Here is a 56,376-nt window from a genome sequence, read left to right as displayed (position 1 = left end):
AACGAAACAGACGGCTTCTTAAAACTCGTCTTAACGAAAGACGATGGCGTCATTATCGGTGCACAAATCGTCGGTCCGAACGCATCGGATATGATCGCAGAGCTTGGCTTAGCGATCGAAGCAGGCATGACAGCTGAAGATATTGCGATGACGATTCATGCGCATCCAACGCTTGGAGAAATTACAATGGAAGCGGCAGAAGTGGCGCTCGGTAGCCCAATTCATATTATTAACAAATAAAAAGAGGATGGCTTCGCCGTCCTCTTTTTTCATGATTTTTTTGAGACGATCATATGATGTTCATAAGGGGTGTATGAACATGTATATCGTCTTTTTACTTCAATTACTTATTTGGAGCTTATTTTCACTTGTTGAATGGAGATCGGCCCACGATCATTTTATTTTTAAAGCGTTGTTGTTTGTCATGTTTATGTATGTTGCTTTTTTGCTTGCGCTTCGGTTTCGTTTAACGAAAAAGCGCGCATGTTGGACAACCTTATTAACGATTGCCGTCTATTTCGTTTGTCGTCAGCTTTTTTGGGATTATCGTTTGTAATAATACATCACTCGCCCGTTAAATAAATGCAGTTTCCCTGCCATTCGTTTAGCGAAAAATTTACATAGTTCATTCGCTTTTCCTTTATCGCCATGCGTCGCTTGTTTTGGCAAGACAAACTCGACCGCACGCTCATGCACGCGACATTCAATCATATGATAGCGGTCATTTTTTCCAACTAACAAAATGCGGTCTTCTTTCATGACGATGTCATACGGGAAAGCGGATTCCGCGTAGTCCCAAGCGAGCTGTTCGCCCGTTTTGCGCGCGATGTCGCGAAATTGTTCGAGCAGTTGTTTGCATTGTTCTAACGTCACCGTCTCCCACGTTGATGCAGGGACAAGTTCAATTGTAGCTGTATGAGCCATTTTGTTCACCTCAAACATGTTGAAATCACTTTCATTGTATCATGAATATATATGAAAAAACAAATAATTGCGAAAATATGAATGGTACGATATAATAAAGTTTAATATACAAGAAGGAGGGAATAAGATGTTTGAAAAATTGTATGATGAGCATGAAAAAGTAAAAGTGAGGTTTGTCGGCTTTACGACAAAAGACGTCCGTTACGATTTCGGCATCGTTTATACGAATATGTTTTTTGGCAAACCACTTGTCATCTGTATGCAAACAGGCCGCTCCGCTCTCCTCGACCCGAAAGACATCGAAGACCACGACTATTTACAACGTACGTTCCGTATTGACACGAAAGAACAAGCTGAAGATTTAGCGGAATTTTTCTCAGACATTTTACCAACGACACCTTATGCTGAACAATATGAGTAAGAGGCGTGAATTACGTCTCTTTTTTTTGTTTAAATATGTCATACTAATTCCTATTGACAAAACAAATGTGACATATTATTATGAAATCAGTAAAACGTTTTCAAACATTTCAAAGGAAAAGGGGTTATCGGGGATGGGTACAATTGTATGCCAAACATGCAATGCGACAATCGATCATTTTGAAGATGAAAAAGTAACGGTATTGTACGGTCAATGTTGCACATGCGATTGTGAAGACGAGGAATAACATATAGAACGGAACGAGCTTTTGGGGGATGAGGAGACATATATAGAGGGAAGGGATCGGCATAGCCGGTCTCTTTTTATTGATGAAAAAAGCGGAACTCCACACGAGCTCCGCTTTTTTCATTTCTGATGTTCTTTAATGACGCGCAACGTTCGCAACGTATCGTCTTCTGGACCTTGAACAGGCAAGCCGACTTCGATATTTTTGCGAATGTAATTTAAATTTTCTTCCGTAATAATTTCACCCGGAATAAAAATCGGGATGCCAGGTGGATATACCATCACAAACTCCGCGATAATGCGCCCTGCCGATTCATCAAACGGCACGACTTCCGTTTCTGCATAAAACGCATCGCGCGGGGTGAGCGCAAGCACAGGAATATCTGGTAAAATCACTTCCGCTTTTTTCCCGACTTCCGCTTGATGGCGAAATTCATTCGATAAATGACGAAGCGCATCAACTAATACGTTCGTTTCCTGCTCCGTATCGCCCGGTGTAATAATACATAAAATGTTATATAAATCCGACAATTCGACTTCAATATTGTAGCGTTCACGAAGCCATTTTTCCACGTCGTAGCCAGTGAGTCCAAGCTCTTTGACTGAAATAATGAGCTTTGTCGGATCGTAATCAAACGTTGCTTCTGTCCCGAGAATTTCTTTTCCGACGCAATATAAATAGTCGATATCGTTAATTTGCTTCCGCGTTTCATTTGCCAGGCGAATCGCTTGTTCCGCAAGCTCATGTCCTTCTGTCGCAAGCCGTTTGCGCGCCACATCAAGCGAAGCGAGCAATAAGTAAGATGTTGATGTCGTCGTTAACATGCTTAAAATCGCTTGCACTCGCTTTGCCGACACAAGCCCTTCTTTCACGTTTAAAATGGAGCTTTGCGTCATCGACCCGCCTAGTTTATGCACGCTCGTCGCTGCCATATCTGCCCCTGCTTGCATTGCTGATAGCGGCAAATCTTCATGAAAGTGAATGTGCACACCGTGCGCCTCGTCAACAAGAACAGGAACGCCGTATGCGTGCGCAATGTCAACGATGCGCTTTAAGTCGCCAGCAATGCCGAAGTACGTCGGGTTAATGACGAGCACCCCTTTGGCGTCGGGATGTTGCTTTAATGCCGCTTCTACCGCTTCTGGCGTAATGCCGTGTGAAATGCCAAGCTCTTTATCAATTTCAGGATGGACGAAAATCGGTGTCGCTCCTGAGAAAACGATCGCTGACATGACAGACTTATGGACGTTTCGTGGGACGATAATTTTATCCCCAGGTCCTACGACGGACATGACCATCGTCATAATCGCTCCGCTCGTTCCTTGAACGGAGAAAAACGTATAGTCCGCTCCAAACGCTTCTGCCGCAAGTTCTTGCGCGCGTTTAATCATTCCTTTTGGCTGATGTAAATCATCAAGCGGACCGATATTAATTAAATCGATCGCTAACGCATTTTCTCCAATAAAGGAGCGAAACTGCTCGTCCATGCCTGCTCCTTTTTTATGGCCAGGAATATGAAATTGAATCGGATTTTTCTTTATATGCTCTAACAGTCCGGTAAATAACGGTGTTTCATACTGTGACAATTTCGCTGTACACCTCTTTAACTTGGATTTACATAAAACAAAGTGAATTATAGCACTTCTTTATACGTTTGCAAAGATGGTTTTTTTGCTTAAAAATCAAAACGATTGCATATTTCTTCATTTATTGTTTGTGAAGGACTTTTCTTTATAAGTGAAGAATGATAAAAAGTAAAGGGGGAATGATGTGTGAACTGGAACACGAGAGTAACGGAGTTGTTAGGCATTCGTTATCCGATTATTCAAGGGGGGCTTGCGTATTTAGCATATGCCGATTTAGCGGCGGCGGTGTCGAATGCTGGGGGACTAGGGCAAATTACGGCGATGTCGCTTGAGACACCTGATGAGCTGCGAGAAGAAATTAAAAAAGTGCGCGAAAAAACGGACAAACCGTTTGGTGTGAATTTTGCGATCGGACAACATGGGCGTCCGTTTGCGCACATGCTTGAAGTAGCGATTGAAGAAAACGTGCCGGTCATTTCGATGACAGGTGGAAACCCTGCTCCGATTTTTGAGCAGTTACAAGGCGTGCCGGTGAAAAAACTTGTGCTCGTGGCGGCGGTGCGACAAGCGGTGAAAGCGGAGGAACTCGGCGCAGATGCTGTTATGGTCGTCGGTCAAGAAGGAGGCGGACATCTCGGCAAGCACGATATCGGAACGTTTGTCCTAGTGCCGCGCGTCGTCGATTCCGTATCGATTCCTGTCATCGCGTCAGGTGGCATTGGCGACGGGCGCGGGCTGATGGCTGCCCTTGCGCTTGGAGCGGAAGGAATTGAAATGGGCACGCGCTTTATTGCGACAAAAGAGTGCATTCATGCCCATCCTGTGTATAAACAAATGCTTGTCGAGCGCTCCGAAAGCGACACCGTCGTCATTAAACGATCGCTCGGTGCCCCTGCGCGCGCTTTGTTGAACGAATGGACAGAAAAAATTTTACAGTTTGAACAAGAAGGAAAAGGATACGAACAACTAAAAGAGTACATTAGCGGAAAAGCGAACAAACGATTTATTTACGACGGTCATACAGAAGAAGGATTTGCATGGGCGGGGCAAGTGATCGGACTTATTCACGACGTGCCGACCGTTAGCGAACTTTTTGCGCGCATGATAAACGAGGCGGAACAAATTCGCACCCGTTGGGCAAACTAAAACGAAACAGCAAACAAAGAAAGGTGAACATCATGAAATATGCTTATCCGATTGATTACAGTTGGTCAACCGAAGAAATCATCGACGTTATTAAATTTTACGAAGGCGTTGAACAAGCGTACGAACAAGGGATTGAACGAGAGCAATTCATGAACTTATATCGCCGCTTTAAACAAATCGTTCCAAGCAAAGCGGAAGAGCGAAAACTATGCGATGAATTTGAAAAAGTAAGCGGCTATTCCTCTTACCAAACAGTTAAAAAAGGAAAAGAGTTGTCCAACGGAGAGATTGTGAAAATGTAAAGTTGCATATCCCCCTTTCGCTACATAGTATATAAAAAAGAATTTTCAGAAAAAATAAGAGCGGAAGGGGTGCACAAATGTGAGAAAAACAGCCGATGGATTTAGAAAAATGGATGGAGAACGCCGAATAAAAGTATTAAAGCTCGAAGTTGATTATGAACTAGCCACCCTTTATGAAGCGATGTTAGAAAATAATGAAGCGAAAAAAAATGAATGTAAACGAAAACTCGAAAGACTGCGCCAAGAACTTATTCGTCTGTCGAACTGAAAGGCGGCAAACGCCGCCTTTTCTACATAAATATATGCAGGAGGTTTTTTATGTGGAACGAAATTGATCAACATATGCAGCATTGGATTCGCGAAGCAGGGGAACGCATACGCGATGCGTTTCAAACGAAACTAAAAATCGAAACGAAATCAAGCCCGTCCGATTTAGTAACAAACGTCGATCGCGAAATTGAACAATTTTTTATTGAACGCATTCGCCGAACGTATCCGACGCATCGCATTTTAGGAGAAGAAGGGCTCGGCGATGAATTACAAGCGCTAGATGGTATCGTTTGGATTATCGACCCAATTGACGGGACGATGAATTTTATTCATCAACAGCGCCATTTTGCGATTTCTGTCGGGGTGTTTCAAGACGGTGTCGGCATGCTTGGCTACATATATGATGTGGCGTTTGACGAGCTATATTACGCCCAAAAAGGAAAAGGGGCGTTTTTAAACGGCACGCCGCTTCCACCACTTGAGAAAACGACGCTTGAACGTTCAATCATTTCGCTAAATGCAACGTGGGTGACAGAAAACCGCCGCATCGACCCACATGTGCTAGCCCCGCTTGTGAAAAAAGCGCGCGGCACGCGTTCATACGGTTCTGCGGCACTTGAGATGGCGTACATCGCATCAGGTAAACTAGATGCGTACATTACGCTTCGGTTGTCGCCGTGGGATATTGCTGGTGGGATGGTTATTGTTGAAGAAGTAGGCGGTGTGGTGACAAATTTGTACGGTGAGCCGCTCAATATGATCGAAAAAAGCTCGGTGTTTGTTTCAAAACCGGGATTGCATGAAGAAATACTTGCGATGATCAAGCGCTAACTATCGCTCGTTAGCGCTTTTTCTTTTTTTTAGTGAAAAACTAAGCCCCATCACGCCAAAAAAGGCAATAAGAGAACCGACGATCGCTGGCACATGTCGATAAGCGATCGCAATGCCGGTGCCTATTAACGTTATCGTCGCAAGTAGCGCCATTATAAAAAAAAGCGGTTGAAATTTATTCATATGTTTTCCTCCTCTTTCCTTTAGATTACAACAAAACATTCCGCTTTTCTACTATGTTTGTGCTATAATAGACGCGCAATGTTGAAAAATAGGAGTTGAAACCATTGAGAAACGATATTCGCAACATCGCGATTATTGCGCACGTTGACCACGGAAAAACGACGTTAGTCGACCAATTGCTTCGCCAATCCGGCACGTTTCGGGCGAACGAACAAGTGGAAGAACGGGCGCTTGATCGCAACGATTTAGAGCGTGAACGAGGCATTACGATTTTAGCAAAAAATACAGCCATTCAATACAAAGGCACGCGCATTAACATTTTAGATACGCCGGGACATGCCGACTTCGGTGGAGAAGTCGAACGCATTATGCGGCTCGTTGATGGGGTGTTGCTCGTCGTCGATGCGTACGAAGGATGTATGCCACAAACGCGCTTCGTGTTAAAAAAAGCGTTAGAACAAAACTTAACGCCGATTGTTGTCGTTAATAAAATTGACCGCGAATTTGCGCGCCCACACGAAGTCGTCGATGAAGTGATCGATTTATTTATTGAGCTCGGGGCATCAGAAGACCAGCTTGAGTTTCCGGTCGTGTACGCTTCAGCGATTAACGGAACGGCAAGTTTAGATGCAGACAAACAAGACGCCGACATGACGGCGCTATTTGAAACGATTATTGAGCATATTCCGGCTCCAATCGACAATAGCGATGAGCCGCTTCAATTTCAAGTCGCCCTTCTCGACTATAACGATTACGTCGGTCGCATTGGAATCGGCCGTATTTTCCGCGGGCGCATGCAAGTGGGACAACAAGTCGCCCTTATGAAGCTAGACGGCTCTGTGAAAACGTTTCGCGTCACAAAACTGTTTGGCTTCCTCGGATTAAAACGCATCGAAATTGAAGAAGCGAAAGCGGGCGATTTAGTGGCTGTTTCCGGCATGGAAGATATTAACGTAGGTGAAACAGTATGTCCGCTTGACGCGCAAGAAGCATTGCCTCCGCTTCGCATTGACGAACCGACGTTACAAATGACGTTTCTTGTGAACAATAGCCCGTTTGCAGGACGAGAAGGAAAACATGTGACCGCAAGAAAAATTGAAGAACGTCTTCGTTTACAGTTAGAAACAGACGTCTCGCTTCGCGTTGAGCCGACCGATTCGCCAGATGCATGGATCGTGTCAGGTCGTGGGGAGCTTCATTTATCGATTTTAATTGAAAATATGCGCCGTGAAGGTTTTGAACTGCAAGTATCAAAGCCAGAAGTCATTATGAAAGAAATCGATGGCGTCATGTGCGAGCCAGTTGAGCGTGTGCAAATTGACATTCCAGAAGAATATACAGGGGCGATTATGGAGTCGCTTGGGGCGCGCAAAGGGGAAATGATCGATATGATCAATAACGGAAACGGGCAAGTGCGCCTTATTTTCCTCGTGCCTGCGCGCGGATTAATCGGCTATCGGACGGAATTTATGTCGCTTACGCGCGGATACGGTATTTTAAACCATTCGTTCGACAGCTATCAACCTGTCATCCAAGGGCAAATTGGCGGCAGACATCAAGGGGTGCTCATTTCGATGGAGACAGGAAAAGCGACGGCTTATGGCATTATGCAAGTCGAAGACCGCGGCGTTATTTTCATCGAGCCGGGAACGGAAGTGTATGAAGGGATGATCGTTGGCGAACATAGCCGCGACAACGATTTAGTCGTGAACGTATGCAAAATGAAACATGTGACAAACGTTCGCTCATCGACAAAAGAACAAACGGTGACGATGAAAAAACCGCGTCTCATGACGTTAGAAGAAGCGCTCGAATATTTAAACGACGACGAATATTGCGAAGTGACGCCACAATCGATTCGCTTGCGCAAAAAAATATTAGATAAAAACGAACGCGAAAAAATTGCGAAAAAGAAAAAACTCGCTGAGCAAAAGAAATAGGGGGAAGTCGTCATGGATGTGATCGGTCGCCTGTCATTTTTCGCTTCGCTATACAACGTGCACGAACAGCCGATAACAGGGATGTGGTTGTTGTACGCGACGATCGTCGTGTTAGCGATCATTGTGTATCGTCTCGGCTTTGCGCGTAAATTACCGATGTTAAAAAACGTCGTCATTTATACGCTACTTGTGCTCGGCTGTACGATTTTAACGTTTTTTGCTGTCTTTTTACCTGTGGCGGAAGGATTGCTTGTCGCTGCCGTCGTATTAATCATTTATAAATGGCGTCTTCGTCGCGAGGGGGAAAATGCGTGAAATTACAAGATGCGGTATACAATTGGCTGACAATTAAAGTGGTTGCGCAGGCGCGCCCAGACGATACGGCAGCACAAGAGACGGAACAATTTTTTTCTGATTTGTTGCGTGAAGATCATGCGATTGAGCAAATCACATATACAAAAGAAGATGACGTCTATACGGTCGCGTTCACTGTAAACAACGAATCACGCACGTTTCGCTTTCCAGCCGAGCTCGTTGAAACGATGCTCGATCAAATTAATCGCGAACCTGAAAAATATGTCAATTACGAATAAGCGCCCACGCTTCGTGCAGGGCGCTTTTCTTACCATTCTGTTTCATGTTTGCTCGTGCGGAAAAAGCGAAATTTGCCCGTTGCAAGCCGTTCTTTCGTTTTTTGCGCAATGCGCTCATGGCACGTTTCACACATATACGTATGAATCGGGCGATTGCGCAATCGTTTTGCAAGCAACGTTTCATCGTTTAACGTATCTATTTTTTCACAAAGAATGCATCGTACTCTCATCGTCAAACCTCACATGTTTTTTTAAAAATTTCAGATTTAGGGAGCTGTCTAGCTCCAAGCGCCATCGGCTCGAGTCGCTCCGCCCCTTCTTTCAGCGGCTAAGCCTCCTCGGTGGGGCTCGTGCGATCTTCGCGGAGCCAAGGATGGCGACATTTCGCCGTTGCCCGCAGGAAGCGGGCTGCCTTTAGGCGAAATTTGGGCGCTTTGCGCTTTTCTTGAAAATTAGTATATCATATTGTTTGAAACTGTGTGAAAAAAAGGTATGATAAAAATAAGGAGGGATACATATGCCAAATGCGGTAGAGCCAACATTAATTGAACCGTTGTTCCAGTCGTTACAAAAAGAACGATATGTCATTGTATGTACGATTGACCACGAAACAGGTGCACCAAATGCAAGTGCGATTTCATGGGTGTATGCGCCTGCCCCTGACAAAGTATATTTTGCGGTCGATCAACGTTCCCGCATCGTTGCGAACGTGAAAGCGAATCCAGCGATTTCGATCGTTTTAATCGCCAACGAATCGACGTACTCCATTAGCGGAAAAGCGCACGTGAAAGTTGAAAAATTAGAAAATGTTCCGTTGAAGCTTGCCGCGGTTCAAGTCGATATTGAAGAAGTGCGCGATGTCATGTTTTACGGAGCAAAAATTTCCGTCGAACCGAAATACGAAAAAACGTATGATGCACAAGCTGCAGCGAAACTTGATCAACAAGTGATGAGCGCATTAAAACAAGCATAAGCCGAGCAATACGCTCGGCTTATTTCATATGGTCGTTTGATTGTTTTTGTTGTTCGTTTTCGAGTTGCTGTTGTTCACCATCGTTTAGCTGCTTGTCGTTTTGTCGTGTTGAGCGCGGATTTTTCGTTTGAAGAAAGTCGCTCGGAATTTCAGGCATGACCCGTCCGACGATGGCGGCGAGTTCATCCATAAATCCTTGAATCGGCTTTCCTTTCTCCACTTGTTTTTGAATGGCTTTTAACCTCGTATTCAAATCCGCATCAGCGATGACGATCGCATTCGCCCCGTACGGATCTTTTTGTAAGCTCTCCACGACAGAATATTTCACCGTCCCCACCCGCGACGGATCGAGTTTAGCGTTGACGTCGATGCCGACTAACGCATATTTCCCGACAACTAATACGGTCGCATCGTTGACATTCGGAACGCTGCTCGCAAGATGGGCGAGATGACGGGCAATTTGTTGTCCTGATTTATTGACGATTTTTTCATTTGTCGTATTTTTCACATGAATGAGCGAATCGCGATCTTTCGGCTGTGCTTGTTGTCCGCAGGCGCTTATAAAAAGCAACATGAAGATGAAGATATATTTCAATCGTTCCACCCCTTTTCGTCTTTAACTTTATTTTGCAAAACTTCTTCTATCTTTATACGCCCGTTCATATATATAAACAACAATCCCGTCCAACGACGGTCGTCAAGGGGGAAAAAGCGTGAGCAAAAAAATATACGTATTAGATACAAACGTATTGTTACAAGATCCGTATTCCATTTTTTCCTTTCAAGATAATGAAGTTGTCATCCCGGCTGTCGTGTTAGAAGAAGTGGACTCAAAAAAGCGATATATGGACGAAGTAGGGAGAAACGCTCGACAAGTGTCGAAAATTATTGATAACTTAAGGAAAAACGGAAAATTGCATGAAAAAATCCCGCTTGATAACGGTGGGGTGTTGCGCATTGAATTAAACCATCGCTCCTTTCAGCAACTCCAAGAAATTTTTGTAGAAAAAACGAATGATAATCGCATTTTAGCTGTGGCGAAAAATTTATCGTTGGAAGAACAAACGAAAGAAAATGGACGTCCGGTCATTTTAGTGAGCAAAGATGCGCTCGTGCGCGTCAAAGCTGATGCGATTGGGCTTGAGGCGGAAGATTTTTTAAGCGACCGCGTCGTGGAAATTGACCATATTTACACCGGCTTTTTAGATTTGTACATAAGTCCAGAACATTTGGCGCGCTTTTATGAAAAAGGTGAGCTTGTGCTAGCGGAAATTACAAACCACCCGTTTTATCCGAATCAGTTTATTATTATGAAAGATGCGCTTGGCGGTTCGTCATCAGCGCTTGGTATGGTTGATCATACCGGGAAAAAAGTGCGCAAACTCATCTTTCATTACGATCACATTTGGGGCATTCGTCCGCGCAACGTGCAACAAACGATGGCATGTGAACTGTTGCTTCGCACCGACATTCCGCTCGTGACGCTCATCGGAAAAGCAGGAACAGGAAAGACGTTGCTGGCGTTAGCGGCAGGATTGATGCAGACGGAAGATTTACGGCTATATAAAAAGCTGCTTGTCGCCCGCCCGATTGTACCGGTTGGAAAAGATATCGGCTATTTGCCGGGGGAAAAACAAGAGAAATTACGCCCGTGGATGCAACCGATTTTTGATAACTTACATTTTTTATTTGATACGAAAAAGCCGGGTGAGCTTGATGCGATTTTATCAGGCATGGGGTCGATTGAAGTCGAGGCGCTTACGTATATACGCGGCAGAAGCATTCCAGAGCAGTTTATTATTATTGATGAGGCACAAAACTTAACGAAACATGAAGTGAAAACAATTTTAACGCGCGTCGGGGAACGAAGTAAAATTGTATTAATGGGTGATCCTGCCCAAATTGATCATCCGTATTTAGATGAATATAATAACGGACTCACATACGTCGTCGAGAAATTTAAAGAACAAAAAGTGGCTGGGCACGTGCGGTTAATTAAAGGGGAGCGCTCGTCGCTGGCGCAGCTTGCTGCCGATCTTTTATAAGAAAAGAGGCGAAGCGCCTCTTTTCACTCGACGATAAACGCCCGCACGTGTGTGATCGGATTGTCGCGATTAGAGCCGTCGCCGAAATAAATATGGACAGGTCCATCTTCTTTGAGTGGTTTGCCTTCTTTTGCAAAACATAATAACAGCTCATATGCTTCCGTAAGTGGGATCGTCGTATCACCGTTTTCTGTGACGATAGTGACACGTGTTGCATCGTCGTTCGGTTCCGCGTTGCGCAAAAACGGGGCGAACGGCATGCCGAACGTGCCTGTTAATATTTTTTCTTTTTCAAATTGCTTTTCTGTTTGCAACGTTGGAGGGGACACAGCTCCTTCTTGAATTTCGCGATCCCAATATGCTGAAATTTTTTGAATGTCGTCGCTGTCTTCTCGTTGTTCTATTTCTGGATGGCGTGTAAAATAAGTATGTACATCTACTTTGCGATCGTCAAAAATCCACACGCTCGGGTCGAGTGTAATCGTAAACTTAACGTTCCCTTTGATGATCATGATCATTTTTATTCCCCCTATCTCGTTTCCATTATATGATGGAAGCGCTTATTTGTAAAACGAATCGTCCGAGGCGTGATGCTTGCATTTTTCTCGTATTCACGATAAGATGAAAAGACAGGAACGTACGGAACGGAGGGGTCAACGTGACGCCTGAAGTGGCGATAAACTTTCGAGAAAGAGCCTATTCGTTATTGCAAGCGGATGCGGAGAAAATTGTGAAGCTGATTCAAGTGCAAATGGATCATTTAACGATGCCGCAATGTCCGCTATATGAAGAAGTGCTAGATACGCAAATGTTCGGGCTATCCCGTGAAATTGACTTTGCGGTCCGCTTAGGGCTTGTCGATGAAAAAGACGGGAAGGCGATTTTAGACCGACTTGAGCGGGAGCTTTCGGCATTGCATGAAGCGTGCACGAAAAAGAAGAAAAAATGACAAAAACTCAAACGAATTTCGTTTGGGTTTTTTCTGTTTTGTAGTACAATGCAAGTAAGAAAGAGAAAAGGAAGATGGAGCAGATGCGCTTGAAAACGTTTTTGAAGTATCATGATTATCCATTAATCATCTCGGTGCTGTTATTATCGTTGTTCGGGCTTGTCATGGTATATAGCGCGAGCATGATTACTGCAGTCGTCCGCTTTCATACAACGAGCGATTATTTTTTCAAAAAACAAACATGGGCGTGGATGATTGGTGTCGTCGTTTTTTTATTGACTGCATTTGTTCCGTATAAACATTATGCGCGCAAAAAGTTTTTGCAATTCATTTTTTTCGTTATGCCTTTGCCGCTCATTTACGTTCTTTTACTTGGACATACAGTGAACAATGCGACAAGTTGGATTAAGCTCGGTCCGGTTAACGTTCAGCCCGCAGAGTTTGCAAAAATTGGCTTAATTGTATATTTAAGCGGGGTGCTTGCAAACAAACAAAAAAAGCTACAAACATCGCCGCAAGAGGTGCTTTTTCCGATTTATTACATGCTGTTTATTTGCTTGCTTATTTTTTTACAGCCGGACGTTGGAACGATGGTGATTATCGGAGTCATTTGCGTGGCGATCATCTTTTCTTCTGCGGCAAGCAAACGGCTGTTAATGAAACAGTTTTTATTGTTCAGTTTGATCGTTGGACTCGTTGCACTCATTTCTGGTCCGTTTATATACGATCGAGTATTTACAAAAGAGCGACTATCACGCATCGACGGCTTTTTACATCCGTTTAAGTATGCAGATGATGAAGGATACCAACTGACCAACTCGTATATTGCGATCGGAAATGGAGGATTAAAAGGGCTTGGACTTGGACAAAGCATTCAAAAGTACGGCTATTTACCAGAGGCACACACCGACTTCATTATGGCGGTCATCGCGGAAGAGCTTGGGTTATTTGGTGTTTCGTTCGTCCTTCTTTTATTGTCGTTCATCGTCTTGCGTGGTTTTGTTATTGCGAGAAAATGTCACGATGCATTTGGCAGTTTATTAGCCATTGGCATCGCAACGATGATTGGCTTTCAAGCGTTCGTCAACCTTGGAGGGTTAACGGGCATTATTCCAATTACAGGGGTCACGCTCCCATTTGTGAGCTACGGCGGTTCTTCGCTCGTTTTACTTATGATGTCTGTGGGAGTGCTTGCCAACATTTCTGCTGTCGCAAACTACGAAAAATATAAAACAGAAAAACAAAACAATATTCAAAAAAATCACGTTTCTTTTTCGTAATCCTATTTACAAATACAGAAAATTCGTTATAGTTTTTATATAAAGAATAGGGGGAGGATTGCACATGAGGCGTATTGAAAAAGTACTTGTCGCTAACCGTGGCGAAATTGCGATTCGCGTCTTTCGTGCGTGCAACGAGCTTGGCATTCGCACCGTTGCCATTTACTCGCGCGAAGATGCTGGATCGTACCATCGTTATAAAGCGGATGAAGCGTATTTAGTTGGAGAAGGAAAAAAGCCGATTGAAGCGTATTTAGATATCGAAGGCATTATCGAAATTGCAAAAATGCATGATGTTGATGCAATTCATCCGGGATACGGATTTTTATCGGAAAACATCGAATTTGCGAAACGATGCGAAGAAGAAGGCATCATTTTTATCGGACCGCGAAAAGAGCATTTAAATATGTTTGGCGATAAAGTAAAAGCGCGCCACCAAGCGAAACAAGCGGGCATTCCGGTCATTCCGGGAAGCGATGGCCCTGTGCAAAGCTTGGAGGATGTCGTGCGCTTCGGTGAGACATACGGTTATCCGATGATCATTAAAGCGGCGTTAGGCGGTGGTGGTCGCGGCATGCGCATCGTTCGCTCGCAAGCGGAAGTAAAAGAAGCGTATGAGCGTGCCAAATCGGAAGCGAAAGCCGCATTCGGTAGCGACGATGTGTATGTCGAAAAATTAATTGAAAAGCCAAAACATATTGAAGTGCAAATTTTAGGTGATGCATACGGCAACATCGTTCATTTATACGATCGCGACTGTTCCGTTCAGCGCCGTCATCAAAAAGTCGTGGAAGTCGCACCGAGCGTGTCGCTCTCGAAGGAGCTTCGCGAAGAAATTTGTGAAGCGGCAGTCAAACTTATGAAAAACGTGCAATACGTGAACGCAGGAACGGTCGAATTTCTCGTTTCTGGCGATGAATTTTACTTTATTGAAGTCAACCCACGTATTCAAGTTGAACATACGATTACCGAAATGATTACCGGTATCGATATCGTTCAGTCGCAAATTTTAATTGCGGAAGGGTATGCGCTACATAGCGAAAAGGTCGGCATTCCGAAGCAAGAAGACATTCATGTTCACGGATATGCAATTCAGTCACGCGTCACAACAGAAGATCCGCTAAATAACTTTATGCCAGATACAGGGAAAATTATGGCGTATCGCTCAGGTGGTGGTTTCGGTGTTCGCTTAGATACCGGAAATAGTTTTCAAGGAGCAGTCATTACCCCGTATTACGATTCGCTATTAGTGAAAGTGACGACATGGGCGTTAACGTTTGAACAAGCGGCGGCGAAAATGTTACGCAACTTGCGTGAGTTTCGTATTCGCGGCATTAAAACGAACATCCCGTTTTTAGAAAACGTCGTGCAACATCCGAAGTTTTTAACAGGGGAATATGATACATCGTTTATTGATACGACGCCAGAGCTGTTTATTTTCCCAAAACGAAAAGACCGTGGTACGAAATTGTTATCGTATATCGGAACAGTAACTGTAAACGGATTTCCGGGCATCGGAAAAAAGAAAAAGCCGGTCTTTGACCCTCCTCGCATCCCGAAAGTGAGCTATATCGAACCGATGCCGAAAGGGACGAAACATATTTTAGATGAACATGGCGCGGACGGGCTTGTGCGATGGATTAAAGAGCAAAACCGTGTATTGCTTACGGATACGACGTTTCGTGATGCCCATCAATCGCTTTTAGCGACGCGCGTGCGCACAAACGACTTGTTGCGCATCGCTGAGCCGACGGCGCGTTTATGGTCGCAACTATTTTCGATGGAAATGTGGGGCGGGGCGACGTTTGATGTCGCGTATCGCTTTTTAAAAGAAGACCCGTGGGAGCGCCTCATTCAATTGCGTGAAAAAATTCCGAATGTCCTGTTTCAAATGTTGCTTCGCGCTTCCAATGCCGTTGGGTATAAAAACTATCCAGATAACGTCATTCGCGAGTTCGTGGCGAAATCAGCCGAAGCAGGCATTGACGTATTCCGCATTTTCGACAGTTTAAACTGGGTGAAAGGGATGACTGTTGCCATTGATGCAGTACGTCAATCTGGAAAAGTGGCGGAGGCAGCCATTTGCTATACAGGCGATATTTTCGATCCTGCGCGCACGAAATATAATCTCGACTACTATAAAAACTTAGCGAAAGAGCTTGAACAAGCAGGTGCGCACATTTTAGCGATTAAAGACATGGCAGGGCTATTAAAGCCGCAAGCAGCGTATACGTTCATTTCCGCTTTAAAAGAAGTCGTCGACATTCCGATTCATTTGCATACGCACGACACGAGTGGAAACGGCATTTACACATACGCCAAAGCGATCGAGGCAGGAGTAGATATTGTAGACGTTGCGGTTAGCTCGATGGCTGGTTTAACGTCCCAACCGAGCGCCAACACGCTTTATTATGCGCTAGAAGGAACGGAACGTGCCCCGGAAGTCGATATCGCATCGCTTGAAAAACTGTCGCGCTATTGGGAAGATGTGCGCCAATATTATGCTGACTTTGAAAGTGGCATGAACGCACCGCATACGGAAGTATATATGCACGAAATGCCGGGCGGACAATATAGCAACCTTCAACAACAAGCGAAAGCTGTCGGTTTAGGAGACCGCTGGGACGAAGTAAAAGAAATGTATCGCCGCGTCAACGATTTATTTGGCGATATTGTCAAAGTGACACCGTCATCGAAAGTTGTCGGTGATATGGCGCTATATATGGTACAAAACAATTTAACCGAGCAGGACATTTACGAACGCGGGGACACGCTTGACTTCCCTGATTCGGTTGTTGAACTGTTTGAAGGATATCTCGGTCAGCCGCACGGCGGATTCCCAGAAACGTTGCAGCGCATCATTTTAAAAGGGCGCGAACCGATTACTGTTCGTCCTGGAGAGCTGTTAGAGCCTGTCGATTTTGAAAAGGTACGGGAAGAACTGTATCATCTCATCCAGCGCGAAGTGACAGACTACGACGTGCTCGCTTATGCGCTATATCCGAAAGTGTTCGTTGAATATGCGCGCACCGTTGAGCAGTTTGGGGATGTATCTGTTTTGGATACGCCGACGTTTTTATACGGCATGCGCCTTGGTGAAGAAATTGAAGTTGAAATTGAGAAAGGGAAAACGTTAATCGTCAAACTCGTCTCCATCGGTCAGCCGCAAGCGGACGGTACGCGAATTGTATACTTTGAATTAAACGGTCAACCGCGCGAAATAGTCATTAAAGATGAAAGCATTAAAACAACAGTTGTCGCGCGCGTGAAAGCCGATCGCAACAATCCGAACCATATTGCTGCAACGATGCCAGGGACGGTTGTAAAAGTGCTCGTTGAAAAAGGGGAAAAAGTGAAAAAAGGCGATCATCTCATGATTACCGAAGCGATGAAAATGGAAACGACGGTGCAAGCACCGTTTTCAGGTGTTGTAAAAGACATTTACGTTCAAGGCGGCGACGCCATTCAAACGGGCGATTTGTTAATTGAATTAGCGGAAAAATAAAAGAACGAGGCAAGCCTCGTTCTTTTATTTTAGAGAGGTAGATGGCATGACGCTCGCCCGTTGCGGCACGTCGTGCTCTTTTTTACTGCGCGTCGCTAATAGCACAAAATAGCTAAGCACACCGAACAAACATGAGATGAAAAACGCATGGGCTAGAGAGATGTATAAATTTAGTCCCGTAAAGACGACGAGCGCTCCTGTTACAACTTGGCAGGTGACGAGAACGAACGCAATCAGCCAGCCCCAATACATAATTGGCTGTTGTTTATATCGTTTCATCGCATATATCGTTGCTATGAAAATCCAAATAAATAATAATCCCGCGGCGAAGCGGTGACCCATTTGCACCCATTCATGTAGTTGGGTTGGGAACAACCTTGTTTGTGCGCAAAACGGCCAGCTCGGGCACGCTAAACTCGCTTGTTTATGGCGCACGAGCGCGCCTGTATATACGACGATATAGCAATACGCAATAATGCCGTAAATATGAAATTTCATCGTACGATCAAGCACGACGGATGCGGCATCAAATTTTTTATCGACTTCAAAAATAAACAACGTCAATAAAAAGACGGCCGCAAATGAAATGAGCGAAATGCCAAAATGAAGCGCTAGCACAACGTCCGATTGGCCCCATACGACCGCGGCAGCGCCGATCAACCCTTGTAAGACGAGAAAAACAAACGACACGATCGCCAAAAACTTCGTTTCACGAATATGACCGATCGCTTTCCAAGCCCAAATCGATAAAATCAATACCATCAATCCAACGACGCCAGAGACAACACGGTGGCTTAATTCGATAAGCAATTCTACCGTAATGTTGGATGGGATGAGCTGTCCGTGACAAAGCGGCCACGAACGACCGCACCCCATGCCTGAGCCTGTTTTTGTGACGAGCGCGCCGCCAATTAAGACGAAAAGCATGCCGATTGTTGTCGCTACTGCAAACCATTTTAAAAGCCGCTGCAATGTATTCACTTCCTTAATGCGAAATTTGATCTAGCAAATGCCTAGTAAAAACTGTATAATAAATGTGAAATACGTGTGAAAAATTCTACTCTCATATTAGCGGAAAATGTCGAAAAGCGCAAAGTTTTATTATTTTACAATATAGCAATCGTTGCAAATATGGTTGAATATTTGTGCGGAGTTTGCTAGAAATATAAATGCGGTGTTTTTTCAATGTTCTCATCGTAACAATATCATTTTGACACAAATTCGACACAATTAAGACAAAAAAAGTTCACAAATTGACGAAGAAATGTGTTTTAATATACAGAGACGACATATCGTTATCGTGTATAGATTGGAAACGCCTTCAAAGGCATAAGGGAGGAGTGGTGGCACATGGCGGATGTAGTCGAAGATGTCAAACCGACAAAGCTACAATCAGGCGTGTTCAAAGATGTATTAGCTGTTGTAAAAATTGGTATCGTGAACTCGAATTTAATTACGACATTTACGGGACTTTGGTTAGCCCTTCATTTTACCGGAAAAGGATTTTTAAGCAATTTGCATATCGTGTTTTTCGCGCTTATTGGATCCGCCCTCGTCATTGCAGGTTCGTGCGCATTAAATAACTTTATTGATCGCGACATCGATCACTTAATGGAGCGGACGAAAAATCGTCCGACGGTAAGCGGAAGCGTAGAGCCGAAGCGCGTACTCTGGTTCGGCATTCTTCTTGTCGCGGTCGGTACGATCAGTTTGCTTATGACGACTGTCACCGCCGCCATCATTGGATTAGTTGGCGTTGTGACGTACGTCTTTTTATATACGATGTGGTCTAAGCGAAGCAATACGTTCAATACGGTCATCGGGAGCATTTCAGGTGCTGTTCCGCCTGTGATCGGTTGGACGGCGGTCGATGACTCTTTCCATATCGTTCCTATTATTTTGTTTCTGCTTATGTTTTTATGGCAGCCGCCGCACTTTTTGGCGCTGGCGATGAAGCGATGTGAAGAATATCGCGCAGCGGGCATTCCGATGTTGCCGGTCGTTCACGGATTTGAAGTGACAAAGCGGCAAATCGTCGTTTGGATCGTGGCGCTTTTACCACTTCCATTTTACTTATTTTCATTAGGCGTTCCGTTTTTAGTGATTGCCACGTTGTTGAACGTCGGTTGGCTAGCGCTCGGACTAGCTGGTTTTAAAATGAAAGACGATATGAAATGGGCGAAATGGATGTTTATTTATTCGCTCAACTATTTAACGATTTTGTTTGTCACAATGGTGATCGTAACAATTGATTAAAGAGGTTTACAATTCTTTCTTTTTGTAAAGAAAGAATGTATATATTTCACTTTACTTCATAATCGAAAGAGGGGTTTGATTAGGCTATGAAAAAGTGGCTACGAAATTGGCGCTTGGTTTCTCTTATCTCCGCCATGGCGCTTTTGCTAGCTGGTTGCGGCAAGCCGTTTTTATCGACGCTTCAACCAGCAGGAGAAGTAGCTGACATGCAGTACGACCTTATGCTGCTCAGCACGGCCATCATGGTCATCGTCATTGCGGTTGTAACAATCATCTTCCTTTACGTTGTGACTCGCTTCCGTCGCCGTAAAGGGGAGGAAAACAAAATTCCAAAACAAGTGGAAGGAAGCCATACGCTTGAAATCATTTGGACAGTTATTCCGATTATTTTACTAATCATTCTAGCTGTTCCAACGGTTTTATACACGTTTAAGCTTGCGGATGTAAAACCGATGAACAAAAAAGAACGCGACGTCGTTGTCGTCAACGTTCGTGCGAACTTGTACTGGTGGGAGTTTGAGTACCCGGATTATGGCATTATTACTAGTCAAGACTTAGTTGTTCCAACAGGTGAACGCGTGTATTTCAATTTGAAAGCATCCGACGTCAAGCACTCGTTCTGGATTCCAGCGGCTGGAGGAAAAATGGATACAAATACAGATAATACAAACCAATTTTTCCTCACATTTGATGAAAAACGCGCCGAAGAGGCAGGGCGTCTATTTTACGGAAAATGTGCGGAGCTTTGCGGCCCGTCCCATGCATTGATGGACTTTAAAGTAAAGGCCATTCCTCGCGCTGAGTTTGATCAATGGGTAGAAAAAATGAAAAATGCACAGCCTGTTGCTTCAACAGATCCAGTTGTGCAACGGGGAGAAGAAATTTTCAACAAAAGCTGTATTGGCTGTCACGCGGTCACGCCGGTCGATGGTCGCCCTGAGCAAGCGCGCCTTGCGCCAAACTTAGCGGACTTTGCAGATCGTTCTCGCATTGCGGGTATTTTAGAACATAATGAAGAAAACTTAAAAGCTTGGTTAAAAGACCCAGAAAAAATTAAGCCAGGCAACAAAATGACAGGAACATATCCGTCATTATCTGACGAAGAGTTAGAAGCATTAACAAAATACTTAATGACATTGTCTGTTGAGTAAGGGGATTATTGATAAAGGGAGGTTAAACTGTGAGTACGTTAGCTCGAAAACAAGGTGTCGGCGCAGTCATTTGGGACTACTTAACGACAGTAGACCATAAAAAGATTGCGATTTTGTACTTAATCGCCGGTGGGTTTTTTTTCTTGCTCGGTGGTTTGGAAGCGATGATTATTCGCATTCAGCTCGCCGTACCAAACAACGACTTCATTAGTGCGGGCTTCTACAATGAAGTGTTAACGATGCACGGAACGACGATGATTTTCCTTGCGGCGATGCCGCTCGTGTTTGCGATGATGAACGCCGTTGTACCGATTCAAATCGGTGCGCGTGACGTTGCGTTCCCATTTTTAAATTCGCTCGGTTTTTGGTTATTTTTCTTCGGTGGTGTGTTTTTAAACTTATCGTGGTTTTTAGGTGGAGCACCAGATGCGGGTTGGACATCTTACGCATCGTTGTCGCTTGCATCACCAACACACGGGATCGACTTTTACGTATTAGGTTTACAAATTTCCGGTTTAGGAACGTTAATCGGTGGAATTAACTTCCTCGTCACGATTATCAACATGCGCGCACCGGGAATGACATATATGCGCATGCCGATGTTTACATGGGCGACGTTTGTCACATCTGCGCTTATTTTATTCGCGTTCCCACCATTAACAGTCGGTTTAATTTTCATGATGATGGATCGCTTGTTCGGTGGAAACTTCTTTGATCCAGCGCTTGGTGGAAATACGATCATTTGGGAGCACTTGTTCTGGATTTTCGGTCACCCAGAAGTATACATTCTCGTATTGCCAGCGTTCGGTATTTTCTCAGAAATTTTTGCGACGTTTTCACGTAAACGTTTATTCGGTTACTCTTCGATGGTATTTGCGACAGTATTAATCGGATTTTTAGGCTTCATGGTGTGGGCGCACCATATGTTTACGGTTGGTATGGGGCCAATTGCCAACGCGATCTTTGCAGTTGCAACGATGGCGATTGCCGTTCCTACAGGAATTAAAATTTTCAACTGGTTGTTTACGATGTGGGGCGGAAGCATTCGCTTTACAACGCCAATGATGTATGCCGTCGCGTTCATTCCATCGTTCGTTATCGGTGGGGTTACAGGGGTTATGAACGCTGCAGCAGCGGCAGACTATCAATATCACGATAGCTATTTCGTCGTTGCGCACTTCCACTACGTTATCGTCGGTGGGGTTGTTTTCGCGCTACTAGCAGGTGCTCACTACTGGTGGCCAAAAATGTTTGGTAAAATGTTAGATGAAAAATTAGGAAAAGTGACATTCTGGTTGTTCTTCACTGGTTTCCATTTAACATTCTTTATTCAACATTTCCTTGGCTTAATGGGAATGCCTCGTCGCGTATTCACATTCTTACCTGGTCAAGGATTTGAAACAGGAAACATGATTAGTACAGTCGGTGCATTTTTCATGGCAGCAGGTACAATCGTGTTATTAGCAAACGTTGTCATCACCACAGTAAAAGGAAAACGCGTTGGCAACGATCCGTGGGAAGATGGGCGTACGCTTGAATGGGCGGTACCTTCTCCATTGCCAGAATACAACTTTGCGCAAACGCCACTTGTGCGCGGATTAGATGCATATTGGATTGAAAAGATGGAAGGCAAAAAAGGCTTAACGCCAGCAGAGCCGCTTGGCGATATTCATATGCCAAACCCTACAATTTTGCCGTTCGTTATGTCGTTAGGTCTATTCATTTCAGCGTTAGGCTTCTTATTCCATAACGACTACGGTTGGGGATTACCTGTTGGTATTATCGGGTTACTGATCACGCTAGTTGCCATGTTCTTCCGTTCAATTATTGATGACCACGGCTTCCACATTCCTAAAGAAGAAGTAATGGAAGCAGAGAAAAAGGGGGCTGGGGCATAATGCATGTGGAAGAAAAATTAACGCCGGAGACGTTCCCGGCAGAGCCAGAAAAAGCAACCCTCGAAGGGAAAAATAAGTTTTTAGGTTTTTGGTTTTTCCTCGGTGGAGAGACGGTATTGTTCGCCTCTCTCTTCGCCACATATTTGGCGTTAAAAGACTCTGTGGCAGGAGGACCATCTGGAAAAGAACTGTTCCAAATGCCGATCGTCTTTTTAGCGACGATGTTGCTTTTAACGAGCAGTTTAACGAGCGTATATGCAATGCATCATATGCGCAACTTCGACTTCAAAAAAATGCAGCTTTGGCTCGGCATTACCGTATTGCTCGGCGCAGCCTTTTTAGCGCTTGAAATTTACGAGTTTACAGAGTACGTACATGAAGGATTTAAATTTTCAACAAGTGCGTTTTCTTCAGCGTTTTATACGCTTGTCGGAACACATGGTGTCCACGTGGCGTTCGGTTTGCTTTGGATTGTTACACTAATGGTTCGTAACGCGAAACGTGGGTTAAACTTATATAATGCACCGAAGTTTTATGTTGCGAGCTTATATTGGCACTTTATCGACGTCGTTTGGGTGTTCATTTTCACGGTCGTATACTTAATGGGAATGGTGGGGTGATTGTATGGCAAATCATACACATGTACAAAACCCAAAAGTAGATGTACAATATCGCCGCAAAAAGAACGCGGAAGAAATGAAACATCAAATCATTTCGTTTACGTTAATGATCTTTTTAACGCTTATCGCCTTTTTTGCGGTTGGATATGAAGGATTTTCTGCTTGGTTTTCTGTACCGTTCATTTTATTGTTAGCGGTCGTGCAAGTCATTTTCCAGCTATATTACTTCATGCATATGAGCCATAAAGGGCATGAACTTCCAGCGCTTTTCTTGTACGGCGGGGTAGCCGTGGCGTTTATTACGATTTGGGCGTTTTTAACAATCGTCTGGATTTAAGAAGCTAGCATTGGCTAGCTTCTTTTCTTTTCACGTTTGTTATGTTTGTAGTATAATAAAGTTGGAGAAAAAGCGAGGTGAGTATGATGCCGTTAAGTATATTCGGTTTTGAAGCGATGTGGAGTCCGTACTTTTTCGTTTCTTTAGTCGCTGTAACGATCGTTTATTTTTGGCTCGTAAACCGTTCAAAACAGCCGACGACGACGAAACAAAAAACGTTGTTTGTGACTGCGATTGTTTTGCTTTATATTTGTAAAGGTTCTCCTGTCGATTTGTTAGGTCATTTAATGTTTAGTGCGCATATGACGCAAATGGCTGTTCTTTATTTAATCGTTCCACCACTTCTTATTAAAGGTATTCCTTCATGGATGTTTGAAGCAGTATTACGCATTCGAATGATTCGTTCCATTGTTGCTTTTACTACGAAGCCGCTCATTGCATTGTTTTTGTTTAATGGTACATTTTCGTTATACCATGTGCCATTTATTTTCGATGCCGTGAAAACGAATATGTGGCTTCACGCGCTCATGACGACAGCTATTTTTATTGCGGCAATGATGATGTGGTGGCCACTTGTGAACGACGTTCATGGTTTTCCGAGATTATCGGGTGTGAAAAAAGTTGGTTATATTTTCGCTGATGGTGTATTGCTTACACCTGCTTGTGCGCTTATTATTTTCGCCGATACACCGTTGTATGCCACATATTACGATCCAGCTGCTTGGATGAACGCGTTAGCGCTTTGTGTGCCGCAAACGACATTAGCGTCACTTGAATTGAGCGGACCGGAAATGTTTAGCTCGATGTCTCTGTTACACGATCAACAGCTCGGTGGCGTTTTAATGAAAATTATTCAAGAAATTGTGTATGGGGTTATGTTATTTTTCATTTTTATTGAATGGTATCGAAAAGAAAGAGATGAAGAACACGTCGCTGTTCAGACGACAAAATGATCAAATAGGAGAGGGAATACGATGGGTTCGTTACCGATTTTACCTACGATTAGTACAAGCTTTATTGTCGTTAGTGCCATTCTTGTTGCGGTTGGCTGGTATTTCATTCGACAAAAGCAAGTGAAAAAGCATGAAAAAACGATGTGGCTTGCCGCAGCTTTTGCACTAGCATTTTTCATCATTTATTTATCACGTACGATTTTCATTGGAAATACAAGCTTTGGTGGGCCGGATCATTTGAAAATTTACTACACACTCTTTTTATTTTTTCACATTTTTTTAGCGACTGCCGGTGCTGTATTTGGCATCGTGACGTTGCTATCTGCAGTGAAAAAAAATTGGGTACGCCATAAAAAAATTGGTCCGATAACAAGCATCGTTTGGTTTTTCACCGCGACAACAGGCGTTGTTGTGTATTTGTTGTTATACGTCTTTTACCGCGGCGGTGAAACGACATCGGTCATTAAAGCGATTTTAGGATTTTAAAAAGAGGGTGACAGTTCACCCTCTTTTACAATTTAAAGTTAAATTTAATGATGCCTGCTTCTTTCGCTGATTTTAGGGCGATGAGTAAAAGCGGGAATAAAATAAGCCCGAGTGCCCCCATCATTTTCACACCTAAATACATGGAAATAAGCGTTGCAAGCGGCGATAAACCGATATGCGCCCCCATGACTTTTGGCTCAATTGTTCGACGTAAAATAAGCAAAATGACGCCGAGAATCGATAGTTTAGTTGCTAGTACTGTATCGCCTGTAACAAAGTGGAAAATGGCCCAAGGTGCCATAATGACGATCGAACCGATAATTGGAATAAAGTCAATCACCCAAATAATAAAAGCAGTAAATAACGCAACTTTCGGTGTAATTAATAACAATCCGACTAACGAAACGGCAAAAATAATTAAACTCACGAGAAATTGCGCTTTCCAAAAACCGAATACGACATACGATAGACGCGACAACATAAAATGCACTTTTTCTTTCGTTTCTTCTGTTAAATGTGAAAAAATCGCTTCGCGTATTTTCGGTAAGTCATGCATAAATAAAAATAAAGTAATTAAATACACGAGAAAGTTAATTAAAAACGTTGGAACATTCGCCACGAGCGCACTCACTTTATGAAAGCTGAGCGAAGCCGTTAGTTGCGTCTTTAACTTTGTTAAAAATAAATCGACTTGATGGCTCAGTTCCGCTACAACGAACGGCGGCAATTTTTCCGTCTGCTTGTACCAGCGTGCAACAAGCTCGTTCCAACCTGCGATCATTTCATTTAAGTATAGTGGTGAATGTCTAAAAAAATGAAACGCTTCCGTCACAATTTTTGTAATAATAAAATAGCCGCTCAAAAACATAAATAACGTAAATAAGCTAAATACAAGAAGCGTGGCGGACTGCCGTTTGAACCCGATCCGCTGTTGTGCCACTTTGACGGCAGGCTCTAAAAAAATAGCTGTAATAAACGCAAATAAAATCGGAACAGCAATTGGAGCGACCCAGTATGTCAATAAGACGATCGCAAGTAAAATAAGGACCATGTATACGGACCGCTTTGGAATTTTCTCAAACAACGAAACGACACCTGCTTTCATTTCATAAATCTTATGGAGGATGTATATGCATAAACCTATTATAACGATTGCTGCAATGAGTGTACAACTATTTGATGATGTCATATTAGAAGAAACGAAAGTATATGCCCTGCATAACGGACTGACGATTCATATGACCGTCTCTTTCAAAGTGTGCGATCATATGCTCACCTTATGTGAACGTATTCAAAAACAAGTGATCGATGACATATACGACATGACAGGAAAAGAGGTTGTTTCTGTTCACCTGTACGTCCGTCGTCTCGTTGACGGAAAAAACGCATGAGCGCGCTCATGCGTTTATAGTTGCAAGACCTTCTTTCACTTTTGCTAAAAGAGCTTCACATTGGTTTACTAATGATGAAGGGAAGTTCTCTCCCTCACCATATTCGACACCATGTGGATAATAATGCTTGCCAAGCAACGGCTTCATCAGTTTAATGACCGCATGGCGACCACCAACGTCTCCTTCAATCGCATAACCTTGCACACGTAAATAAAAGACGTCATTTTTAATTTCAAATTTGCGGTCATATGTGACACGATCGTAATCCCATTGACCGGCACGTACGAAGCCGAGGCTTTCCATTAAGTCATCTAAACGTGTTAATGGCGCTGTTTGATTTTCAATACCTGTATTTTCGAAGCGCATCGTTTAAGTCCCCCTTATGTAAAATAAAACATTCCTCCATTAATAATAGTACGAAAGCGCATAACTTTCAATGACGAGCTTTATAATTGTTCCGATTTTGGTGAAACTAATGTACGAAAGGAGAGATGCACATGCCAAAAGTAAAAGAAATGATGACAACAGAAGTCGAATGTTGTACACCGCTAGATAATATGTACGAAGCAGCGGTAAAAATGCGCGATTATAACGTCGGCGCTATTCCGATTACAGATGGAAATCGTCTCATCGGCATTGTGACGGACCGCGATTTAGTCATACGCGGTATCGCAGAAAAGAAACCAGGTTCAACAGCGGTGACAGAAGTGATGAGCGAACAGCTCGTGACGATTTCACCAAACGCGTCCGTAGAGGAAGCGGCTCGGTTGATGGCAAAACATCAAATTCGTCGTTTGCCTGTTGTCGAAGGCGAGACGTTAGTTGGCATGATGTCGCTTGGCGACTTAGCGATTCATGAAGCAAGCGACGAACAAGCAGGGGAAGCGTTATCTGAAATCTCACAATATCACTAAGCACGAAGGCTATGTTTTTTGCATAGCCTTTATTTTTTAGTGTTGCAATGTAGACAAGCTGTATATAATGGAAGTACATACAATAGCTAAGGGAGAATGATGAATGCGTTGGATCATTGCTCTAATTACGATCTTTATTTTTATTTTTTCTTTTTTCCCAACAGATGAACAAGCCCCTTTAAACGATACATCGATCATGAGTGAACAAACGAGCGAGAAAACTGTTGTACAAGGGCTTGGTACATGGATTGGAAAAACAGAAGAAGAAGTGAAACAAACATTCGGACAACCAGCACGTATCGATCCGTCCGCTTACGGTTACGTATGGTGGGTATATAACGACCCGAAAACGTATATGCAAATCGGTATTGTTGACGGACGGGTTGTCACAATTTATGCATGTGGACCGGAAGTCAACGTTGCCCCGTTTCAGTTCGATCGCTCGATTAACGAGCTATTACAAACGATGCCGCTTCACGATACAATTCATGTGCAACTGGACGATGGGGTATATCGCTTTCAACTGACAGAAGAAGATTTACTCATTCAACCGCTTCTTTCGTTTGACGACGTTTACGTACAATTGTATATTGATCGTTTTACCGGCAAATTATCAAGCATTCGCTGGGTCGACGGAGAAACGTTAGTGAAGCTTCGTCCATATGAACTTGAATATCGCGGTCCGTTACCGAGCATAGAAATGGATGAAACGCTCGAAAAACAAGTCGAGCAAGCAAATGCACAACAAATTTTTGAGATTACAAACGTCATGCGCATTCGTCACGGTGTTCCACCGCTTAAATGGGATGAGCGCGTGGCGGAAGTGGCGTACGGACATAGTAAAGATATGGCAGGAAATGATTTTTTTGCGCACGAATCGCCAACGAACGGAGATTTACAACAGCGGTTGACGAAAGCAAACGTTCGTTTTGAATTAGCGGGAGAAAATATCGCCTCGGAATATGTCGATGGACCGGCGGTTGTCGAAGCGTGGCTTAACAGCCGTAGTCATCGGCAAACGTTGTTAAATGCTGAGTTGACGCATTTAGGCGTTGGTGTATATAAACGTCATTATACGCAAAACTTTATTCGTCCTTTTTCTGAGCCAAAATAGGCGCACGCATTGGCTGTTCGGTCGTAATATATGATAGGCAAACAAACAAGGAAGGAGCGACCGATATGTCCATCGAACAATTTAAACAGTTTGTGAAAAACCATCCGAAACTGATTGAAGAGGTGCGCCAAGGGAAAAAGACGTGGAAAGAGTTATATAACGATTGGTATGTGTTTGGCGAAGACGATGACATGTGGGACGAATATCGCTCAAGCGATGTCAAACAAGATCAAGGGGATTTGATGCAAAAGCTAGCCAGTTACGTCAAACACCTTGATGTTAATGAACTTCAAACGTACATTACAAACGTTCAACAAGCGATTGCATCCATCCAAGAAGTCGTCCGCCAAATGCAACAGACGAAAAAAGATCCGTTTTCGTTTCGAAAAGATTAAGGAGATAGGCGATGAGAAAAGACGTATACGAATACATTGTAGCGAAGCCAAAGCTTCATCAATTTTTACGCGAGCAACCGATATGGTATCGCCGGCTAGCAAGACGCCCGCTGGATATAAAAGAGATGGAAAAACAAATGCGTCACTATTATAAACAAACGTTGCCGCATAAAGTCGAACAAGTCGTTCAAACGATCGAAATGGCAAACATGATGATGGCGATGATGAAACTGATGAAGGACACTCATAATTAAGCGAGAAACGCAAACACTATCACTATGAAAGGATGGTGAAAGTGTTGCGCTTCTTTTTTTTATGTATTGCGCTTTTGTTTTCTACGTATGTTCATCATGACAGCACAATCGTTTTTGCTGAGCAAAAACAAACGTTATTTGTGAAACATCTCGTCAAAGGAAATAACGTATTTGTCGAATGTATTGTCGATCAGTTTACGTTTACAAAAGGAACGCATCCGAAAAAAGACGGACAAGGACGCATATATATTTACGTGAACGGGAAACGAGTGGGCGAAACGACAACGGCGGCTTTTGTTATTCGTGGGTTGCCTGTTGGAAAACATGTGATTCGGTTGGAACTTGTCCATAACGATGCAAGTAAATATAACATCTCACATGAATTTACGGTGACGATTTCATAAGTCTGGGGCAACCAGACTTATTTGTTTTGTTGGCGAAATCATGTTATGATACCGTTGTGGAGGTGTTGCTCGTGATTGTAGCAACGATCGAACGATTACAGTTGTTAGACTTTGCTGAAGAGCTTGGCAAAATGATTGTCGAATCAGACGTGGCGGAGGAATACCGTCGCTGTTTTTATCATATGCAACAAGATGAAAAAGCGCAGCAACTTATTCGCCGATTCGTTCAGCTAAAAGAACGGTACGAAGAGGTGCAGCGTTTTGGCAAATATCATCCAGACTACAAAGAAGTCACAAAGCAAGTGCGTGAGGCAAAACGTGAACTGGATTTATACGGTCCGATTGCCGCGTTTAAACAAGCAGAAAAAGACATGCAGTCGCTGTTAGATGAAATTAGTACGATGATCGGTCGAGCCGTATCTGAAAACATTAAAGTGCCGACAGGAAATCCGTATTTCGATTCTTTATCTTGCGGTGGAGGATGCGGATCTGGTGGCGCGTGTGGCTGTCGGACGAAGTGAAAAAGGGGGATGGGATTTTTATGTTTCCAATGCGTCAAGGCATTATCGTTTGGCTGTATTCGTTAAAACATAGTAAACAGTTGCGGAAATACGGAAACGTTCATTACGTATCGAAACGGTTAAAATACGCCGTTTTATATTGCAATATGGACGAAGCAGAAGAGACGATGCGAAAACTCGCTTCGCTTCCGTTTGTTAAACGCGTCGAACCTTCATATCGCCCGTATGTGAAAGTTGAATTCGAATCAAAAGCAGACAAAGAGAGAGAATACGAATACGGCATATAAAAAAAGGATGTCAATCGCTGACATCCTTTTCGCTTTTCTTACTGTAGTGGCGGAATAAATCGATTCATGCGCATAATGCCGATTAAATGCTGATAGTACAATTGTAAGTCCGCAAAAAAGTTAGACGGTTTGACGTCCAAATGAATGATTTCTTGATTCAGTTCCTTCGCTAAATCGAGGAACAACTCATATCGTTTTGTCACTTTCACAGACGGGTGTGGAATGCCTTCACGGCAAATGTATAGCGGTTGAAAGTCGCCAGGATCTGTCGGATGAAGCACGACGACGAACGACGTGAGCGCCTTGCCATCTTTCATCGTATGAAAAGCAAACAAACCCGATAAACGATGACGGTTTGATTTCGCAATTTCAATTAACTCATAAATGTCAGAATATCCTTCCCCTAATTCAATAAAACGTTGAATCATCACCATTCCCTCACTTTATGTTGTATTCCCTCATTTACTTTAACACGTTCAACTTTTTTCGACAATTAGTGAAAACGGTGTATGACAATGCAGCGAAATTTTGCTATTGTTATAATATAAACTGCTGAATGAGGAGCTATCGTATGTGGAAAGTAACTTTTATTTCAATGCTCCTTTTCCTTGGCGTTAGCGCAGGAGCTTTATATTACCAATGGGACGAATATCATACGGAAGCGACGAAACAATCAGTGTTGCAACATGATATTGAAGCAACATTTACTGGAAAAACGATCGAAGTCGTTCATCATATACGCGGTGCGGTTGCTGACACATATGAAGTGACGGTGCCAAAAGAAGTGACAAACATTTCTTGTGCGAAGAAAAAAACGTGCGTCGAACAAAAAAATGGGAAAACGATCGTCGACGCATCGAAAACAAATACACTTTCGCTCACTTATCGCGTGTCGATTGTTCCAAAAGAACCGCTTTTCATTCAACAATGGCTCGTTTATTTTCATACGACACAGCCGCAACAAACGAACGTATCGCTCACCGATGTTGTTCATCCGAAAGGGGTATGGGCAGCAGACGGAAAGCTCGTTGGTTACGTCTATAAACCGTCTTTTTCTTTTTTCATGTGGGAGAAAAAAGGCGGACAAACCGTTCCGCTTTATTTTCAATCGCAACCGTTGCAGCCAACGTTTAACGGTGATTTAGTCATATACGCGACAAAACCGCTTCACGAAACAGCGTTATCGTTTTGGAAAGAAAGCGATGTGCAAACGTTAATTGTTACTTCATCGCGTCTGCAATATATGACGCCGACGTTCGTCATTATCTCGGATACAGCTTCCGTTTCTGACACACAGCGCGCTTACGTTCGCGTGCAGTTACAGCATCGGTTTCCAAATAGCACTGTTCCCGATTGGATATGGGACTTGCTCGTTTCATATATGACGAAAACGGAGCCGATGACAAAAAGAGCGAAACTTGTTTTTCAGCAATTGCAACAAACGTTAACGAAAGAACAACAACAAACGTTTTGGACGCTAGTCACTAAAAATGACGGTCAGCCGTTGACGTTGAAAAAATTAGACGAATGGCTAGGCGAAGCGTACGAAGGAAACACGACATTTTTTCAAAACGAGGAACCATACATGACGTTTACAGAGCGAAAAATGCTCGTCGTCAATGACGTGAAATTGCCAAACGCTCACGTTTTATTAAAAGACGATCAACAACTGTTTCCGTTTATTCCGATTATGCGCACGCTCGGCTATACTGTTCAACGTTCGGGAGAAGCGGTATTTATTGAAAAAGGGAATGCTCGTTGGCGATTTTTTACAAACAGCACAAATGCAGTCATTCGAGAATGGAACGGGACGCTATACATTGAACGGACGGAATTTCCGAAATGGTTTTCCGTCTACATTAGCGAAACGGCTGAAGAAATACACGTGGTTGGTCAGTAAGGCAAAAAAAATGCCCTGTGGCATATGCCGCAGGGTCCCTTCCATTCTTTTTCGAACAAGCCGAAAAAGAGAAGGAAAAAAGGGAGAGGAGAAACCGGAGGAAGAACTTATGGGGAACGTAAGTCTTCTCCGTGGTTGGCAACAACATCATTAACGATGTTGTTACTAACAGTATGACCATTGTTTCGCATTGTATACATCCCCATCATTTTTTTCCTTACAATGATTGTCCATTTCGTCGGTTATGCTATGATCATAAAAGCGAGGTGAAATACGATGAGAGTCATATCAGGGAAGTGTAAAGGTAAATCGCTTCAAGCCGTTCCGGGAATGACGACACGTCCAACGACAGATAAAGTGAAAGAAGCGATGTTTAATATGATCGGTCCGTATTTTTCCGGCGGACTTGGGCTTGATTTATTTGGCGGAAGCGGTGGACTTGGCATCGAAGCGTTAAGTCGCGGATTAGATCGCGTTATTTTCGTCGATCATGACGCAAAAGCGGTGCAAACGATAAAAAAAAACGTCGCTGCCTGTCGTTTGACCGATCAAGCGGAAATTTATCGCAACGATGCCGAACGCGCGTTAAAGGCAATTATAAAAAGAGGGTTGACCTTTCGCTTAATTTTTCTTGATCCGCCTTATAAAAATAAACAGTTGGAAGCGCTTATCGCGATCGTTGATGCGCATCAGCTTTTACAACGAGACGGCTTTCTTGTTGCGGAACATGATGCGGAAGTCGAGCTTCCCATTCACATCGGTCGTTTAACAAAAGTGAAACACGAAACGTATGGCATTACGGCTGTATCGATTTACGCTTACGTAGATGAGGAAGGAGAATAAAGATGGCGAGTATTGCGGTATGCCCAGGAAGCTTTGATCCTGTCACATATGGACATTTAGATATTATTCGCCGCGGAGCGAAAGTGTTTGACAAAGTGTATGTTGTCGTATTAAACAATTCATCAAAAAAACCGTTATTTTCAGCAGAAGAGCGAGTGCAGCTGCTAGAAGAAGTAACAAAAGATTTACATAACGTCGTCGTTGACAGTTATCAAGGTTTGCTTGTTGACTATGCGAAAAGCAAACACGCAAGCGCCATTTTGCGCGGCTTGCGTGCTGTTTCCGATTTTGAATACGAAATGCAAATTACATCGATGAATCGCATATTAAATGAGCAAATTGAAACGTTTTTTATGATGACAAACAACCAATACTCCTTTTTAAGCTCAAGCATCGTGAAAGAAGTCGCGAAATATAACGGCAACATTTCCGAGCTTGTGCCAAAAGTTGTCGAAGAAGCGCTCCGAAAAAAGTTTGCTCATGCAGAAGACCACCTTTAAACAGGTGGTTTTTCACGTCGGAAAGCCGAAAAGACATATAGGAAACATGCGATTGCAGTCACAAAAAAGCCATATTGCTCGATCCAATGTATGTATAATATCGGCCAACGGATCGTCGCTTCCGGAAGCCAAACAGGCAACGTTTCTGCCGACTCAAGCGGCTGAACATACAGCGGTTTCCAAAGAATGAATGCGAAAAAAGCAGCAAAGAAACCGTGAAATATACGAGCGATAAAAAACGGTTGAAAGCGAATATGTGCTTCCGCTAAAATGCTTGCGACTTGAGCTTGGACGGAAAAACCGCCAAAAGCAAGAATAAAGCTTGTAATAATGACTTTTTGTAATAGCGTTGCGTTTGTTGCCTCACTTGCCATTTGGCTGCCGAGCGTAATTTCAAACAACCCGGCGATGAATGGAACGCTTAATTCGCTAGGCAAATGGAAAAGCGCTAAGGCGTATCGTACGATGTCGGCTAGCCATTTCGTTATGTTTGTAATATAAAGTAGCTTATTCAAAACAGAAAATAAAATAATAAATCCACCGATCATTAAAAGCGTTTGAATGGAGGAACGAACCGCATCCCCAAGCAGCTTTCCGATGGCTTGGCTATGTTTTAAGCGCGTTTCATGCATGGCGCGAAACGCTTGGCGCAAAAGGCTTTTTGTTTGTTTTTGAACCGCGTTGCTTTCGTCTTTTCCGTAAAAGCGCATCATCAGCCCGACGCAAATGTTGCCGAGATAATGAGACAAAGCAAGAATGATGCCGATGTTCGGATTATGAAAAAAACCGACGGAAATCGCTCCGAAAATAAAAAGTGGATTGGATGAGTTTGTGAACGAGACGAGCCGTTCCGCCTCGATGGCGGAAAGCTGTTGTTGCTGTCTTAGGCGAGCAGTCAGTTTTGCACCGGCAGGGTATCCCGAAGCCATGCCCATCGCCCAAACAAATCCGCCGATGCCCGGCACTTTAAATAGCGGACGCATGAACGGCTCAAGCAATACGCCGAGAAAATGAACGACGCCAAAGCCGATCAAAATTTCTGATACAATAAAAAAAGGAAGAAGAGATGGGAAGACGACATCCCACCACATATGCAATCCACGCACCGCCGCTTCAAATGAATGTTGCGGATAGCGAAGTAATGCGATACATAAACAAATAATGATCGATGATAACAGCAATGTTTTCCATTTTTCTTTCATCGTTCGTTAGCCTCCTCATTTGCCGATCGTACTCGTTTTAATATACGAGTATATGTGGACATTTTAGACCATAGTATTGAACAGGAAGGGGGAGCAGGAATGAAAATCGGGTTGGCGTTAGGTTCGGGCGGTGCGCGCGGCTTTGCGCATGCCGGGGTCATTAAAGTGTTGGAAGAAGAAAACATTCCGATTCATATGATCGCCGGAAGTAGCATGGGGGCGCTCGTTGGTGCGTTGTACGCATCAGGCATGACAACGGAACGATTATATCGGCTCGCGACAGCGTTTCGACGCAACGATTACATCGATTGGACAGTCCCGAAAATGGGACTCGTTGCCGGGCGTCAAATTAAACATTTCATTTCGGTCATGACAAAACAAAAGCGTATTGAAGACGCCCGTATTCCGCTTGCGATCGTGGCGACCGATTTACAAAAAGGGGAGAAAGTTGTGTTTCGCAAAGGAAGTATAGCAGATGCGGTGCGCGCCAGCATTTCCATTCCGGGCATTTTCGTGCCAGAGCGATGGAACGGGCGTCTGCTCGTGGACGGCGGAGTGATCGATCGCGTACCAGCGGCCGTCGTACGCGACATGGGAGCTGACGTCGTCATCGCTGTCGACGTCGCTTCCGTGAAAAAAAACGATACGATCACCTCAATTTTTGATGTCATTTTACAAAGTTTAGATATTATTCAAGCTGAACTTGCTTCCCACCGTATCGCCCAAGCGGATGTCGTCATTCGTCCATCGCTTGAGCGTTATAGCTCGTATGCGTTTACCCATGCGAAAGAGATGATTCAAATGGGAGAAGAAGCAACGCGCCAACAGCTTCCGATCATTCGTCAATTGCTTGCAGAGAAGGGGTTTAAACAATGAATAAAAGACGGTATATTCGAATTACGATCATCGTTGCACTACTACTCGCTTTTGCGACTTTTTTTCACTTGCCGTATTACGTGACGATGCCTGGAACGGCGGAACCGTTACGTCCGCTCGTTGAAGTGCAAGGCGGCTATAAAGAAAAAGGACAATTTATGTTAACGACCGTTCGCATGGGGCAAGCCAATCTTTTTTCGTTTATGCTTGCGCATGTGAGTAAATATAACGAGTTGTACCGCATGGATGAAGTAAGACAAGAAGGGGAAAGCGACGAAGAATATACGCATCGCCAATTAAAAATGATGGAAAATTCAAAAGAAACGGCGATTGCCGTTGCCTATAACAAAGCAAACAAATCGTTTTCGTATCGAAATAAAGGGGTGTATGTGTTATATGTCGTTGATGGCATGCCAGCTTCAAACGTGCTGAAAAGCGGCGATCAATTAGTTGCGATTGACGGGCAACGTCTCAACGACGCAGACGAATTTATTCAATACGTAAGCGGAAAGAAAAAAGGAGATCGCGTCCGAATTACGTATAAACGATCAGGAAAAGAAAAAACAGCAACGTTGACGCTTGCGCCGTTTCCAAAAGAAAAGCATCGCGTCGGTCTCGGACTTTCCGTCATGACCGACCGCGATATCGTTACCGATCCGCCTGTCCGCATTGAATCCGATCAAATTGGCGGACCGTCCGCTGGGCTTATGTTTGCGCTTGAAGTGTACAATCAATTGATCCGAGAAGATTTAACGAAAGGGTATCGCATCGCTGGTACCGGAACGATCAACATCGACGGCGAAGTCGGACCGATCGGCGGCATTTCTCAAAAAGTGATCGCTGCTCATAAAGCAGGAGCGGACATTTTTTTCGCGCCGAACGAACGCGGAGCGAAACATTCCAATTATAAAGAAGCGGTCAAAACAGCGAAAGATATTGGCACAAACATGAAAATTGTACCTGTTGATACGTTTGATGATGCCGTTCAATTTTTACAAAAATTATCGTAACGGCGGAGTTTTATACTCGCGCTGTAACGCTTCCGAACAAAGCGGCTCAGGCAAAATCGAAAAATACGCCTGCGTCGCTTTTTTTTCTATTTGATATATCGGATCGTGTCTCATTTGTTTGGCGCTTGTCACAAGCGGCAACGTCATGCGCTTTTTAACTTCTTGCAAATACGCTCTCCCTGTTTCGTTCATCGCTAGCGGACGAACGTATGTTGCACGCTTGTTTTCGATTGCTTTCGCTATTTCTTTTTTCGTGACGTTCGTTAATATATGGGTGCATATACGTTGCAATCGTGTCCACGTATATCGTTTCGTTTTGACAGCCGAAAGAAAATCGTGAAATGACGTGGCGTGAATGATTGCTTTTTTTAGTCGATATTCAATTCCTTCTTCCACTTCAGCAATTTGTTGAATGTCGTCTACTTCCATCGTCAATAGTCGGTATTTTAAAAACGGAAAATATTTTTTCCAATCGTGCCACGTCATATACGTATGGCGATACGTTTGTAACGTTTCATATGTTGTATGCGGAACGTAGCGTGCGACATCGTCATAACTAACCTGTAAAAAGCGACGAATGCTCGTTGCGCTCGCAATGTTATCGTTTGCTGGAAGCGTTTCATCGTGATAATGAGCAACCGTTCGTTGAATCGTTTCTGGCATCATCTTGCTTCGTTGTTCGATAATCGCCTTGACGTAATGTAACCCTAAAATGTTGTTCGGTTGTGAAACGTCAAGCGTATCGTGACCAATGTCATGAAGGGCCAGCGTATACGCTTTTGCATAGTTGATACCTTGTTGCATATATTGTTTTACTTTTTCGTTATGTTGCTCTTTTTCATAAACGAGAAGTTGAGCCGTTTTTATAAACGGTTCGATGCTTCCATCCTCGCTTCCGAAACATAATTGCTCGCAAAAAAGCGCATCGAGAATCGAAATAGCCCCTTGAGCGAACCATTCAGCTGTTTGAACAGCAAACGTATAAGGAAGTTCAACGACGAGATCGACGCCGCCTGCAAGCGCCATGCGAGCGCGCTCCCATTTCGGTACGATCGCCGGTTCGCCCCGTTGTGTAAATGAGCTACTCATGACGGCGATGACGCAATCTGCGCTCGTTTTTTTTCTCGTTTGTTGCACATGATATAAATGCCCGTTATGAAACGGATTGTATTCGACAACGATGCCGACCGCTTTCATGTATTGTCCACCTTTCTTTTTTATGTAAAACGTGATACAGTGAGTATAAGCTGATTATAATGGAAGTAGTGTAAAGAAAAAATATTGACAAAACCGTTGTTCAAACGTATAATTTTCTTTGTTGTCTTGAGGTGATTATCATTGAGATGGTCTATTCATCAACTTCATCAGTTGCAACATAAAGGGCTGACGATTGACGAAATGGCTGATGTGTCCGAATTGAAAGAAGTGGACGACTCGATTCGCGACATTTCCCCTGTGCGTGTGCACGGACGGGCAGATGTGAGCGCGAAAAAGTTCACGTTCCACTTAACGATCGAAGGGACGATGAAACTCCCTTGTTCTCGTACACTCGTGGACGTATCGTATCCATTCGCCATCGAAAGCACAGAAACGTTTTTTTTGAACGATTATGATGCAACCGATGAAGAGTCACATGTTGTTCAAGGAGATGCGATCGACTTAATGCCGATCGTCAAAGAACTTATTCTTCTTGAAGTGCCGATGCAAGTGTTTAGCGAGCAGCCGGATCATCCGGATGCCGTTCCACAATCAGGAAAAGGATGGACGGTCATTTCGGAAGAAGAACATGAAAACAAAATCGATCCGCGCCTTGCGAAGCTAGCAAAGTTTTTCGAAAACAAAAATGAATCTTAAGGGAAGATCCGGAACTACACCGGCCTCCATATTCGCCTAAATCTCTTTAAGGAGGTGGAAATGATGGCAGTACCTTTTAGAAGAACATCGAAAATGAAAAAGAGACTACGTCGTACGCACTTCAAATTGCGCGTACCTGGTATGGTAGAATGCCCAAACTGCGGTGAAATGAAACTTGCTCATCGCGTATGTAAAGTTTGTGGAACATACAAAGGAAAAGACGTTGTAAACAAATAAGAGAAGCGTAAGGGTCACTCCCTTGCGCTTTTCTTATTTGGAAGGAAAAAAGAACGGGAAAGCGAATAAAAAAGATGGAGATGCAGTAAAGGGGAGAGGGAAAATGATCGAAAAACAACATGGAATCGTCTCGTTTACCATTTGTCGTCCGGCAAGACGAAATGCGATTGATTATGCAGTCATGGATGAACTCGAGCAAGCGCTGACGCTCGTTGAACAAGATGATGAGGCGAAAGTGCTCGTCATTACAGGGGAAGGAGAAGAGGCGTTTTGCGCGGGTGGCGATTTACAAGTGTTTCATCAGCTGAAAACAAAAGAAGAAGCGCATGCGATGTTAGCGAAAATGGGAAACATTTTATATCGTTTATTGACGTTATCGAAGCCAACGGTTGCGTTAATCAATGGAACTGCGATCGGCGGAGGTTGCGAATTAGCGACCGCATGCGATTTTCGTTTCGCGCGTGCCGGGGTGCGCCTCGGATTTGTGCAAGCGAATTTAGCGATCACGACCGGCTGGGGCGGCGCGACGATGTTATTTGAAAAAATGCCGTACGATCAAGCGCTCAATATATTGTTGCGCGCGAAAACGATGACAGCGGAAGAAGCGGAGCATATCGGCTTTGTCCATCGCGTTTTTCCTGACTCGTTGCGCGAACGATGTGAAAAAGAGTTAAGGGAGTATACGAATAAATCAACGGCTGTATTGCGCGCTTATAAAGAAGCCGCGGTGGCACGTTGGAAAACAGAGCAGTTTCGCCAACGGTTTTTCGCTGAAATCGAACGATGTGCATATTTATGGGAAAGCGAAGAACACGATCAAGCGGTGCAATCATTTTTAATGAAACGAAACAAATAGTCTTCTATCTTCTCTATTAGCTGCATACTCATATAGTAAATGTAGCGAGGAGGGATAGAAATGACGCGCCAAGATGCATGGACAGAAGAAGAAGATGTATTGCTCGCTGAAACGGTGATAGCTTTTGTGCGCGAAGGAAGCACTCAATTACGCGCGTTTGAAGAAGTAGGGAAAAAACTATCACGAACGGCAGCCGCTTGTGGTTTTCGTTGGAACGCATATGTGCGGAAGCAATATGAAGAGGCGTTAGAGCTTGCTAAACAGCAACGAAAAAAGAAAAAAGAACCGCAACCAGCCGAGCGAAACATGACGTTGCAAGATGTGATCTCTTTTTTACAAACGTTACAACAACGCGGGGAAGGGCAACAAGAAATCGAACAGTTGCGCGAACAAGTACGGACGCTCCAAAAAGAAAAAGAAGAGCTTGAAAAGAAACTGCAAGCGGTGCAACAAGAATATCAGACGGTGATGCACATTTTAGAACGCGCACGTCAATTGTCTGTGTAGTAGCTGATAGACGCCAGCTACTTTTTTTTATACAATAAAACATAGGAAAAAAAGAGGAGGATCGCATTGTGCGCATCGGAATTATAGGGGGCGGAGCAGTCGGCTTATTGACGGCAGCGTATTTCAGTAACCACTATGACGTGACGGTTTATACGCGTCGGCAAGAACAAGCAGAACAATTATGTACGCATGGGCTGACGGTCATTTGTGGCGATGAACGGACGACGCATCGTGTTCATGCTGAACCGTTCGTTCGTGAAACGAATGTAGATGTGTTATTTATAGCGGTGAAACAATACGACTTAACAAACATATTGAAAACAAACATGCATATGCTTCGAGCGGACGCTGTGATGTTTTTGCAAAACGGCATGGGGCATGTGTCCCATTTACCGCACATGCCTCATCATCATATTGCGCTTGCGGTTGTTGAACATGGCGCGCTCAAAATCGACGATACGACGGTTTCCCATACGGGTGTCGGTAAAACGAAATGGAGCGTATGGCGCGGAAAAAAAGAAACGTTTTCTTTTCTATATACGACAGATGCCCGTTTTCCGTTCCAATATGTCGGCGATTGGGAAACGATGTTAATTGAAAAATTAATGGTGAACGTTGCTATTAATCCGCTTACCGCTCTATTGCAAGTACCAAACGGCATGTTAGTGACACATGCGCCGTATCGGCAAGCGATGGAACAGTTGTTTCATGAAGTCGCATCTATTTTTCAGATTGAACAGCGAGAACGTATATGGCAGCATATTGAAACGGTTTGTCAACAAACGGCTGCCAATCGCTCATCGATGTTGCGTGACATCGAGGCGGGGCGAATGACGGAATTAGATGCGATTTTAGGCTATGTGATTGAGCGAGCGAACGAGCGATGCGTCCCAGCCCCAATTAGCGCGTTTTTATATGCGCTTATGAAAGGGAAACAATTAGAGGGGGAGACGGAGAGATGAAAGATATACTCACCTCTTTCATTGCTATCATGATTGTTATGCCGTTTTTGTCGTTTTTTTTTATATTTACACTTGCCAAAGCTATTTTTAAACGAAAAGGAAAACGGGCGTTTCATTTCGCTGTGAACGGATCGACCATTTTTTTTATTTTTGCTGTTCATGTTTTATTGCAAGCCGTTTTTCAACGATCGTATATCGTTGAATTGCTTATTTTTTTTATTGTAACATTTATGATTGGGATGATTTTATATTGGAAAAAAACGGGCGATGTATCGTTACAACGAACGTTTAAGTTATATTGGAGAATGCAATTTTTATTATTTGCAACTGCTTATATGGGATTATTTATATATGGGGTCATCCATCGTGTCATGATCGCATTTTCATCATGAATGAGAAAGGAAGTTTACAATGGAAGTTATCGAGCTGTCTTTGCCAGCAACGAACCGTTTAGCTACGGAATATATTGAAGGGACGTTTCCTGTTCACGAGGCGTTCCATCCTTGTTCTTTTGAAGAACGTTTGCATGAGTTACAAAAGCGGACGTATGCCCGCGATGCGCTCGTTCATCATTTACTTGCGTATCATAAACAGTTTCAAGCAAGTGAAGAAACGATTGCAAACATTGAAAAATTGCGTCATCGAGAAAGCGTCGTCGTCATCGGCGGGCAACAGGCAGGTCTTTTAACCGGACCGCTCTATACGATATATAAAATCATTTCCATCATTACATTAGCAAAACAGCAAGAACAACAGCTTCGTGTGCCGGTCGTTCCGGTATTTTGGATGGCATCTGAAGACCACGACATTGCAGAAATTAATTACGTCCATGTCGCACAACGTGGAAAAGTGAAAAAATATGTGTATTCGCCACTCGCGAAAGAAAAGCGAATGGCTGCTCGCATCGATCTTGATGCAGATGCATTGAAACAATGGATAGATGACATATTCAAAACATTTGGCGAAACAAATGTAACAAACGAATTGCGTACGTACATATACGAATGCATGGCAACGTCAAAAACGGTGGCCGACTTTTTCGCGACGATCGTACTTAAGCTGTTTGCGAAAGAAGGAATCGTAATTGTCGATGCAGCACATCCGCATTTGCGGACGATTGAGCGCGAATGGTTTATGACGCTCGCTCGTGAACACGAAGCGATTACAAGTGCGTTGCAAACTCAACAACGACATCTCGCCCAACTCGGCTATGAGCAAGCGATTGATGTATCGCCGATGTGCGCACATTTATTTTATGATGACGGTCAACGTCGCTTGCTATATTATGACGATGATCAACATTGTTTTTACACAAAAGATGGGGTGTATCGTTTCACGCGAGACGAATTAAGACAGCGAATCGAAAGTGAGCCGCAATCGTTTAGCAACAACGTTGTTACACGACCGCTTATGCAAGAATGGTTATTTCCGACGCTCGCTTTTATCGCTGGTCCGGGGGAAATTGCTTATTGGGCGGAATTAAAACGAGTATTTGAGCATTTCCATTGGCATATGCCGCCGATCGTGCCGCGCCTTTCGCTCACGCTTGTCGAGCGTCATATTGCTACGGACTTGGCGGATGTGCAAATGACAGTAGCAGAGGCGTTGACAAACGGCACGAAGCAAGCGTTAGAGGAATGGGTGCGCAACAATCAACCTGTGGCGTTTGATGAGACGTTTCATGAAGCGAAAAAACAGATAGCGCACATTCACGAGCAACTTCGCCAACTCGGCATGCAAGTCGATCCGCATCTTGAAAGAGTGATGTTGAAAAATGCCGAACGAGTCGAGACACAAATCGATTATCTTCAACAATTGATTACACGGCGCATGTTGCAAAAACATGACGTACATGTGCGCAAATATGAACGCATTGAACTGTCGCTTCGCCCGAACAATATGCCACAAGAGCGGGTTTGGAACGTGCTTTACTATATGAATCGCTACGGCTTAGACTTTGTTGACCGTCTTCTTCATGTCGATTATCGTTGGAACGGAATGCATAAAATTGTATATCTTTAACTATTTTCGTCGATAAAAAAATCCTGTCGCGTACAGGATTTTTTTTATGTACAATAGAATAGTTCGGAAGTAAGTAGTGAATTTTGTGAAATGATGGTACAATACAATTGCACTCATTTTTTATGTATATGTTGTTTAGGTAGGTGACATCATTGTTTCATCACGTAACCGTATTATTGAAGGAAACAGTTGACGGATTAAATATTAAAAAAGATGGCACATATGTAGATTGTACGCTCGGGGGAGCTGGACATAGCGAATATTTATTATCGCAATTATCGCCAGAAGGAAGACTATTTGCCTTTGATCAAGATGATATCGCGATTCGTCATGCGCAACAGCGACTTGAACGATATCGTGGTCAGTTTACGATCATTAAAAGCAACTTCCGCTATTTGAAACAACAGCTGGCGCTTTACGGTGTGCATGAAGTCGACGGCATTTTGTTCGATCTTGGTGTATCGTCCCCGCAGTTAGATATGCCTGAGCGTGGCTTTAGTTATCAACATGAAGCACCGCTCGACATGCGTATGGATCGTGACCAAACGTTGACAGCATACGACGTTGTCAACACATGGCCGTACGAACAGCTCGTGAAAATTTTTTTCCAATATGGTGAAGAAAAATTTTCAAAAGCGATCGCTCGTAAAATTGAGCAAACACGCAAGCAAAAGCCAATTGAAACGACAACAGAACTTGCGGAAGTCATTAAAGAAGCGATTCCCGCACCAGCGCGTCGAACAGGGGGACATCCAGCCAAACGTGTGTTCCAAGCGATTCGCATTGCAGTCAACGACGAATTGCGCGCGTTTGAAGAAGCGATTGAACAAGCAATTGATCTATTAAAGCCCGGAGGAAGAATTAGCGTCATTACGTTCCATTCACTAGAAGACCGCATTTGCAAAATCGCATTTAAACAAGCAAGTGAAACACCGCACTTGCCGCCAGGATTGCCGATCATTCCAGATGAATATAAGCCGAAATTAAAAATCATTACAAAAAAACCGATCGTCCCGTCTGAAGAAGAATTGCAACATAACCATCGTGCACGATCTGCAAAATTGCGCATTGCTGAAAAACTGTAAAAAGGGGGAAAATGTATGGCTGCTGTTCGCATTCAACAAAAAGTACAAAAAGTACAACAAGAACAACACGTCCAACGCGCGCCAAAGAAAAAGCGAAAACGAAATATACGTTGGACGATTGGGGAAAAAATGGTGTTCGTTTCGTTTTTTGCCTTCGCTTTATATAGTAGCGTCACAATCGTTTCGAATCAATTTACGATTTATCATGTCAATAAAGAAGTGCAACAATTACAAACAAGCATTGAGGAGCAAGAAAAACGAAACCGCGATTTATACGTACAAGTGCAAGAGTTAAGCACGTATGAGCGCATTTTAGCGAAAGCGAAAGAACTTGGCCTTACATTAAACGAAAATAACGTAAAAGTTGTGCAGGACTGATGCAAAATGAGAAAGCATAAACATACGCATAAAGGAGCAGCTATATGTTTTGTTTTTTTTAGCTTGCTCTTTTTTATATTGTTTGTACGTTTCGTTTATTTACAAGCTACAGGTGTTGTAGATGGACAAGTGTTAGCGGTCGAGGCACAAAAACGTTATTTCAAAAAACAAACGCTTGAAGCGAAGCGTGGAACGATTTTCGACCGAAGCGGAGAAGTAATTGCTGAAGACATTCCTTCGTATACAGTGGCCGCCATTCTCGATCCGAACATGCCGCAACATGTGACCGATCCGGAAGAAACCGCACGTAAACTTGCGCCGCTATTAAACATGAATGTAGCGGATGTCGAGCGCATTTTAAAAAAGAAGGCGAAGCAAGTTGAGTTCGGCCCGAACGGCCGCGGCATTAGCCAAACGGTGAAACAAAAAATTGAGGCGTTACAGCTTCCAGGCATTACGTTTATACGCGATTCAAAACGATTTTATCCAAACGGTACGTTCGCGTCATACGTTGTCGGCTACGCCCAAAAAGATGAGAAAGAAATTGTTGGGAAAATGGGCATTGAAAAGCAGTTTAATGAGCAGCTGAAAGAAAAAGACGGAGAGATCACGTATGAAAGCGACCCAAAAGGATTTAAACTCCCATATGCAGATGAACAAATCGTTCCACCGCAAAACGGAAAAAACATTTATTTGACGATTGATAAACATATTCAAACGTTTTTAGAAGACGCGATGAATGCCGTCGAAAAACAATATACACCGAAAAAAATGATCGCCATTGTCGCTGACCCGAAAACTGGGGCGATTTTAGCGATGAGCACCCGTCCGAGTTTTGATCCGAACAAACGAAACATCGAAAACTATTTTAACGATGCGATTTCGTATCCGTATGAACCGGGATCGACGATGAAAATTTTCACGCTCGCCGCTGCGGTGAATGAAGGGGTGTTTGAGCCGAATGAAACGTATCAATCCGGTTCGTATCAAATCGGTCCTCATCGCGTTCGTGACCATAACAAAGTCGGGTGGGGGAAAATTACGTTTCTTGAAGGAATGCAACGGTCGTCAAACGTCGCATTCGCAAAAATTGTGCGTGAAAAATTAGGGGAAGATCGCTTTTTACAATATTTGCATCGTTTCCGTTTTAACGAACCGACAGGCATTGAATTGCCGGGTGAAAAAGCTGGAAACATTTTGTATCGTTATCCGATCGAAAAAGTGACGACAGGATTCGGACAAGGAACGTCAGTCACACCGATTCAACAAATTCAAGCAGCAACCGCCATCGCAAACGGTGGAAAAATGATGAAACCGTACGTTGTTGACCGCATTGTTGACGGAGATACAGGAAAAACAGTGATGAAGCACGAACCTGTTGTTGTCGATACACCGATTTCAAAAGAAACAGCTGAAAAAGTACTAGACATTTTAGAAACGGTCGTCACATCTGAAAAAGGAACAGGGCGTCCGTATCAAATTGAGGGTTATCGCGTCGCAGGAAAAACAGGAACAGCCCAAATCCCAGATCCGAAAGGTGGCTATTTGACGGGTCATCAAAACTACATTTTTTCATTTTTAGGGATGGCGCCGCGTGAAAATCCGCGCTTAATTATGTATGTTGCTGTGCAACAACCGAACATTTCATATACAGAAACAGGGGCAGCACCTGTATCGATGATTTTTAACTCGGTGATGAAAAATAGTTTACAATATTTAAACATTGAACCGACCGTTAAGAAAAAACAAGTGAAAAAAGAAAAAAGCATCGCTCTTCCTTCGTATATTGGTCAGTCGGTGGAGCAAGCAACACAGTCATTGAAAAAACAAGGATTACATGTGACGGTCATCGGAAAGGGAACGAAAGTGCGTGCCCAATTTCCACAAGCAGGCGAATACGTCGTTGCGCCGGATCGCGTGTTGTTGCAAACGGACGGAGATGCTATCATGCCGGATTTGACCGGTTGGTCGCTGCGCGATGTCATGAAGCTCGCTGAATTGTTGCAACTTAAACCGAGCTTTATCGGAAGCGGATACGTATTTAGGCAAAATATCGCTCCAGGAGCGGTGATAAAACAAAACGATTACGTCATCGTTGAGCTTGCGAAACCGTCAGACATCGATGAAAAACAACAAGCAAGCACTGAACAGCAAGAGATAGACGGCCCAGTCGATTAGTTCTATATAAAACGGTACAAGCATATAGTGGAACGAGCCGAAATAGATGAAGGAGGTTCCGCTGTATGCGTGCAGTAACTGTTCGAAAGCGATTGACGGCTGTTTTATTGGTCGGATTTTTCATTTTTGCGATTATTGACATTCGTCTCGGTTATGTACAATTTGTTTTAGGAGATATGTTAACAGAACGAGCGAAAGATTTATGGAGTCGAAACATTCCGTTTGAACCAGAGCGTGGGGAAATCGTCGATCGTAACGGAGTGCCTCTCGCAACAAATATGAGTGCCCCATCCGTGCTCGTCGTTCCACGACAAATTGAAAACCCATCGGAAGTAGCGAAAGAGCTTGCGCGCATATTAAATATGCCGGTAGAAAAAGCGTATAAACATGTGACGAAAAAAACGTCGATTGAACGTATTCATCCAGAGGGGCGAAAAATTTCAAACGAACAAGCGAAACAAATTCGCGATTTAGGGATGAAAGGAGTATACATTGCGGAAGATTCGAAGCGTTATTATCCGTTCGGGAGCTATTTATCACATGTACTCGGCTTTGCAGGTATTGACAATCAAGGATTAATGGGACTTGAACTTTACTACGATAAACAGCTAAGCGGAAAACCGGGTTCCGTTCAATTTTATTCCGATGCGAAAGGAAAACGCATGCCTGGGATGGCGGATGCGTACACGCCACCCGTGGATGGACTTGATTTAAAATTGACGATTGATACACGTGTACAAACGATTTTAGAGCGCGAGCTAACGATTGCGGAAGCGACGTATCGCCCTGACGGAATTATTGCGATTGCGATGAATCCGAACAACGGAGAAATTTTAGGGATGGCAAGCCGTCCGGCATTTGATCCCGCTGATTTTCAAAACGTGCCACCTGAAATTTTTAACCGAAACTTACCGATTTGGAGCACGTATGAACCGGGATCCACGTTTAAAATTATTACGCTCGCGGCAGCGTTAGAAGAAAAAAAGGTCGATTTATTGAAAGAACATTTTTATGATCCAGGACATGTGAAAGTGGCAGGTGCGACGCTTCATTGTTGGAAACGTGGGGGGCATGGCGATCAAACGTTTCTTGAAGTTGTCCAAAACTCTTGCAACCCGGGATTCGTTGAACTTGGTGATCGACTCGGCAAAGATAAACTATTCGAATATATTCGCGCGTTTGGTTTCGGTGAGAAAACGGGCATCGATTTGCAAGGGGAAGGAAAAGGAATTTTATTCCCACTTCATCGCGTTGGACCGGTCGAACAAGCAACGACTGCTTTCGGTCAAGGGGTAGCTGTTACACCGATTCAACAAGTGGTAGCGGTCGCTGCTGCGGTAAATGGAGGGATTTTATACCAACCATACATCGCAAAAGAATGGCTCGATCCGGTTACAGGAGAAGTAATTCAACGACAAACACCGAAAGCAAAAAGAAGGGTTATTTCCGAGGAAACGTCTAAACAAATTCGTTATGCCCTCGAAAGCGTGGTAGCCCAAGGAACAGGGAAGGGAGCGTTTGTCGACGGTTACCGCGTTGGCGGTAAAACCGGAACAGCTCAAAAAGCGAAAGACGGTCAATATTTAAAAGACAACCATATCGTTTCATTTATCGGTTTTGCGCCAGCAGACGATCCACAAATTGTTGTATACGTGGCGGTCGATAATCCGAAAGGCACAGTACAATTTGGTGGTGTCGTCGCCGCTCCGATTGTTGGAAACATTATGGAAGATAGCTTGCGCGCGCTCGGTGTCAAACCGCGCAAACAGCAAATTGAAAAAGAAACGACATGGCTCGACCCACGCTATGTAGAAGTGCCAAATTTAATCGGTTTAACAAAAAAAGATTTGCAACAGCAACTTTTTAACTTAAAATTAGATGGTAGTGGCGAAGGCGATACGGTTGTTGAACAGGCGCCGAAGCCTGGAGTCAAAGTGAAAGAAGGAGCGACGATCCGGGTTTATTTTGGAACGAAACGGTAAAGCCTAGAGGAAGTATCCTCATGGCTTCTTTTTCTGTTTAGATAAGAAAAAAAGAAAGGAACGATCGGTATGAAGTTACAAACGTTACTTCAACATTTACATAGCTTTACCCCACTTGCAACAGAAAATCCAACGATTACATCGATCGAAATGGATTCAAGGGAAGTCAAACAAGGTTCATTATTTGTTTGCATCAAAGGATTTACAGTAGACGGACACGATTTTGCGGAACAAGCTGTCGCGCGCGGAGCAGTTGCAGTCGTGGCAGAAAAACCGCTCACATTGCCTGTGCCGGTCATTTATGTGAACGATAGCCGACGTGCCCTCGCTGTATTAGCCGACGCCTTTTACGGTCAGCCGACGCACCACCTTCATTTAATTGGGGTAACAGGAACGAACGGAAAAACGACGACGACGCATCTTATCGAACGCATATGCCGTCACGCTGGAAAAAAAACCGGACTCATCGGTACGATTAACATGAAAATTGGCGATGATACGTATGATGTAAAAAATACAACACCTGAATCGCTTATTTTACAAAACATGTTTCGGAAAATGGTTGATGCGCACGTGGACGTCGTTGCGATGGAAGTATCGTCTCATGCGTTACATATGGGGAGAGTACACGGATGCGATTTTGATGTCGCGGTGTTTACAAACTTAACGCAAGACCATTTAGACTATCATCAAACGATGGACCATTATCGTTGGTCGAAAGGGCTGTTGTTTGCGCAACTCGGTAACCGTTTTGATCACCGACGTCCAAAATTTGCGATATTGAATGCAGACGATGCTGCCTCAGAAGAGTATAAAAAAAGTACGGCCGCAACAGTTGTGACGTACGGCATTCATCATAAAAGCGACATTATGGCGAAACAAATTGAAATAACTACAAGTGGTACGACATTCCAACTTGTTACCCCAATCGAAACGGTACAAGTGAGAACGAAGCTTATTGGCATGTTTAATGTTTATAATTTGTTAGCTGCAGTCGGCGCTTGTCTCGTTTCAAACATTCCGCTCTCTACGATTGTCGAAGCGATTGCCGATATCGAAGGTGTTCCCGGTCGCTTTGAAGTTGTCGATGCCGGACAACCGTTTACTGTCATCGTCGATTATGCACACACACCAGATAGTTTAGAAAACGTATTGCAGACGATTCGACAGTTTGCGAAAAAACGTGTATTTGTCGTCGTCGGCTGCGGTGGAGATCGCGATCGGACGAAGCGACCATTGATGGCGCAAATCGCAGTCAAATATAGCGACGTACCGATTTTTACATCCGACAATCCGCGTTCAGAAGATCCGCTCGTCATTTTAAACGATATGAAACAAGGGGTAGCCGAAGACGTCGTATGTATTGTCGATCGAAAAGAGGCGATTACATACGCCATTGAGCAAGCCGAAAAAGACGATATCATTTTAATCGCTGGAAAAGGACATGAGACGTATCAAATCATCGGGAAAGATGTGTTCCATTTTGATGATCGTGTCATCGCACGCGAAGCTATTCAACGAAGAAAAGATAAATAGGAAATGAGGAAGGTGCAACGATCATGAACGAGAAAGTCATTTTGTTCACGGCAGGGCTTGCCTTTATTATTACCGTTGTGTTATCGCCCATTTTCATTCCGTTTTTAAGACGATTAAAATTTGGGCAAAGCATTCGTGAAGAAGGACCACAATCTCATCAAAAAAAATCAGGTACGCCGACGATGGGCGGGTTAATGATTTTATTGTCGCTTTCTATCACCACATGGATCATGAGCGATATATTTTTTGAACGCACAGCGCACACATACATGTTGTTGTTCGTTACGGTCGGATATGGGTTGCTCGGTTTTATTGACGACTTCATTAAAGTCGTGATGAAACGCAACCTCGGCTTAACGAGCAAGCAAAAACTAGCAGGACAATTGCTTATTGCGCTCGTATTTTACTTTTTCTTTCAACGTTACAACATGTCAACCGTCGTCTCCATTCCCGGAACAGACGTGTCCATTGATTTAGGTGTCGCTTATGTTTTGCTTATTATTTTTATGCTTGTTGGCGGCTCGAATGCAGTCAATTTAACGGACGGCTTAGACGGGTTATTAGCGGGAACAGCAGCGGTTGCGTTCGGTGCATATGCTGTCTTAGCATGGAACCAAGGGCAATATGACGTGGCTATTTTTAGCGTTGCGGTTGTCGGTGCGGTGCTTGGATTTCTCGTGTTCAACGCGCATCCTGCGAAAGTGTTTATGGGGGATACCGGTTCCCTTGCGCTTGGTGGGGCGATTGTGACGATTGCCATTTTGACGAAACTTGAAATATTATTAGTCATTATCGGTGGCGTATTCGTCATTGAAACATTATCTGTCATCATTCAAGTCATTTCGTTTAAAACGACAGGAAAACGCGTGTTTCGTATGAGCCCGCTTCATCATCATTACGAGTTAATCGGCTGGTCGGAGTGGCGTGTTGTCGTGACGTTTTGGGCAGTTGGCTTATTGTTTGCCATCTTAGGAATTTATATCGAGGTGTGGGTATAATGTACAACGGAAAAAAAGTGTTCGTATTAGGTTTAGCGAAAAGCGGATTGGCAGCAGCAAAACGACTTCGTGAACTCGGTGCGGATGTCGTTGTCAACGATCGCAACGAACCGAGCGAGCCAGAAAAGCAACAGTTAGAAGCGCTCGGCGTTCGTCTCGTATGCGGAGGACATCCGCTTGAGTTGCTTGATGAGCCGTTCGATTTCATCGTAAAAAATCCGGGCATTCCATATACAAACACGCTCGTTCAAAAAGCGCTCGTCAAACACATTCCGATTATTACGGAAGTCGAAATTGCGTATGAAACGTCAGAAGCGCCGATTATCGGCATTACAGGTTCAAACGGAAAAACGACGACAACGACCTTGATTTATCACATGTTACAAGAAGCGAAACGTCGTCCTTTGATCGCCGGAAATATCGGAACAGTTGCATGCGAAGTCGTGAAACAGGCGACAAAAGATGATGTTATCGTCATGGAATTATCTTCGTTCCAACTGCTCGGGACGATTCGCTTTCGTCCGCATATCGCCGTGTTGTTAAACATTTTTGATGCACATTTAGACTATCACGGAACGAAAGAAGCGTACGCAGAAGCGAAAGGAAACATTTTTAAAAACCAAACGGAAACGGACTACGCGGTCGTCAACGCCGATGATCCAATTGTCATGCAATTAGCGAAAAAGAGTCGTGCGCAACACGTGCCGTTTTCTGTGAAAACACCATTATCGTACGGAGCGACGGTGAAAGAAGGAGCCATTTATTTTCATGACAAGCGCATCATCGATATTACAGATGTAGCGCTACGTGGAACGCACAATCTCGAAAACATATTGGCCGCTGTTGCGGCTGCAAAACTCGCAGGTGCAGACAACGAGGCGATTCGCCGTGTCTTAACGACGTTTACAGGCGTTCCTCATCGCTTGCAATTTGTCGCTGAAATCAACGGAAGAAAATTTTATAACGACTCAAAAGCGACAAACATATTAGCGACGCAAAAAGCGTTAAGCGCCTTTCATGAGCCGGTCATTTTACTTGCCGGTGGGTTAGACCGCGGCAACGAGTTTGATGAGTTATTGCCGTACTTCAAACATGTGAAAGCCGTCATTACATTCGGGCAGACGGCACCAAAAATTGAGCGCGTTGCGCGCGAAGCAGGAATACAGCAAGTGAAACGTGTCGATAATGTGGAACAAGCAGCTTTTGCCGCATATGAATGGTCGTCACCGGGCGATATTATTTTACTTTCCCCAGCGTGTGCAAGTTGGGATCAATATAAAACTTTCGAACAGCGTGGGGACATGTTTGTACATGCGGTGCATAAGCTTAAATAAGACGAATTTTAAGTAAATTGAGGTGTTCTGCATTGCATGGAAAAAAGTCTGCACCTGATTTTTTGTTAATGATCATCACGTTTTCGTTGTTGGCGATCGGGCTTGTTATGGTGTATAGCGCTAGCGCCATATGGGCGGATTACAAGTTTCATGATTCGTTTTTCTTTGCCAAACGCCAACTATTGTTCGCAGGGGTTGGCATCGTCGCAATGTTTTTTTTCATGAACATCGACTATTGGACGTGGCGGACGTGGGCGAAAGTGTTGCTTATCGTTTGTTTTATCCTTCTCATTCTCGTCTTAATTCCGGGCATCGGCATGGTGCGCAACGGCTCGCGTAGCTGGATTGGTGTTGGCGCGTTTTCCATTCAGCCATCTGAGTTTATGAAAATGGCGATGATCGCGTTTTTAGCGAAATATTTATCTGAAAACCAAAAAAAAATCGCGTCATTTAAACAAGGTTTACTTCCGTCTTTAACGCTCGTATTTATTGCGTTCGGAATGATTATGTTGCAGCCCGATTTAGGGACGGGAACGGTCATGGTCGGCACGTGTGTTGTTATGATTTTTGTCGCTGGTGCGCGTATGAGCCACTTTGTTCTTCTTGGCTTGCTTGGTTTGGCTGGTTTTGCTGGGCTTGTGTTATCCGCTCCGTATCGCATCAAGCGCATTACGTCATTTTTAAACCCGTGGGAAGATCCGTTAGGAAGCGGTTTTCAAATCATTCAATCGCTTTATGCGATCGGGCCGGGCGGGCTATTTGGGCTCGGGCTCGGACAAAGCCGCCAAAAGTTTTTTTACTTGCCTGAGCCACAAACGGACTTTATTTTTGCCATTTTAGCAGAAGAGCTTGGCTTTATTGGCGGCTCGCTCGTTTTGCTTCTTTTCAGTTTACTGCTTTGGCGTGGCATTCGTATCGCTTTAGGAGCACCAGATTTATACGGCAGTTTTTTAGCTGTCGGTATCATTGCGATGGTGGCCATCCAAGTGATGATCAATATCGGGGTCGTGACCGGACTTATGCCGGTAACGGGGATTACGTTGCCGTTTTTAAGTTATGGCGGCTCGTCATTGACGCTCATGCTTATGGCGATTGGCGTCTTGCTAAACATTAGCCGTTATGCGCGATATTAAGGCTGACTTCCCGGAAGTCAGCTTCTTCTGTTACTTTCGATGAGGGGGAAAAACGATGAAAATTGTAGTAAGTGGTGGCGGAACAGGAGGTCATATTTATCCTGCGCTTGCATTTATTCATGAAGTAAAAAAACAACATAAAAATGTCGATGTATTATATATCGGGACAAAAAAAGGGTTAGAAAGCACGATCGTTCCAAGAGAAAACATCCCATTTCATGCGATCGACATTAGCGGATTGAAACGTAGTCTATCATTTGAAAACGTCAAAACGATCGTACGTTTTATAAAAAGTGTACGCGCATGCAAAAAACTGTTGAAACAATACAAACCGGACGTTGTGCTCGGCACAGGGGGATACGTGTGCGCACCTGTCGTATATGCGGCAGCTAAACTAGGTATTCCAACGATCATTCATGAACAAAACAGCATTCCGGGGCTGACGAATACTTTTTTAAGCCGTTATGCCGATAAAGTCGCTATTTGCTTCGAAGAAACAAAACAATATTTCCCACAAGAAAAAGTGGTGTTAACAGGAAACCCGCGCGCTTCAGAAGTCGTAGGAAAAGACGGACGAGAAGCGAGACGGTCGCTCGGATTAGATGAGAAGAAAAAAACGGTGCTCATTGTCGGGGGGAGTCGCGGCGCACGCCCGATCAATGAGGCGTTTTTGCAAGTGCTACATGAAGTTGAACAAAAGCCGTATCAATGTTTATATGTTACAGGTGACGTTCATTATGATAAAGTAATAAAGGCGGTAAACGATGTCGGCAATCCTTCAAACGTCATCATCCGTCCGTTTATTCACAACATGCCGGAAGTATTGGCAGGGGTTGATGTCATCGTCGCTCGTGCAGGCGCAACGACACTCGCAGAAATTACAGCGCTCGGCATTCCAAGCATTTTAATTCCGAGCCCGTATGTGACAAATAATCACCAAGAAAAAAATGCGCGGGCGCTTGAAAAAAAGGGAGCAGCGATCGTTCGTTTAGAAAGCGAATTGACAGGCGGGCGCTTGCTTGATGATATCGACCGCATATTGTTAGACGAACAAACGTTGAAAAATATGAAAGAAGCAGCGTTTCAATTAGGCATTCGTGACGCGGCAGAGCGTTTATATCGCGTCATGGTGGAGATGATTTCATAAGTTGCATACGATATAGGAAAGAGGTAGAGGAGGTAGACCATTGGAAAAACTACGTGAAGAGCTCCTGCAAGCTAACGTGGGAACAGTAAAAGAAAACGAACGCATGGCTAGTCATACAACGATTAAAATCGGTGGGCCTGCTGATTTGTTTGTGGAACCGAAACATATAGATGGTTTAAAAAAGACGATAGAAATCGTACGAAAATATAATGTGCCTTGGCGTGCGATCGGTCGCGGCTCCAACTTACTTGTGCGAGACGGAGGCATTGAAGGGGTCGTCATTAAACTTGGCGAAGGATTAGATGATCTATACATTCATGATACAGAAGTGACAGTCGGTGGGGGATATTCGCTCATTAAACTAGCGACGGTCATTAGTAAGCAAGGATTGTCTGGGTTGGAGTTTGCAGGAGGCATTCCTGGCACAGTTGGCGGAGCGGTGTATATGAACGCTGGTGCTCACGGATCGGATATGTCGCGCATCGTAAAAAAAGCACAAATTTTATTTGAAGACGGAACGATTGAATGGTTAACGAATGAAGAGATGGAGTTTTCGTATCGCACATCCGTTTTACAAAAAAAGCGCAAAGGAATTTGCATTGCAGCAACGCTTGAAATGAAAAAAGGAAACCGTGATGAAATTGTCGCAGCGATGCAAAAAAATAAAGATTACCGCCGCGAGACGCAACCGTGGAACTACCCGTGTGCGGGAAGCATTTTCCGCAATCCGCTTCCGCAATACGCTGGGCAGTTAATTGAACAAGCAGGGTTAAAAGGATATACGATCGGCGGGGCGAAAATATCTGAACAGCATGCGAACTTTATTGTCAACGCAGGCGGGGCAACAGCAAACGACGTGCTCGAGCTCATCGATTATGTGAAAAAGACGATTCACGACTTATATGGCGTGTCGTTGCAAACAGAAGTTGAAATTGTTGGGCGGAAGTAATACATTTTCCCCATCCTAATTTTTCTATACTATGCTATAATAGAAATGGAGATGATGAACTAACGGTGGCTGACATGCGCCGTTAGTTTTCTTGTTATTTTGATTTGGTCCATCGACCGAGGTGGAGTGAATGGGAAAAGAAAAAGGAAAAGTTGTTGTTCTTGAAGAACGTGTACCAAAATTAAAGGAGCAGCGACGACAGCGTGCTAATCGCTTACTTGTTGCATATATCGCTTTATTTTTTATGCTTTTATTAGGCGTTGTTTATGCCCAGTCGCCACTTAGCAACGTCGCAGTCATCCACGTCGAAGGAAATCATCATATCGCTTCGCAACAGATCATCCAATTAAGCGGTATAACGAAACAAACGAGCTTTTGGAAAGTAAAAAAAGACGAGGTCGAACAGCGAGTGAAACAACATCCAGAAGTGAAAGACGTCAGTGTAAAAAAACGAATTCCGAATCGTATCGACATCGTGATCGTCGAGCGAAAGCGCATCGCTTACATTTTGGACAAGCATTCCTTTTTGCCGATTTTAGATAACGGAAAAGTGTTGACGCATGCGAAACAAGTGATTCCGAGTGATGCTCCGATTTTAGTCGGGTGGAAAGAAGGAGAGGCTATTCAAGACATGGCTGCCCAATTGGCGAATACGCCAAATTCGATTTTAAACCTTATCTCAGAAATTCATTATACCCCAAACGCATTGGA

Annotated in this window: 66 protein-coding genes (2 of these 66 running past the window's edge); 54 read left to right on the top strand and 12 right to left on the bottom strand. The window is 43.8% G+C overall.

Annotation, left to right across the window (positions count from 1 at the left end; translation table 11 throughout):
* On the top strand, nt 1–240 hold the 3' portion of the coding sequence (gene lpdA, locus BO219_RS10810) for a dihydrolipoyl dehydrogenase (RefSeq protein WP_077429537.1). Its footprint begins 1,173 nt before the window's first position; 240 of the gene's 1,413 nt are visible here — the last part of the coding sequence; the start codon falls outside the window, past its left edge; its stop codon occupies nt 238–240.
* Between the two features lie 79 nt (nt 241–319).
* Nucleotides 320–556: a hypothetical protein gene (locus BO219_RS10805; RefSeq protein WP_041638619.1), complete on the top strand. Its 237-nt coding sequence runs from the start codon at nt 320–322 to the stop codon at nt 554–556.
* Here BO219_RS10805 and BO219_RS10800 read toward each other — a convergent pair.
* Nucleotides 544–924, bottom strand: coding sequence for a DUF1885 family protein (locus BO219_RS10800; protein WP_077429536.1), 381 nt, complete (start codon nt 922–924; stop codon nt 544–546). The genes BO219_RS10805 and BO219_RS10800 overlap by 13 nt on opposite strands.
* Nucleotides 925–1,051: 127 nt before the next feature.
* Between BO219_RS10800 and BO219_RS10795 the strand changes: the two genes are divergently transcribed.
* Nucleotides 1,052–1,345 carry a DUF3055 domain-containing protein gene (locus BO219_RS10795; protein WP_055440226.1) on the top strand — a complete coding sequence of 98 codons (294 nt, stop codon included), beginning with the start codon at nt 1,052–1,054 and terminating at the stop codon, nt 1,343–1,345.
* Nucleotides 1,346–1,478: 133 nt separating this feature from the next.
* Nucleotides 1,479–1,592 carry a GapA-binding peptide SR1P gene (locus BO219_RS10790; RefSeq protein ID WP_003395198.1) on the top strand — a complete coding sequence of 38 codons (114 nt, stop codon included), beginning with the start codon at nt 1,479–1,481 and terminating at the stop codon, nt 1,590–1,592.
* A 119-nt stretch (nt 1,593–1,711) separates the two neighbouring features.
* Here the strand turns inward: BO219_RS10790 and BO219_RS10785 are convergent, their stop codons facing one another.
* The gene (locus tag BO219_RS10785) at nt 1,712–3,178 is read right to left on the bottom strand and encodes an aminotransferase class I/II-fold pyridoxal phosphate-dependent enzyme (RefSeq protein ID WP_077429535.1); all 1,467 of its coding nucleotides are present in this window, start codon (nt 3,176–3,178) and stop codon (nt 1,712–1,714) included.
* A 186-nt stretch (nt 3,179–3,364) separates the two neighbouring features.
* Here BO219_RS10785 and BO219_RS10780 point away from each other — a divergent pair, with 186 nt between their 5' ends.
* From BO219_RS10780 to BO219_RS10765, 4 genes are all read left to right on the top strand, one after another.
* Nucleotides 3,365–4,324, top strand: coding sequence for an NAD(P)H-dependent flavin oxidoreductase (locus BO219_RS10780; protein ID WP_077429534.1), 960 nt, complete (start codon nt 3,365–3,367; stop codon nt 4,322–4,324).
* 32 nt (nt 4,325–4,356) lie between these two features.
* The gene (locus tag BO219_RS10775) at nt 4,357–4,626 is read left to right on the top strand and encodes a UPF0223 family protein (RefSeq protein WP_035020273.1); all 270 of its coding nucleotides are present in this window, start codon (nt 4,357–4,359) and stop codon (nt 4,624–4,626) included.
* Nucleotides 4,627–4,705: 79 nt separating this feature from the next.
* Nucleotides 4,706–4,894 carry a hypothetical protein gene (locus BO219_RS10770; protein WP_077429533.1) on the top strand — a complete coding sequence of 63 codons (189 nt, stop codon included), beginning with the start codon at nt 4,706–4,708 and terminating at the stop codon, nt 4,892–4,894.
* Between the two features lie 50 nt (nt 4,895–4,944).
* Complete coding sequence (locus BO219_RS10765) at nt 4,945–5,727, top strand: inositol monophosphatase family protein (protein ID WP_077429532.1); 783 nt, start codon at nt 4,945–4,947, stop codon at nt 5,725–5,727.
* Here BO219_RS10765 and BO219_RS10760 read toward each other — a convergent pair whose 3' ends face one another.
* Complete coding sequence (locus tag BO219_RS10760; protein WP_064220898.1) at nt 5,728–5,910, bottom strand: DUF5325 family protein; 183 nt, start codon at nt 5,908–5,910, stop codon at nt 5,728–5,730. It abuts the gene before it with no gap.
* 104 nt (nt 5,911–6,014) lie between these two features.
* On the opposite strand from BO219_RS10760, the gene typA reads away from it, so the two are divergent.
* Genes typA through BO219_RS10745 form a run of 3 tightly spaced genes read left to right on the top strand, consistent with a single transcriptional unit; the run spans nt 6,015 to nt 8,443 of the window.
* Nucleotides 6,015–7,850 (top strand): translational GTPase TypA, encoded by a 1,836-nt coding sequence (gene typA, locus BO219_RS10755; RefSeq protein WP_006321348.1) that lies wholly within the window; start codon nt 6,015–6,017, stop codon nt 7,848–7,850.
* A gap of 12 nt (nt 7,851–7,862) precedes the next feature.
* A complete protein-coding gene (locus BO219_RS10750; RefSeq protein ID WP_006321349.1) occupies nt 7,863–8,165 on the top strand; it encodes a YlaH-like family protein in 303 nt (100 codons plus the stop codon).
* A complete protein-coding gene (locus BO219_RS10745; RefSeq protein ID WP_077429531.1) occupies nt 8,162–8,443 on the top strand; it encodes a hypothetical protein in 282 nt (93 codons plus the stop codon). The genes BO219_RS10750 and BO219_RS10745 overlap by 4 nt, the downstream gene beginning before the upstream one ends.
* 29 nt (nt 8,444–8,472) lie before the next feature.
* Here the strand turns inward: BO219_RS10745 and BO219_RS10740 are convergent, their stop codons facing one another.
* Complete coding sequence (locus tag BO219_RS10740) at nt 8,473–8,673, bottom strand: YlaI family protein (RefSeq protein ID WP_004891284.1); 201 nt, start codon at nt 8,671–8,673, stop codon at nt 8,473–8,475.
* 287 nt (nt 8,674–8,960) lie between these two features.
* Here BO219_RS10740 and BO219_RS10735 point away from each other — a divergent pair, with 287 nt between their 5' ends.
* Nucleotides 8,961–9,416 (top strand): pyridoxamine 5'-phosphate oxidase family protein, encoded by a 456-nt coding sequence (locus BO219_RS10735; RefSeq protein WP_077429530.1) that lies wholly within the window; start codon nt 8,961–8,963, stop codon nt 9,414–9,416.
* Nucleotides 9,417–9,435: 19 nt separating this feature from the next.
* On the opposite strand, the gene BO219_RS10730 is transcribed toward BO219_RS10735, so the two are convergent.
* The gene (locus BO219_RS10730; RefSeq protein ID WP_077429529.1) at nt 9,436–10,020 is read right to left on the bottom strand and encodes a YhcN/YlaJ family sporulation lipoprotein; all 585 of its coding nucleotides are present in this window, start codon (nt 10,018–10,020) and stop codon (nt 9,436–9,438) included.
* A 109-nt stretch (nt 10,021–10,129) separates the two neighbouring features.
* On the opposite strand from BO219_RS10730, the gene BO219_RS10725 reads away from it, so the two are divergent.
* Nucleotides 10,130–11,461 carry a PhoH family protein gene (locus tag BO219_RS10725; RefSeq protein ID WP_077429528.1) on the top strand — a complete coding sequence of 444 codons (1,332 nt, stop codon included), beginning with the start codon at nt 10,130–10,132 and terminating at the stop codon, nt 11,459–11,461.
* Nucleotides 11,462–11,484: 23 nt separating this feature from the next.
* On the opposite strand, the gene BO219_RS10720 is transcribed toward BO219_RS10725, so the two are convergent.
* Complete coding sequence (locus BO219_RS10720; protein WP_077429527.1) at nt 11,485–11,979, bottom strand: molybdopterin-binding protein; 495 nt, start codon at nt 11,977–11,979, stop codon at nt 11,485–11,487.
* A 140-nt stretch (nt 11,980–12,119) separates the two neighbouring features.
* Here BO219_RS10720 and BO219_RS10715 point away from each other — a divergent pair, with 140 nt between their 5' ends.
* From BO219_RS10715 to pyc, 3 genes are all read left to right on the top strand, one after another.
* Nucleotides 12,120–12,410, top strand: coding sequence for an Fpa/YlaN family protein (locus tag BO219_RS10715; protein ID WP_004891276.1), 291 nt, complete (start codon nt 12,120–12,122; stop codon nt 12,408–12,410).
* A 74-nt stretch (nt 12,411–12,484) separates the two neighbouring features.
* Entirely contained in the window at nt 12,485–13,690 is a 1,206-nt protein-coding gene (gene ftsW / locus BO219_RS10710) for a putative lipid II flippase FtsW (RefSeq protein WP_077429526.1), read from the top strand.
* 64 nt (nt 13,691–13,754) lie between these two features.
* Nucleotides 13,755–17,195 carry a pyruvate carboxylase gene (gene pyc / locus BO219_RS10705; RefSeq protein ID WP_077429525.1) on the top strand — a complete coding sequence of 1,147 codons (3,441 nt, stop codon included), beginning with the start codon at nt 13,755–13,757 and terminating at the stop codon, nt 17,193–17,195.
* Nucleotides 17,196–17,219: 24 nt separating this feature from the next.
* Here the strand turns inward: pyc and BO219_RS10700 are convergent, their stop codons facing one another.
* The gene (locus BO219_RS10700) at nt 17,220–18,167 is read right to left on the bottom strand and encodes a COX15/CtaA family protein (RefSeq protein WP_198936685.1); all 948 of its coding nucleotides are present in this window, start codon (nt 18,165–18,167) and stop codon (nt 17,220–17,222) included.
* Nucleotides 18,168–18,545: 378 nt separating this feature from the next.
* Between BO219_RS10700 and cyoE the strand changes: the two genes are divergently transcribed.
* The 7 genes from cyoE (at nt 18,546) to BO219_RS10665 (ending at nt 24,896) form a co-directional block, all read left to right on the top strand.
* Entirely contained in the window at nt 18,546–19,451 is a 906-nt protein-coding gene (cyoE, locus tag BO219_RS10695; protein WP_077429523.1) for a heme o synthase, read from the top strand.
* A gap of 86 nt (nt 19,452–19,537) precedes the next feature.
* Complete coding sequence (coxB, locus tag BO219_RS10690; protein ID WP_077429522.1) at nt 19,538–20,602, top strand: cytochrome c oxidase subunit II; 1,065 nt, start codon at nt 19,538–19,540, stop codon at nt 20,600–20,602.
* Nucleotides 20,603–20,631: 29 nt separating this feature from the next.
* Entirely contained in the window at nt 20,632–22,500 is a 1,869-nt protein-coding gene (gene ctaD / locus BO219_RS10685; protein WP_077429521.1) for a cytochrome c oxidase subunit I, read from the top strand.
* Nucleotides 22,500–23,120, top strand: coding sequence for a cytochrome (ubi)quinol oxidase subunit III (locus BO219_RS10680; RefSeq protein ID WP_077429520.1), 621 nt, complete (start codon nt 22,500–22,502; stop codon nt 23,118–23,120). Before ctaD ends, BO219_RS10680 begins: the two co-directional genes overlap by 1 nt.
* 4 nt (nt 23,121–23,124) lie before the next feature.
* On the top strand, nt 23,125–23,457 hold the full coding sequence (gene ctaF, locus BO219_RS10675) for a cytochrome c oxidase subunit IVB (protein WP_077429519.1): 333 nt from the start codon (nt 23,125–23,127) through the stop codon (nt 23,455–23,457).
* Nucleotides 23,458–23,540: 83 nt separating this feature from the next.
* The gene (gene ctaG, locus BO219_RS10670) at nt 23,541–24,410 is read left to right on the top strand and encodes a cytochrome c oxidase assembly factor CtaG (protein WP_077429518.1); all 870 of its coding nucleotides are present in this window, start codon (nt 23,541–23,543) and stop codon (nt 24,408–24,410) included.
* A gap of 21 nt (nt 24,411–24,431) precedes the next feature.
* Nucleotides 24,432–24,896 carry a DUF420 domain-containing protein gene (locus BO219_RS10665; protein ID WP_077429517.1) on the top strand — a complete coding sequence of 155 codons (465 nt, stop codon included), beginning with the start codon at nt 24,432–24,434 and terminating at the stop codon, nt 24,894–24,896.
* 25 nt (nt 24,897–24,921) lie between these two features.
* Here BO219_RS10665 and ytvI read toward each other — a convergent pair whose 3' ends face one another.
* Nucleotides 24,922–26,001: a sporulation integral membrane protein YtvI gene (gene ytvI, locus BO219_RS10660; RefSeq protein WP_077429516.1), complete on the bottom strand. Its 1,080-nt coding sequence runs from the start codon at nt 25,999–26,001 to the stop codon at nt 24,922–24,924.
* A 25-nt stretch (nt 26,002–26,026) separates the two neighbouring features.
* Here ytvI and BO219_RS10655 point away from each other — a divergent pair, with 25 nt between their 5' ends.
* Nucleotides 26,027–26,287, top strand: a complete 261-nt coding sequence (locus BO219_RS10655) for a hypothetical protein (RefSeq protein WP_077429515.1) — start codon at nt 26,027–26,029, stop codon at nt 26,285–26,287.
* A 6-nt stretch (nt 26,288–26,293) separates the two neighbouring features.
* On the opposite strand, the gene BO219_RS10650 is transcribed toward BO219_RS10655, so the two are convergent.
* Nucleotides 26,294–26,653: a YugN family protein gene (locus tag BO219_RS10650; protein ID WP_077429514.1), complete on the bottom strand. Its 360-nt coding sequence runs from the start codon at nt 26,651–26,653 to the stop codon at nt 26,294–26,296.
* Between the two features lie 131 nt (nt 26,654–26,784).
* Here BO219_RS10650 and BO219_RS10645 point away from each other — a divergent pair, with 131 nt between their 5' ends.
* From BO219_RS10645 to BO219_RS10615, 7 genes are all read left to right on the top strand, one after another.
* Nucleotides 26,785–27,201 (top strand): CBS domain-containing protein, encoded by a 417-nt coding sequence (locus BO219_RS10645; RefSeq protein WP_077429513.1) that lies wholly within the window; start codon nt 26,785–26,787, stop codon nt 27,199–27,201.
* Between the two features lie 103 nt (nt 27,202–27,304).
* Entirely contained in the window at nt 27,305–28,315 is a 1,011-nt protein-coding gene (locus tag BO219_RS10640) for a CAP domain-containing protein (RefSeq protein WP_077429512.1), read from the top strand.
* 65 nt (nt 28,316–28,380) lie between these two features.
* Nucleotides 28,381–28,710, top strand: coding sequence for a YlbD family protein (locus tag BO219_RS10635; RefSeq protein ID WP_077429511.1), 330 nt, complete (start codon nt 28,381–28,383; stop codon nt 28,708–28,710).
* Nucleotides 28,711–28,721: 11 nt separating this feature from the next.
* On the top strand, nt 28,722–28,964 hold the full coding sequence (locus BO219_RS10630) for a YlbE-like family protein (protein ID WP_077429510.1): 243 nt from the start codon (nt 28,722–28,724) through the stop codon (nt 28,962–28,964).
* Nucleotides 28,965–28,999: 35 nt separating this feature from the next.
* A complete protein-coding gene (locus tag BO219_RS10625; RefSeq protein WP_077429509.1) occupies nt 29,000–29,368 on the top strand; it encodes a hypothetical protein in 369 nt (122 codons plus the stop codon).
* A 71-nt stretch (nt 29,369–29,439) separates the two neighbouring features.
* Entirely contained in the window at nt 29,440–29,889 is a 450-nt protein-coding gene (locus BO219_RS10620) for a YlbF/YmcA family competence regulator (protein WP_035020289.1), read from the top strand.
* 20 nt (nt 29,890–29,909) lie between these two features.
* Complete coding sequence (locus BO219_RS10615) at nt 29,910–30,176, top strand: YlbG family protein (protein WP_004891246.1); 267 nt, start codon at nt 29,910–29,912, stop codon at nt 30,174–30,176.
* A gap of 38 nt (nt 30,177–30,214) precedes the next feature.
* Here BO219_RS10615 and BO219_RS10610 read toward each other — a convergent pair whose 3' ends face one another.
* On the bottom strand, nt 30,215–30,604 hold the full coding sequence (locus tag BO219_RS10610) for a DUF7147 family protein (RefSeq protein ID WP_004891245.1): 390 nt from the start codon (nt 30,602–30,604) through the stop codon (nt 30,215–30,217).
* A 143-nt stretch (nt 30,605–30,747) separates the two neighbouring features.
* On the opposite strand from BO219_RS10610, the gene BO219_RS10605 reads away from it, so the two are divergent.
* From BO219_RS10605 to coaD, 3 genes are all read left to right on the top strand, one after another.
* Nucleotides 30,748–32,076, top strand: a complete 1,329-nt coding sequence (locus tag BO219_RS10605) for a hypothetical protein (protein WP_077429508.1) — start codon at nt 30,748–30,750, stop codon at nt 32,074–32,076.
* Between the two features lie 276 nt (nt 32,077–32,352).
* Nucleotides 32,353–32,919, top strand: a complete 567-nt coding sequence (gene rsmD, locus BO219_RS10600) for a 16S rRNA (guanine(966)-N(2))-methyltransferase RsmD (RefSeq protein WP_077429507.1) — start codon at nt 32,353–32,355, stop codon at nt 32,917–32,919.
* 2 nt (nt 32,920–32,921) lie between these two features.
* Nucleotides 32,922–33,419: a pantetheine-phosphate adenylyltransferase gene (coaD, locus tag BO219_RS10595; RefSeq protein WP_077429506.1), complete on the top strand. Its 498-nt coding sequence runs from the start codon at nt 32,922–32,924 to the stop codon at nt 33,417–33,419.
* On the opposite strand, the gene ylbJ is transcribed toward coaD, so the two are convergent.
* Nucleotides 33,416–34,621: a sporulation integral membrane protein YlbJ gene (gene ylbJ, locus BO219_RS10590; RefSeq protein ID WP_077429505.1), complete on the bottom strand. Its 1,206-nt coding sequence runs from the start codon at nt 34,619–34,621 to the stop codon at nt 33,416–33,418. The two genes, coaD and ylbJ, sit on opposite strands and share 4 nt — an antisense overlap.
* Before the next feature lie 99 nt (nt 34,622–34,720).
* Here ylbJ and BO219_RS10585 point away from each other — a divergent pair, with 99 nt between their 5' ends.
* Nucleotides 34,721–35,497, top strand: a complete 777-nt coding sequence (locus BO219_RS10585; RefSeq protein ID WP_035020294.1) for a patatin-like phospholipase family protein — start codon at nt 34,721–34,723, stop codon at nt 35,495–35,497.
* Nucleotides 35,494–36,507, top strand: coding sequence for a SepM family pheromone-processing serine protease (locus BO219_RS10580; protein ID WP_077429504.1), 1,014 nt, complete (start codon nt 35,494–35,496; stop codon nt 36,505–36,507). The genes BO219_RS10585 and BO219_RS10580 overlap by 4 nt, the downstream gene beginning before the upstream one ends.
* Here the strand turns inward: BO219_RS10580 and BO219_RS10575 are convergent.
* Nucleotides 36,499–37,704: a nucleotidyltransferase gene (locus BO219_RS10575; RefSeq protein ID WP_077429503.1), complete on the bottom strand. Its 1,206-nt coding sequence runs from the start codon at nt 37,702–37,704 to the stop codon at nt 36,499–36,501. The two genes, BO219_RS10580 and BO219_RS10575, sit on opposite strands and share 9 nt — an antisense overlap.
* A 141-nt stretch (nt 37,705–37,845) precedes the next feature.
* On the opposite strand from BO219_RS10575, the gene BO219_RS10570 reads away from it, so the two are divergent.
* The 18 genes from BO219_RS10570 to BO219_RS10485 form a co-directional block, all read left to right on the top strand.
* Nucleotides 37,846–38,361 (top strand): YceD family protein, encoded by a 516-nt coding sequence (locus BO219_RS10570; RefSeq protein WP_006321425.1) that lies wholly within the window; start codon nt 37,846–37,848, stop codon nt 38,359–38,361.
* A 63-nt stretch (nt 38,362–38,424) separates the two neighbouring features.
* Nucleotides 38,425–38,598 carry a 50S ribosomal protein L32 gene (rpmF, locus tag BO219_RS10565; protein ID WP_003395111.1) on the top strand — a complete coding sequence of 58 codons (174 nt, stop codon included), beginning with the start codon at nt 38,425–38,427 and terminating at the stop codon, nt 38,596–38,598.
* A gap of 22 nt (nt 38,599–38,620) precedes the next feature.
* Complete coding sequence (locus BO219_RS10560; protein ID WP_077429502.1) at nt 38,621–39,454, top strand: enoyl-CoA hydratase/isomerase family protein; 834 nt, start codon at nt 38,621–38,623, stop codon at nt 39,452–39,454.
* 60 nt (nt 39,455–39,514) lie between these two features.
* Nucleotides 39,515–39,961, top strand: coding sequence for an RsfA family transcriptional regulator (locus BO219_RS10555; RefSeq protein ID WP_077429501.1), 447 nt, complete (start codon nt 39,515–39,517; stop codon nt 39,959–39,961).
* Between the two features lie 68 nt (nt 39,962–40,029).
* Nucleotides 40,030–40,923 (top strand): 2-dehydropantoate 2-reductase, encoded by an 894-nt coding sequence (locus BO219_RS10550; RefSeq protein WP_077429500.1) that lies wholly within the window; start codon nt 40,030–40,032, stop codon nt 40,921–40,923.
* The gene (locus BO219_RS10545) at nt 40,920–41,315 is read left to right on the top strand and encodes a DUF3397 domain-containing protein (RefSeq protein ID WP_077429499.1); all 396 of its coding nucleotides are present in this window, start codon (nt 40,920–40,922) and stop codon (nt 41,313–41,315) included. The genes BO219_RS10550 and BO219_RS10545 overlap by 4 nt, the downstream gene beginning before the upstream one ends.
* 19 nt (nt 41,316–41,334) lie before the next feature.
* Nucleotides 41,335–42,945, top strand: a complete 1,611-nt coding sequence (bshC, locus tag BO219_RS10540) for a bacillithiol biosynthesis cysteine-adding enzyme BshC (RefSeq protein WP_077429498.1) — start codon at nt 41,335–41,337, stop codon at nt 42,943–42,945.
* Nucleotides 42,946–43,097: 152 nt separating this feature from the next.
* The gene (gene rsmH / locus BO219_RS10535; RefSeq protein ID WP_035020299.1) at nt 43,098–44,030 is read left to right on the top strand and encodes a 16S rRNA (cytosine(1402)-N(4))-methyltransferase RsmH; all 933 of its coding nucleotides are present in this window, start codon (nt 43,098–43,100) and stop codon (nt 44,028–44,030) included.
* Between the two features lie 15 nt (nt 44,031–44,045).
* On the top strand, nt 44,046–44,408 hold the full coding sequence (gene ftsL / locus BO219_RS10530) for a cell division protein FtsL (protein WP_006321443.1): 363 nt from the start codon (nt 44,046–44,048) through the stop codon (nt 44,406–44,408).
* Between the two features lie 6 nt (nt 44,409–44,414).
* Complete coding sequence (locus BO219_RS10525; protein ID WP_077429497.1) at nt 44,415–46,586, top strand: penicillin-binding protein; 2,172 nt, start codon at nt 44,415–44,417, stop codon at nt 46,584–46,586.
* 65 nt (nt 46,587–46,651) lie between these two features.
* Complete coding sequence (locus BO219_RS10520) at nt 46,652–48,568, top strand: stage V sporulation protein D (protein ID WP_077429496.1); 1,917 nt, start codon at nt 46,652–46,654, stop codon at nt 48,566–48,568.
* 69 nt (nt 48,569–48,637) lie between these two features.
* Nucleotides 48,638–50,104, top strand: coding sequence for a UDP-N-acetylmuramoyl-L-alanyl-D-glutamate--2,6-diaminopimelate ligase (locus BO219_RS10515; protein WP_077429495.1), 1,467 nt, complete (start codon nt 48,638–48,640; stop codon nt 50,102–50,104).
* 23 nt (nt 50,105–50,127) lie between these two features.
* Nucleotides 50,128–51,102, top strand: a complete 975-nt coding sequence (gene mraY / locus BO219_RS10510; RefSeq protein WP_077429494.1) for a phospho-N-acetylmuramoyl-pentapeptide-transferase — start codon at nt 50,128–50,130, stop codon at nt 51,100–51,102.
* Nucleotides 51,102–52,436 (top strand): UDP-N-acetylmuramoyl-L-alanine--D-glutamate ligase, encoded by a 1,335-nt coding sequence (gene murD / locus BO219_RS10505; protein WP_077429493.1) that lies wholly within the window; start codon nt 51,102–51,104, stop codon nt 52,434–52,436. Before mraY ends, murD begins: the two co-directional genes overlap by 1 nt.
* Nucleotides 52,437–52,504: 68 nt before the next feature.
* Complete coding sequence (gene spoVE, locus BO219_RS10500; protein WP_049754165.1) at nt 52,505–53,569, top strand: stage V sporulation protein E; 1,065 nt, start codon at nt 52,505–52,507, stop codon at nt 53,567–53,569.
* 55 nt (nt 53,570–53,624) lie between these two features.
* Nucleotides 53,625–54,716, top strand: coding sequence for an undecaprenyldiphospho-muramoylpentapeptide beta-N-acetylglucosaminyltransferase (gene murG, locus BO219_RS10495; protein WP_077429492.1), 1,092 nt, complete (start codon nt 53,625–53,627; stop codon nt 54,714–54,716).
* Between the two features lie 40 nt (nt 54,717–54,756).
* On the top strand, nt 54,757–55,665 hold the full coding sequence (gene murB / locus BO219_RS10490) for a UDP-N-acetylmuramate dehydrogenase (protein WP_064220849.1): 909 nt from the start codon (nt 54,757–54,759) through the stop codon (nt 55,663–55,665).
* 130 nt (nt 55,666–55,795) lie between these two features.
* Nucleotides 55,796–56,376, top strand: the 5' portion of a protein-coding gene (locus tag BO219_RS10485; protein ID WP_077429491.1) for a cell division protein FtsQ/DivIB. The gene runs 208 nt beyond the window's last position; the window shows 581 of its 789 coding nt (coding positions 1–581); its start codon is at nt 55,796–55,798; its stop codon lies off the right edge, out of view.

It is taken from the genome of Anoxybacillus kestanbolensis (genome assembly GCF_001996285.1).
Taxonomy (GTDB): Bacteria; Bacillota; Bacilli; order Bacillales; family Anoxybacillaceae; genus Anoxybacillus; species Anoxybacillus kestanbolensis_A.
This window is presented reverse-complemented; position numbering and strand designations above follow the sequence as displayed.

Excerpts from the sequence above, each read along its gene's own strand:
- BO219_RS10805 (WP_041638619.1), top strand. The coding sequence starts at position 320 with ATGTATATCGTCTTTTTACTTCAATTACTTATTTGGAGCTTATTTTCA.
- BO219_RS10800 (WP_077429536.1), bottom strand. The coding sequence starts at position 924 with ATGGCTCATACAGCTACAATTGAACTTGTCCCTGCATCAACGTGGGAG.
- BO219_RS10795 (WP_055440226.1), top strand. The coding sequence starts at position 1,052 with ATGTTTGAAAAATTGTATGATGAGCATGAAAAAGTAAAAGTGAGGTTT.
- BO219_RS10790 (WP_003395198.1), top strand. The coding sequence starts at position 1,479 with ATGGGTACAATTGTATGCCAAACATGCAATGCGACAATCGATCATTTT.
- BO219_RS10775 (WP_035020273.1), top strand. The coding sequence starts at position 4,357 with ATGAAATATGCTTATCCGATTGATTACAGTTGGTCAACCGAAGAAATC.
- BO219_RS10765 (WP_077429532.1), top strand. The coding sequence starts at position 4,945 with ATGTGGAACGAAATTGATCAACATATGCAGCATTGGATTCGCGAAGCA.
- BO219_RS10760 (WP_064220898.1), bottom strand. The coding sequence starts at position 5,910 with ATGAATAAATTTCAACCGCTTTTTTTTATAATGGCGCTACTTGCGACG.
- BO219_RS10750 (WP_006321349.1), top strand. The coding sequence starts at position 7,863 with ATGGATGTGATCGGTCGCCTGTCATTTTTCGCTTCGCTATACAACGTG.
- BO219_RS10740 (WP_004891284.1), bottom strand. The coding sequence starts at position 8,673 with ATGAGAGTACGATGCATTCTTTGTGAAAAAATAGATACGTTAAACGAT.
- BO219_RS10735 (WP_077429530.1), top strand. The coding sequence starts at position 8,961 with ATGCCAAATGCGGTAGAGCCAACATTAATTGAACCGTTGTTCCAGTCG.
- BO219_RS10720 (WP_077429527.1), bottom strand. The coding sequence starts at position 11,979 with ATGATCATGATCATCAAAGGGAACGTTAAGTTTACGATTACACTCGAC.
- ftsW (WP_077429526.1), top strand. The coding sequence starts at position 12,485 with ATGGAGCAGATGCGCTTGAAAACGTTTTTGAAGTATCATGATTATCCA.
- pyc (WP_077429525.1), top strand. The coding sequence starts at position 13,755 with ATGAGGCGTATTGAAAAAGTACTTGTCGCTAACCGTGGCGAAATTGCG.
- cyoE (WP_077429523.1), top strand. The coding sequence starts at position 18,546 with ATGGCGGATGTAGTCGAAGATGTCAAACCGACAAAGCTACAATCAGGC.
- coxB (WP_077429522.1), top strand. The coding sequence starts at position 19,538 with ATGAAAAAGTGGCTACGAAATTGGCGCTTGGTTTCTCTTATCTCCGCC.
- BO219_RS10680 (WP_077429520.1), top strand. The coding sequence starts at position 22,500 with ATGCATGTGGAAGAAAAATTAACGCCGGAGACGTTCCCGGCAGAGCCA.
- ctaF (WP_077429519.1), top strand. The coding sequence starts at position 23,125 with ATGGCAAATCATACACATGTACAAAACCCAAAAGTAGATGTACAATAT.
- ctaG (WP_077429518.1), top strand. The coding sequence starts at position 23,541 with ATGATGCCGTTAAGTATATTCGGTTTTGAAGCGATGTGGAGTCCGTAC.
- BO219_RS10665 (WP_077429517.1), top strand. The coding sequence starts at position 24,432 with ATGGGTTCGTTACCGATTTTACCTACGATTAGTACAAGCTTTATTGTC.
- ytvI (WP_077429516.1), bottom strand. The coding sequence starts at position 26,001 with ATGAAAGCAGGTGTCGTTTCGTTGTTTGAGAAAATTCCAAAGCGGTCC.
- BO219_RS10655 (WP_077429515.1), top strand. The coding sequence starts at position 26,027 with ATGCATAAACCTATTATAACGATTGCTGCAATGAGTGTACAACTATTT.
- BO219_RS10650 (WP_077429514.1), bottom strand. The coding sequence starts at position 26,653 with ATGCGCTTCGAAAATACAGGTATTGAAAATCAAACAGCGCCATTAACA.
- BO219_RS10645 (WP_077429513.1), top strand. The coding sequence starts at position 26,785 with ATGCCAAAAGTAAAAGAAATGATGACAACAGAAGTCGAATGTTGTACA.
- BO219_RS10640 (WP_077429512.1), top strand. The coding sequence starts at position 27,305 with ATGCGTTGGATCATTGCTCTAATTACGATCTTTATTTTTATTTTTTCT.
- BO219_RS10635 (WP_077429511.1), top strand. The coding sequence starts at position 28,381 with ATGTCCATCGAACAATTTAAACAGTTTGTGAAAAACCATCCGAAACTG.
- BO219_RS10630 (WP_077429510.1), top strand. The coding sequence starts at position 28,722 with ATGAGAAAAGACGTATACGAATACATTGTAGCGAAGCCAAAGCTTCAT.
- BO219_RS10615 (WP_004891246.1), top strand. The coding sequence starts at position 29,910 with ATGTTTCCAATGCGTCAAGGCATTATCGTTTGGCTGTATTCGTTAAAA.
- BO219_RS10610 (WP_004891245.1), bottom strand. The coding sequence starts at position 30,604 with ATGATTCAACGTTTTATTGAATTAGGGGAAGGATATTCTGACATTTAT.
- BO219_RS10605 (WP_077429508.1), top strand. The coding sequence starts at position 30,748 with ATGTGGAAAGTAACTTTTATTTCAATGCTCCTTTTCCTTGGCGTTAGC.
- rsmD (WP_077429507.1), top strand. The coding sequence starts at position 32,353 with ATGAGAGTCATATCAGGGAAGTGTAAAGGTAAATCGCTTCAAGCCGTT.
- coaD (WP_077429506.1), top strand. The coding sequence starts at position 32,922 with ATGGCGAGTATTGCGGTATGCCCAGGAAGCTTTGATCCTGTCACATAT.
- ylbJ (WP_077429505.1), bottom strand. The coding sequence starts at position 34,621 with ATGAAAGAAAAATGGAAAACATTGCTGTTATCATCGATCATTATTTGT.
- BO219_RS10585 (WP_035020294.1), top strand. The coding sequence starts at position 34,721 with ATGAAAATCGGGTTGGCGTTAGGTTCGGGCGGTGCGCGCGGCTTTGCG.
- BO219_RS10580 (WP_077429504.1), top strand. The coding sequence starts at position 35,494 with ATGAATAAAAGACGGTATATTCGAATTACGATCATCGTTGCACTACTA.
- BO219_RS10575 (WP_077429503.1), bottom strand. The coding sequence starts at position 37,704 with ATGAAAGCGGTCGGCATCGTTGTCGAATACAATCCGTTTCATAACGGG.
- rpmF (WP_003395111.1), top strand. The coding sequence starts at position 38,425 with ATGGCAGTACCTTTTAGAAGAACATCGAAAATGAAAAAGAGACTACGT.
- BO219_RS10555 (WP_077429501.1), top strand. The coding sequence starts at position 39,515 with ATGACGCGCCAAGATGCATGGACAGAAGAAGAAGATGTATTGCTCGCT.
- BO219_RS10545 (WP_077429499.1), top strand. The coding sequence starts at position 40,920 with ATGAAAGATATACTCACCTCTTTCATTGCTATCATGATTGTTATGCCG.
- bshC (WP_077429498.1), top strand. The coding sequence starts at position 41,335 with ATGGAAGTTATCGAGCTGTCTTTGCCAGCAACGAACCGTTTAGCTACG.
- ftsL (WP_006321443.1), top strand. The coding sequence starts at position 44,046 with ATGGCTGCTGTTCGCATTCAACAAAAAGTACAAAAAGTACAACAAGAA.
- BO219_RS10525 (WP_077429497.1), top strand. The coding sequence starts at position 44,415 with ATGAGAAAGCATAAACATACGCATAAAGGAGCAGCTATATGTTTTGTT.
- BO219_RS10520 (WP_077429496.1), top strand. The coding sequence starts at position 46,652 with ATGCGTGCAGTAACTGTTCGAAAGCGATTGACGGCTGTTTTATTGGTC.
- BO219_RS10515 (WP_077429495.1), top strand. The coding sequence starts at position 48,638 with ATGAAGTTACAAACGTTACTTCAACATTTACATAGCTTTACCCCACTT.
- mraY (WP_077429494.1), top strand. The coding sequence starts at position 50,128 with ATGAACGAGAAAGTCATTTTGTTCACGGCAGGGCTTGCCTTTATTATT.
- murD (WP_077429493.1), top strand. The coding sequence starts at position 51,102 with ATGTACAACGGAAAAAAAGTGTTCGTATTAGGTTTAGCGAAAAGCGGA.
- spoVE (WP_049754165.1), top strand. The coding sequence starts at position 52,505 with ATGATCATCACGTTTTCGTTGTTGGCGATCGGGCTTGTTATGGTGTAT.
- murG (WP_077429492.1), top strand. The coding sequence starts at position 53,625 with ATGAAAATTGTAGTAAGTGGTGGCGGAACAGGAGGTCATATTTATCCT.